Origin of the sequence: Microcoleus sp. PH2017_28_MFU_U_A (genome assembly GCF_020738035.1) — a bacterium.
Taxonomy (GTDB): domain Bacteria; phylum Cyanobacteriota; class Cyanobacteriia; order Cyanobacteriales; family Microcoleaceae; genus Microcoleus.
On sequence record NZ_JAEQCX010000118.1, the window covers coordinates 1 to 44861 of the forward strand.

General features: G+C 44.4%; 43 protein-coding genes. 19 read left to right on the forward strand and 24 right to left on the reverse strand.

Features of this window, described 5'->3' with window-relative positions; all coding sequences use genetic code 11:
- Positions 1-182: 182 nt before the first annotated feature.
- From JGK14_RS27035 to JGK14_RS27060, 6 genes are all read right to left on the reverse strand, one after another.
- Positions 183-857, reverse strand: coding sequence for a DNA-binding response regulator (locus JGK14_RS27035; protein WP_325315699.1), 675 nt, complete (start codon positions 855-857; stop codon positions 183-185).
- A gap of 346 nt (positions 858-1203) precedes the next feature.
- Positions 1204-2475 carry an FAD-dependent hydroxylase gene (locus JGK14_RS27040; protein ID WP_293229537.1) on the reverse strand — a complete coding sequence of 424 codons (1272 nt, stop codon included), beginning with the start codon at positions 2473-2475 and terminating at the stop codon, positions 1204-1206.
- Positions 2476-2831: 356 nt separating this feature from the next.
- A complete protein-coding gene (locus JGK14_RS27045; protein WP_325315700.1) occupies positions 2832-5975 on the reverse strand; it encodes a PAS domain S-box protein in 3144 nt (1047 codons plus the stop codon).
- An 833-nt stretch (positions 5976-6808) separates the two neighbouring features.
- On the reverse strand, positions 6809-7954 hold the full coding sequence (locus JGK14_RS27050; protein WP_293223683.1) for a serine/threonine-protein kinase: 1146 nt from the start codon (positions 7952-7954) through the stop codon (positions 6809-6811).
- Positions 7955-8202: 248 nt separating this feature from the next.
- Positions 8203-8367, reverse strand: coding sequence for a hypothetical protein (locus JGK14_RS27055; RefSeq protein WP_293175292.1), 165 nt, complete (start codon positions 8365-8367; stop codon positions 8203-8205).
- A gap of 362 nt (positions 8368-8729) precedes the next feature.
- Positions 8730-9392: a glycoside hydrolase family 108 protein gene (locus JGK14_RS27060; RefSeq protein ID WP_293175294.1), complete on the reverse strand. Its 663-nt coding sequence runs from the start codon at positions 9390-9392 to the stop codon at positions 8730-8732.
- Positions 9393-9491: 99 nt separating this feature from the next.
- Here JGK14_RS27060 and JGK14_RS27065 point away from each other — a divergent pair, with 99 nt between their 5' ends.
- The 4 genes from JGK14_RS27065 to JGK14_RS27080 all read left to right on the forward strand — a co-directional run bounded on the left by JGK14_RS27065 (position 9492) and on the right by JGK14_RS27080 (position 14688).
- Positions 9492-11681, forward strand: coding sequence for an O-linked N-acetylglucosamine transferase, SPINDLY family protein (locus JGK14_RS27065; protein ID WP_325315701.1), 2190 nt, complete (start codon positions 9492-9494; stop codon positions 11679-11681).
- A gap of 357 nt (positions 11682-12038) precedes the next feature.
- On the forward strand, positions 12039-12635 hold the full coding sequence (locus JGK14_RS27070; RefSeq protein ID WP_293196621.1) for a tRNA-(ms[2]io[6]A)-hydroxylase: 597 nt from the start codon (positions 12039-12041) through the stop codon (positions 12633-12635).
- A gap of 91 nt (positions 12636-12726) precedes the next feature.
- Entirely contained in the window at positions 12727-13224 is a 498-nt protein-coding gene (locus JGK14_RS27075; RefSeq protein WP_293189440.1) for a GNAT family N-acetyltransferase, read from the forward strand.
- 72 nt (positions 13225-13296) lie between these two features.
- Entirely contained in the window at positions 13297-14688 is a 1392-nt protein-coding gene (locus JGK14_RS27080) for a cytochrome P450 (RefSeq protein ID WP_293189442.1), read from the forward strand.
- Between the two features lie 322 nt (positions 14689-15010).
- On the opposite strand, the gene JGK14_RS27085 is transcribed toward JGK14_RS27080, so the two are convergent.
- The 3 genes from JGK14_RS27085 to JGK14_RS27095 form a co-directional block, all read right to left on the reverse strand.
- Positions 15011-18847 carry a PAS domain S-box protein gene (locus JGK14_RS27085; RefSeq protein ID WP_293196619.1) on the reverse strand — a complete coding sequence of 1279 codons (3837 nt, stop codon included), beginning with the start codon at positions 18845-18847 and terminating at the stop codon, positions 15011-15013.
- A 670-nt stretch (positions 18848-19517) separates the two neighbouring features.
- The gene (locus JGK14_RS27090; protein ID WP_293175307.1) at positions 19518-20909 is read right to left on the reverse strand and encodes a malic enzyme-like NAD(P)-binding protein; all 1392 of its coding nucleotides are present in this window, start codon (positions 20907-20909) and stop codon (positions 19518-19520) included.
- A gap of 1140 nt (positions 20910-22049) precedes the next feature.
- Positions 22050-22445 (reverse strand): hypothetical protein, encoded by a 396-nt coding sequence (locus JGK14_RS27095; RefSeq protein WP_293189446.1) that lies wholly within the window; start codon positions 22443-22445, stop codon positions 22050-22052.
- 427 nt (positions 22446-22872) lie between these two features.
- Between JGK14_RS27095 and argS the strand changes: the two genes are divergently transcribed.
- Positions 22873-24630 carry an arginine--tRNA ligase gene (gene argS, locus JGK14_RS27100; protein WP_293270327.1) on the forward strand — a complete coding sequence of 586 codons (1758 nt, stop codon included), beginning with the start codon at positions 22873-22875 and terminating at the stop codon, positions 24628-24630.
- 22 nt (positions 24631-24652) lie between these two features.
- Here argS and JGK14_RS27105 read toward each other — a convergent pair whose 3' ends face one another.
- The 8 genes from JGK14_RS27105 to JGK14_RS27140 form a co-directional block, all read right to left on the reverse strand.
- Positions 24653-25051: a type II toxin-antitoxin system RelE/ParE family toxin gene (locus JGK14_RS27105; RefSeq protein WP_293175313.1), complete on the reverse strand. Its 399-nt coding sequence runs from the start codon at positions 25049-25051 to the stop codon at positions 24653-24655.
- Positions 25041-25538 carry a hypothetical protein gene (locus JGK14_RS27110; RefSeq protein WP_325315702.1) on the reverse strand — a complete coding sequence of 166 codons (498 nt, stop codon included), beginning with the start codon at positions 25536-25538 and terminating at the stop codon, positions 25041-25043. Before JGK14_RS27110 ends, JGK14_RS27105 begins: the two co-directional genes overlap by 11 nt.
- A gap of 61 nt (positions 25539-25599) precedes the next feature.
- Positions 25600-26442 carry an ATP-grasp domain-containing protein gene (locus JGK14_RS27115; protein ID WP_293189452.1) on the reverse strand — a complete coding sequence of 281 codons (843 nt, stop codon included), beginning with the start codon at positions 26440-26442 and terminating at the stop codon, positions 25600-25602.
- Positions 26443-26549: 107 nt separating this feature from the next.
- Positions 26550-26729: a hypothetical protein gene (locus JGK14_RS27120; RefSeq protein ID WP_293175319.1), complete on the reverse strand. Its 180-nt coding sequence runs from the start codon at positions 26727-26729 to the stop codon at positions 26550-26552.
- Positions 26730-26801: 72 nt separating this feature from the next.
- Positions 26802-27233: a DUF4279 domain-containing protein gene (locus JGK14_RS27125; RefSeq protein WP_293326298.1), complete on the reverse strand. Its 432-nt coding sequence runs from the start codon at positions 27231-27233 to the stop codon at positions 26802-26804.
- A gap of 22 nt (positions 27234-27255) precedes the next feature.
- Positions 27256-27495: a polymorphic toxin type 33 domain-containing protein gene (locus JGK14_RS27130; protein WP_293175323.1), complete on the reverse strand. Its 240-nt coding sequence runs from the start codon at positions 27493-27495 to the stop codon at positions 27256-27258.
- A 59-nt stretch (positions 27496-27554) separates the two neighbouring features.
- Positions 27555-28244, reverse strand: a complete 690-nt coding sequence (locus JGK14_RS27135; protein WP_293175325.1) for an ImmA/IrrE family metallo-endopeptidase — start codon at positions 28242-28244, stop codon at positions 27555-27557.
- 15 nt (positions 28245-28259) lie between these two features.
- Positions 28260-28583, reverse strand: coding sequence for a helix-turn-helix domain-containing protein (locus JGK14_RS27140; RefSeq protein WP_190739559.1), 324 nt, complete (start codon positions 28581-28583; stop codon positions 28260-28262).
- Positions 28584-28621: 38 nt separating this feature from the next.
- Here JGK14_RS27140 and JGK14_RS27145 point away from each other — a divergent pair, with 38 nt between their 5' ends.
- The 9 genes from JGK14_RS27145 (at position 28622) to JGK14_RS27185 (ending at position 34442) form a co-directional block, all read left to right on the forward strand.
- Positions 28622-28885, forward strand: coding sequence for a hypothetical protein (locus JGK14_RS27145; RefSeq protein ID WP_293175327.1), 264 nt, complete (start codon positions 28622-28624; stop codon positions 28883-28885).
- The gene (locus tag JGK14_RS27150) at positions 28839-29105 is read left to right on the forward strand and encodes a hypothetical protein (protein WP_265234661.1); all 267 of its coding nucleotides are present in this window, start codon (positions 28839-28841) and stop codon (positions 29103-29105) included. Before JGK14_RS27145 ends, JGK14_RS27150 begins: the two co-directional genes overlap by 47 nt.
- Before the next feature lie 156 nt (positions 29106-29261).
- Positions 29262-29963 (forward strand): hypothetical protein, encoded by a 702-nt coding sequence (locus tag JGK14_RS27155; protein WP_293175332.1) that lies wholly within the window; start codon positions 29262-29264, stop codon positions 29961-29963.
- Positions 29964-30024: 61 nt separating this feature from the next.
- Positions 30025-30393, forward strand: a complete 369-nt coding sequence (locus JGK14_RS27160; protein ID WP_293175334.1) for a hypothetical protein — start codon at positions 30025-30027, stop codon at positions 30391-30393.
- A 57-nt stretch (positions 30394-30450) separates the two neighbouring features.
- Entirely contained in the window at positions 30451-31428 is a 978-nt protein-coding gene (locus JGK14_RS27165) for a hypothetical protein (RefSeq protein WP_293189454.1), read from the forward strand.
- Between the two features lie 133 nt (positions 31429-31561).
- The gene (locus JGK14_RS27170) at positions 31562-32653 is read left to right on the forward strand and encodes a hypothetical protein (protein WP_325315703.1); all 1092 of its coding nucleotides are present in this window, start codon (positions 31562-31564) and stop codon (positions 32651-32653) included.
- A 146-nt stretch (positions 32654-32799) separates the two neighbouring features.
- The gene (locus JGK14_RS27175) at positions 32800-33522 is read left to right on the forward strand and encodes a DUF433 domain-containing protein (protein WP_293175340.1); all 723 of its coding nucleotides are present in this window, start codon (positions 32800-32802) and stop codon (positions 33520-33522) included.
- On the forward strand, positions 33519-33926 hold the full coding sequence (locus JGK14_RS27180) for a hypothetical protein (RefSeq protein WP_293175342.1): 408 nt from the start codon (positions 33519-33521) through the stop codon (positions 33924-33926). Before JGK14_RS27175 ends, JGK14_RS27180 begins: the two co-directional genes overlap by 4 nt.
- 234 nt (positions 33927-34160) lie before the next feature.
- On the forward strand, positions 34161-34442 hold the full coding sequence (locus tag JGK14_RS27185) for a YiaA/YiaB family inner membrane protein (protein WP_293149023.1): 282 nt from the start codon (positions 34161-34163) through the stop codon (positions 34440-34442).
- Positions 34443-34618: 176 nt separating this feature from the next.
- On the opposite strand, the gene JGK14_RS27190 is transcribed toward JGK14_RS27185, so the two are convergent.
- From JGK14_RS27190 to JGK14_RS27205, 4 genes are all read right to left on the reverse strand, one after another.
- Complete coding sequence (locus tag JGK14_RS27190; RefSeq protein WP_293204444.1) at positions 34619-35086, reverse strand: ferredoxin; 468 nt, start codon at positions 35084-35086, stop codon at positions 34619-34621.
- A 494-nt stretch (positions 35087-35580) separates the two neighbouring features.
- The gene (locus JGK14_RS27195; protein ID WP_293175346.1) at positions 35581-35967 is read right to left on the reverse strand and encodes a DUF1257 domain-containing protein; all 387 of its coding nucleotides are present in this window, start codon (positions 35965-35967) and stop codon (positions 35581-35583) included.
- 40 nt (positions 35968-36007) lie between these two features.
- Positions 36008-36217 (reverse strand): DUF2997 domain-containing protein, encoded by a 210-nt coding sequence (locus tag JGK14_RS27200; protein WP_194071124.1) that lies wholly within the window; start codon positions 36215-36217, stop codon positions 36008-36010.
- Between the two features lie 300 nt (positions 36218-36517).
- Positions 36518-37390, reverse strand: coding sequence for an ABC transporter permease (locus JGK14_RS27205; RefSeq protein ID WP_293204441.1), 873 nt, complete (start codon positions 37388-37390; stop codon positions 36518-36520).
- Positions 37391-37713: 323 nt separating this feature from the next.
- Here JGK14_RS27205 and JGK14_RS27210 point away from each other — a divergent pair, with 323 nt between their 5' ends.
- Together JGK14_RS27210 and JGK14_RS27215 are read left to right on the forward strand one after the other, a co-directional pair.
- Positions 37714-39042, forward strand: a complete 1329-nt coding sequence (locus JGK14_RS27210) for a M16 family metallopeptidase (RefSeq protein ID WP_293189460.1) — start codon at positions 37714-37716, stop codon at positions 39040-39042.
- Positions 39043-39285: 243 nt separating this feature from the next.
- Positions 39286-40314: a C39 family peptidase gene (locus JGK14_RS27215; RefSeq protein ID WP_293270325.1), complete on the forward strand. Its 1029-nt coding sequence runs from the start codon at positions 39286-39288 to the stop codon at positions 40312-40314.
- Positions 40315-40679: 365 nt separating this feature from the next.
- Here JGK14_RS27215 and nadC read toward each other — a convergent pair whose 3' ends face one another.
- Together nadC and JGK14_RS27225 are read right to left on the reverse strand one after the other, a co-directional pair.
- Positions 40680-41537 (reverse strand): carboxylating nicotinate-nucleotide diphosphorylase, encoded by an 858-nt coding sequence (gene nadC / locus JGK14_RS27220; RefSeq protein ID WP_325315704.1) that lies wholly within the window; start codon positions 41535-41537, stop codon positions 40680-40682.
- Positions 41538-41561: 24 nt separating this feature from the next.
- Positions 41562-41837, reverse strand: a complete 276-nt coding sequence (locus JGK14_RS27225) for a hypothetical protein (protein ID WP_293326318.1) — start codon at positions 41835-41837, stop codon at positions 41562-41564.
- On the opposite strand from JGK14_RS27225, the gene vapB reads away from it, so the two are divergent.
- The 3 genes from vapB to JGK14_RS27240 are packed head-to-tail and all read left to right on the forward strand — an operon-like array spanning position 41821 to position 44531.
- Complete coding sequence (vapB, locus tag JGK14_RS27230) at positions 41821-42030, forward strand: type II toxin-antitoxin system VapB family antitoxin (RefSeq protein WP_293216818.1); 210 nt, start codon at positions 41821-41823, stop codon at positions 42028-42030. The two genes, JGK14_RS27225 and vapB, sit on opposite strands and share 17 nt — an antisense overlap.
- Positions 42031-42082: 52 nt before the next feature.
- On the forward strand, positions 42083-42427 hold the full coding sequence (locus tag JGK14_RS27235) for a hypothetical protein (protein ID WP_293326322.1): 345 nt from the start codon (positions 42083-42085) through the stop codon (positions 42425-42427).
- Position 42428: 1 nt separating this feature from the next.
- Positions 42429-44531, forward strand: a complete 2103-nt coding sequence (locus JGK14_RS27240; protein ID WP_293326325.1) for a hypothetical protein — start codon at positions 42429-42431, stop codon at positions 44529-44531.
- A gap of 16 nt (positions 44532-44547) precedes the next feature.
- Here JGK14_RS27240 and JGK14_RS27245 read toward each other — a convergent pair whose 3' ends face one another.
- Complete coding sequence (locus tag JGK14_RS27245; protein WP_325315705.1) at positions 44548-44772, reverse strand: hypothetical protein; 225 nt, start codon at positions 44770-44772, stop codon at positions 44548-44550.
- Between the last annotated feature and the right edge of the window lie 89 nt (positions 44773-44861).

The following is a 44861-nucleotide window of genomic DNA, read 5'->3' on the forward strand; positions in this document are numbered from 1 at the left end:
AACAATCTGGATAAACCCGCCCTGTCACCACCGACAACCTACATCAACCTGAAATTTGCATCGCATAGAAAAATTGTACATGATGATTTATCGTTGGGTTGGGGCGGGTTTTTGAGATTGTTTGTTTCAGGCGATTATTGTTGGTGAACCCGCCCCTACAAAATACTGAACCGTATCAATTTCTACCCAATCTCGTGCAAGAAATCGAAATTACCGTCTCCCACAGACTTTTTAAGCGTATTGATAATTTTCGTTGTATTATCGTAAGGCCCTTCAACATAACAAGGTTCTCCATTGCGACCGAAATTCAAGCCGATTTCGCTGGTTGATTCTCCTAAATGAGCCTTCGACTGCTCGAAATCGCGATGCGGTTCAAAGCCTAATTTTTTGGCATAGGCGATCGCGCCCCAAACCAAAGCTTGTGCTTGCTCTAAACTAATCTCCTCGTATCCCAGAAACTGCGAGTAAGCATTCTCAACGAGATTTTTATATTGGCTATCGTTGCAGTTACGTGGCGGCATGGCATCCTTAACTCCCAAACACCAGTAGTCGATCAAATAAGAGGTTACAACAAAACGATTGTAGCCCTTGGAACGGGTAACCATCACTAAACCCAAACCGCTCATTTCAGAGGTTTCATTGCCCAACAATACCTTCGCAAAATTTACATCGACGAGACATTGAGCAACGGGCAATAACTCTCCTTTTTCGGCGCTAGCGAGGGCTGTTTGTTCTGCATGAGATATCAGAAAGCTACTGACTTCGGATGCTTTCAATCCTAACTTTCGGGCAATTTGTTTGGGCGTTAATTGGCGATCGCGCAGGTTGAGAATTTCTTGTTCTTGTTCGGGTTGCATGGTTTTTATACTCCCGTTAGGGCTGGGTTTGAGCTGAGTAGATCATTCTATCGCGTTTTTGCGACAAACTTCTTAAAATTGCAAAGTTCCAGGAAAAACCCCGGTTTCTTTGATGGTATTATACGATATTTTGTAGGGGCGGGTTCACCAATAATATCTAACAATTACCAACCATCTATATAAACCCGTCCCCACACCACCGATCGCCCACGTCAACCTGAAATTTACATCGCATCACCAAAATTTATATGATGATTTATCGTTGGGTGGGGGCGGGTTTTTGAGATTGTTTGTTTTGGGCGATTATGGTTGGTGAACCCGCCCCTACGGGGATGTATGAAAGAACCTAGTTTTGTCCTAATTCTGGCGGCCGCCCCATCAAACCTGTCATCAAGCGCAATGCTAAAAACCTCACCGGCGGAATTGTCCGCAAACACCACAATCCGAAGCGACGAAATGCTACAATTGGCATCCAAGTATTGGAAAACAATCTATCGAGAAAATCGGTAAATCCCAACACGATTAAGTTTTCTTTTTTTCGCCAATTGTGATACCGTTTTAATACTCGCAAATCGCCGATGTCTTCGCCTTTCTGGTGGGCTTGCTGCAAGATTTGCCCGATCGCACCTGCGTCTCTAATACCCATGTTCAATCCCTGTCCACCCACGGGATGGCAGCAGTGGGCGGCGTCGCCAATGAGTGCTAGTCTGGGCAATACGTATCGATCGCTCTGCATTAACTGCACAGGAAACAAAAAGCGATCGCTCTCCAATTCCAAACGCCCCAAAAGCCCGCCCGTGCGCTGTTCCAACAAAGCTAAAAACTCTTTTTCGTCCATAGACTGCAAAGCTTTTGCTTCCGCGTGGGGTGCTGTCCAAACTACTTGACAGCGGTTCCCTGGTAATGGTAAGACTCCCATCGGGCCGCTCGGCCAAAAGCGCTCAAAAGCAATATCGTTGTGCGGCTTTTCAGCTTTAATAGTAATGGCAACGCAGGATTGCCAGTATTTCCAGCCGTGGGTGCCGATGTTGGCTTCGCTGCGGATGCGCGATCGCGAACCGTCAGCAGCAACTAATAATTTGGTGCGAATTGTGCGAGTTTCGCCCTGTTGTTTGATTTGGATTTCGGCGCAATTAGTTAAATATTTTACCTCGACTACTTCCGCAGGACAAACCCAACTAAAATTTGGGTTTTTTGCTAAGGATTCTTGCAAAGCTGACAGCATGACTCGATGCTCGCCAACATAACCTAATGCTGTTTTTGGTACGGGTAATTTGCCAGTATTTCCTAAATCCGGGCGGTGGAATTCGACGATACCGGGATAGTCGCCGTCGCAGAGGCTAATTTGCTCGAAGGTGGTGATTTGCGGCAAGATTTGTTCCCACACGCCGAGGCCTTCTAAGATCATTCCCGATAGCAGGGTGATTGCATAGGCTTGTTTTTTGGCTGCTGCTGCTGCGGGGAGTTGGGTTTCTATGATGGCTATTTTTAATCCTGAATCTTTGAGGGCGCACGCTAAGGTGGCGCCGACTATGCCGCCTCCGACGATCGCGATATCAAAGTCTAATTCCTGGGTTTGCGCGGAGGCTGTTGTTGCAGAAAGTTGGTTTATGGGCATTTTCAAGGGATTTTTTTAAGTGAATAATTATATTTACTCTTGTATTGTAAAGAATTATTTCGATTTTGGGCGATCGACTGAGACGGGGAGATGACTATTTTGCAAGGTGCGTCGCTTAATACTGCGGAGGGTTTTCTGTGGCGATCGCAATTACTGGGTATGTAGTTGGGCTTTAGCCCCAAGAGCGCTGAAGCGCAACTACGTACCTGGTTGGTATGTTGTTGGGCTTTAGCCCCAAGAGCGCTGAAGCGCAACTACGTGCCTCGGAGCGCTGAAGCGCAACTACGTACCTAAGAGCGCTGAAGCGCAACTACGTGCCTAAGAGCGCTGAAGCGCAACTACGTGACACTCAGAAATTAATGACTGATGACTAATGACTGATTACTGCTCACCATTTCCTTTTCCTTGATGTTTTCCGTTGCTTGGGCTGATAGATTCTGGGAAATAGGAATCTCTATGATAAACTCTGCACCTTTCCCGGGTGCAGAAACACATTTCAATTTTCCTCGGTGTTTTTCAACTATAATTTGATAGCTGATTGATAGTCCTAAGCCAGTGCCTTTGCCGACGGGTTTGGTAGTAAAAAATGGATCGAACAATTGGCTCATAACTTCAGGATTGATTCCCATCCCGTTGTCGGCAATCCGAATGGTTACTGTGTCTGAATTTGCACTGGTCTTAATCTCAATGGTGTTGGGGCTAGCATATATTTCTGTTGGAGAACGCTTGCTGTTGTATTCTTCGAGGGCATCGATCGCATTTGCTAACAGATTCATAAATACTTGATTGAGCTGACCTGCATAGCACTCGACTTTGGAGAAGCTGCCGTAGTTTTTGATAATCTCGATCGCCGGACGAACTGCATTAGCTTTGAGCTTGTGCTGCAAAATTACTAAAGTGCTTTCGATTCCTTCGTGAATGTCTACTCGCTTCATCTGCGATTCGTCGAGTCGGGAAAAGTTACGCAAGGATACAACTAAGTCGCGGATGCGATCGGCTCCTACTTTCATTGATTCCAAAATCTTCGGAAAGTCTTCTATTAAGTAATCAATTTCTATCTCTTCGGCTGATAAAGCAATTTCCGTGACGGGATTTGGGTATTTTTCCTGGTAAAGGTTGAGCAGATTTAGCAAGTCTTTGGCGTATTGGCTGGCGTGGGTGATGTTGCCGTAGATGAAGTTAATCGGGTTGTTGATTTCGTGGGCGACTCCGGCGACTAGCTGGCCGAGTGAAGAGATTTTTTCGGTTTGGATTAGTTGCGCTTGGGTTTCGTGCAAGTCGCGGAAAGCTTTTTCGAGCTGGGCTGCTTGCGATCGATACTGTGCTGCTGATTGCTTGAGTGCTTCCAATACTTGGACGCGATCGCTAATATCCGTGTGCGTGCCCACCCATTCGCGAATGCTGCCGTCTGTTGCTAAAACTGGGACTGCGCGCACCCAAAAGTGCCTGTAGCTGCCGTCAGACGCCCGCAAGCGGTGTTCGACTTCATAGAGGTTTTTGGTTTCGACTGCGCGCATCCAAGCTTGCAGCGTGAGATCGCGATCGTCTGGGTGAATTGCCGAAAACCAGTTGTTTGTGGCTTCCTCCAAGCTTTGGCCTGTATATGCCATCCAGTCTGTGGGCGCGATCGGCTTTCCTTGTGCGTCTGTGATCCATACGAGTTGCGCGGTAGCAGCGATCAGCGATCGGTATCTTTGCTCGCTTAAACGCAGGGCTGTTTCGGCTTGGAAGCGATCGCTGATGTCGCGGGCGATGGTAGAAATATATGCGAGTTGGCCGTCTGGTGCTGAGTGGGAGATGATGACTTGGCTGACGGGAATTTCAACTCCCGAGGCTGACACGAAGGCTGTTTCTCCACTCCAAACACCGCCTGAGATTGCGGTGGCGATCGCTTGCTGGAAGGTGCTGCGGGCTGAGGCTGCGGCGAATTCTCCAACTTGTTTTTTGGATATATCTTCGTTTTCGTCGATACCCACCATTTTTCTGCCTGCTTTGTTCATGTAAACAGCGTGCCCGTCGAGATCGCAGATACCTACAAAATCCGGCGTTGCTTCGAGAATTGCTGCCAGACTTTTGTTGGCGACTTCGGCTTGTTTGCGATCGGTAATATCCCGCGCGATGCTAACTATACCGCTGATTTTTCCTTGCCCGTCTCGGTAAGCGTTTTTTGTCGAAAGAAATGTCCGCAATTTTCCTTGAACTGGCAATTCTTCTTCCATTACTTGCGTTTTTCCGGCTGTCACGATCTGGCGATCGGTTTTGGTAATATTGGCCGCAATTTCCGCAGGAAATAACTCGCTGTCATCTCGGCCGATAATGTCGTCAAAAGACTTGCCAATGATGCTAGCTCCCGCAGCGTTGAGCATCATGTAGCAGCCCTGAATATCTTTGACAAATAGGGCGGTCGGCGTACTGTTGATGACTGTGAGCAACAGGTTGTAGTTTTTTTGGAGCGCCTGCTCTGTTGTGTGAGAATCGAGAATTTGCTGCTGCAATTGCTCGTTAGCAAGTTGGAGTTCAAGAGTCCGTTTCTCAACTTGACTTTCTAAGTCTGATTTAGCTTTGATCAGCCCCAGTTGGGTTCGATAGCGCCTTCGGTCTGCGGTGCAGAGAGTTTTCGCATTCTGCCAAATCAGAACAGTAAAAACGATCGCGTTCAATATGCTTAACAGCGATATTCCTAGCTCCGGGGAGTAGGCTTGCAACCGCTCTCCCGAGATGATGAAGTAACCAGCCAAAGTCGGAATAACCATCGCCTGTGGCAACAACCGCCTTGCCATGATGCCGCCCGCGCGATCGCTCACAATTACTGCTATCAATCCTCGCTCTGGACTAGCAAATAAAAGCCCCAGGCTCAGTAACATAAATGCTACGGAGGTGTGCAAAGCCATTCCTGTATAGCCAATTGTGTAAAAGAAAGGTTTGCCGTAGATGTAGCCGATCAAACCCAGATATGCAATTAAAAATGCACAACAGCTTAAGATTTGAACCCGCAGGTATTTGGGGCGGCGTAGAGACAGCAGCAGCAAGGCAGTTCCCTGCAATAAAAAAGCAGTGGCAGTATTCGGCGCCATCCGTCCCGGTGCTGAGATACTTGTGAGGTTAGAATTGTCTTTAAATAGCAGTTGGTCGATGCCTAAGTCTAAATTAGAGCTATATTGAATTAGGGTGAATAGACTGATTAATATAATTAAAATTGAACTGGAAACAATTAAAGCTTTATCTGTTTTTTGAGTTTGAATTGTTGTCAATTTGGCGCGCCTGCGCTGTTGCAGAAATAGAGACAATCCGCTCAAAATAAAGCAGAATGCTGTGTTCGCTTTCATGCTTGGGAGTTCTGGAAAAATGCTCTTTAAGAGTTGCAGGTCGAAGATCCAACCCAACATGACTGTACAGCCGATCGCGATTATTGCAATACCAGCCTTTTTGGAAAAAGACTGGAGTGCTGCAATTGGGGTTGAGGGCGGCTGCACTTTTTGCGATCGTTCAAAAAATTCCAATTTCTCGCTCCCTCAAATTATGTGGGTTTCTAGGTGTTGAAGGTAACAATAAACACTCTACTTATATTGTTGCCAGATATACCAAGCTGCTTAAGATATTGTTAAAACTGCGTAGATAGCACATAATACTAACTATGTTATCTAACTTGAGATAGAGTGTCAACTAAAGTAACAGGCTTTGATGTATAAGGCATTGGTCAGAATTCAATAATTTTTCTTGATTGTTAGTTAAAATAAAAAATTATTTTTTCTTTCGGATTTGTCCTTATTGTTTGTTACTTATTCCTTGTTCCTGCGAGGTGGTAAAAAGTGCGATCGCCCGATTCATCTTCCGGGCAGAGTGTTTTTACTCACTCATTCGAGGGGTAATGGTAAAGGATTGTGCGATCGACTCCGCAGGGCGCTAACAACAAAAATAGCAGTCGGATTGTCAACCGGCTGCTGTGGCTGTGGTTCGTGTTCTGCTATCAGTTGGCTCCGCTAACCTCACAAAAGATAAAACTGTCCGCTTGAAACCAATCCTAAACAAACTTTCGTCCGCTTTCGCAGACTCAAGAGGGGGATATTCAAGCCGGATTTGGTATCAAATCTGACATCAACGGTGTTGGGTTTCCTTCTTTCATTAATGACTGTTGACTGTTGACTGCTGACTGCTGACTGTTGACTGTTGCTAGTAATTAGTTAACGGTTGTGTGTTGTTAGTAAGTAATTAACGATATTACTGGTTATTAGTTACTGGTTATTAGCACGAAATAACCAATAACTAATAACCAATAACCAATAACTAATAACTAACAACCAATAACCAATAACCAATAACCAATAACTAATGACTAATGACTACAGACCAAATTTTGAACTGCTTCCAAAGCTTCGGTTGCTGACTGGTAACGCTGGGGGAAAGAGTACAGCACCATCTGGTCTAAAATGCTAGCAAGCTCCGGCGTCACGGTTGCATTTTTCTGCCAAATAAGATTGCCTAAATTATCGACTTTGAGTTGTTTCGGGCGCATCCCTGTCAAGGCTTGAATCCCGATGATCCCAACAGCATAAATGTCGCTGCAAAATTTCGGTGCGCCGATGGCTTGTTCGGGAGGAATGTATTCTTGATGAGTGCCGCCGCCGCGCGATTTGGTTTGACCGTTGCTATTTTGGGAGGTATTAATTTCTTTGACGGCCCCAAAGTCAATTAATACAATCTTGTTATCTGGTGAGCGCTTGATTAAGTTTTGAGGGTGCAAATCGCGGTGAATTACATTTTCTTTGTGAACGAAGACTAGCACTTCTAAGATATCTTTCAACAAAGCAATAACTTGATGTTCTTTCCAGGGTTGACCTTCGATGAGTTCTTGATACAGTGGTTGTCCTTCGATGAATTGATAGACTAAATAAAAATATCCATCTTCTTCAAATCGAGCTAACAATTCTGGTATGCGATCGTGTTGGCCTAAGCGATATAACACTCGCGTTTCTAGATCGAATAGCTTGCTGGTTTTCTCTGACTGGCTTTTCAGGCGCTTGACGAGACACAAAGGTCGATCGGGCAAATTTTCATCTTCAGCGAGATATGTATCGCTGTACTCGGTGCTGACTAAGTGTTCTCGGATTCGGTAACGCATCCGCAGCAGCCTTTGCAAGATCGGATCGACAGATTTAACAGGTTTTGTGCCTTTTTCTAGAGATCTCATGATACAGTCCCAAAGATTTGCTCCGACTACTCTTTCTTCTGGTCGAATAATTTCTGCTTGCTTCAATACCTTGGTGAGGTCTTTCCACAATTTGTAGCCGACATATCGCCCCAGGTATCCCACTGTGTACCCGCGGGCGATCGGATCGTTTTGCTGAATTTCTTGGTACGTCAAACCAGTTAAAACTCCTTTAATTATCGACTGCTGCAACCGACTCAGGTTTTTTTCTGTTTGTTGGTATACCAGGTTGTCCAAAAAAATTATTGCTTCTTCTACCGTCATAGGCTTCATATTTTAAGTGATTTGTACGGGAGTCACGCATTTTTCTATGCTTAAGTTTCTGTTATACATGATTTGACTTAACTTTGATAGCTTTGTCTACTGATTGAAATATATTTTTATAAATATGACTTTTATGACTTTAAGTTATGACTTTTATGAATTGACATGATTCATAGTTGCGATTATTGTATCAAGTACAAGTTTTAAATAGAGAATATATTCCCAAATTAGCACGTTGCAATTTTGACTGTACCCAATTAAAAAAAATCCTTAGTTAGCTTTTTACCCAGAGCGAAGCCGAAGGGCTGTCTTCCTTCTATAACTACAGCAAAGTGCGATCGACTCGGTACCGATCGTAGCGTTACTTTAATCGGCGCCAGCGGTAACGATTTTATCAGCGGCAGATAATCAAGTGTTGGCAACGGTGACTGGGTTCAATAGTTTGGTTACTGCATCGGATTTCGTGTTGCTGTAGATTCATTTTTGAGATTCCCTACTTTTTTAAGAAGTGGGGAATCTCGCAACTACGATTTTTTCTGGATGATTTTACCGCAGAGGCCGCAGAGAGCGCAGAGAAGAAGAGAGAGATAATATTAAAAAGGCAGAAGGAAGTTCGGCAACGGATTGTGTAACGGATGTAACGGATGGAATTCCGATGGAAGAATGAATAAGGAAGAGGGAAGAAGGGAAGAATTGGACAATTGAAGAGAGGGAGAAACGGCTATTAATGCCCAATGCCCAATGCCCAATTCCCAATTCCCAATTCCCAATTCCCAATTCCCAACTACTTAATCTTGTTTACGTAGCCCCACAAACTGTAATCGCGACTCAGCCAACCCCGGAAAAAAGCCATTTGACTCGGATCTTCTTGCACTCGTTTGTAGCGGTAAATAATCCGTTCGTTAATCATTTGCAGCGCCGTATTTTTGTTATTAGCAGATTTTAGTGCATCCCTCGTGCGCGCATCAAAAACACCAGTTTGCGGCAATCCTAAAGCTTGCTGCAAAAATGTAATAGAATTGTTAATACCAAAATTAACAGCAGTGTCAAACATGACGATCGCCAAAGCAGGCTGCATCGTACCCGACAGGCTCGAATCCCAGTAATATTTATAAATTTCCATGAGCTCTGCTTCCGACATCTGCGTCACGTCGAGGGGTGGCAGCCCGCGACTGTAGCGGTAGGAGTTGTATTCCGTTTGCAGGATGCCCCGATAGGTTCTGCCGCCCTTATCTGCGGGGTGATTGCTGAATCCGCCCTCAAAATATAGGGTGAAATAAAGGGCTGTTTGAAATAGTCGCTGCCGAAAGTCGGCTGTCTGCTTTTGCGCGAGAGTCTTTTGGGCAAAGGGTAAGGGGATTGCTAAGGCTAACAAGAGTATCCCCAGCAGGAGGTTTGGTTTCCACTTGATGTGATGTTGGCGCTGTGTCGCTTGCTTCTCGCTCATAAATTATCTGTGACGATCGCCCGTAGTTCCGATAAAACTGCTACTCTGCAAAATAATCTAAATTCAACCTTTAACTTGATAGCACAGATAGGGCGCCAAATGAATTCCGATTTTCGCAACCAATCCGAAACACCCCAATTAGAAGATGCTGCATCGCTGACTGTCGTTGCAGAAACTTATTACTCTGAAGGCAATTTAGCAGCCGCCGTGGCTGCTTGTCGCCGAGCTCTGGAATTGCAACCGAATTGGGCGGCGGCTTACGTGACAATGGGCAATGTGCAGCAAGCAAGCGGCCAGATTCAGGAAGCAATGCGGTTTTATTCGGAGGCGATCGCCCTGAATCCCGATTTTGCTGAGGCTTATGCTAATTTGGGGAGTATGCTCTACAAACAAGGGCATTTCGTGGAGGCGATCGTCAATTACCAAAAGGCGATCGAACTTAAACCAACTTTGGCTGCTGCTTACTGGAATTTGGCAGGCGCACTGAAGCAGCAAGGGCAGTCGGATGCAGCCGTAGCCTACGAGCAAAAAGCCCTAGAACTCAATCCCCATCTAGCTCAGGTAGATTTTCACATAAATTTAGGCGATAAATTAGCGCGGCAAGGGAAGTTAGACGAGGCTGTGGCTGCATGGCAACAGGCGATCGCATTTAAACCCGATTTACCCGAAGCCTACTGTCAAATTGGCATAATTTTGCGCCACCAGGGCAAAGCAAAAGAAGCCATACCCAACCTGCAAAAAGCCCTAGAAATCAAACCAGATTTTATTGCCGCCCACCAACATTTGTGCGGCATCCTCCGAGATACTAGCGATTTAGCAGCCGCGCGGCAAGCCGTACACAAATACAGCCAAATGTGCGCCGAAACCGATCCAATTATGACGGCGATTTACTACGTCAGCACCTATCAAGTCTCGGGATTGAATCAAATTGCGCGCGATCGATTTTTAGAGTTAGAGTCGTACTTGCAACAAAACTTAGAAACGGCTAGCTCGGTAGAAATTAAATCGCTTTATGCAAACTTCTTATTCAGCACGCCCTACGTGCGAGATGACTTAGCAGCCAACTCTAAACTTTACAGATTAATTGCCCAAAAGTATATCGAAAAATGTATCAAACCTAATTTTTCTCAACCCGCAAATTACAGTTTCAAACCACAATCCCCAGCCAGCAAATTAAAAATTGGGTTTTTGTCCAATCACTTCAGCCGTCATTCTGTAGGTTGGTGCAGCGCTGACATCATTCGCGAATTGTCCGAGTTCACACCCAATTTATATCTGTACGCTTCCGAAAGAATTACTCCTGACGATCGCACTCAGCAATTTGATAGTTTGGGCAAACTCACTTTCCCCAAAACTTACCCAAACGGACTTGCCAATTCCGCAGAAATTATCAACCAAATTCAGCAAGATGAATTGGATATTTTAGTCGATTTAGATTCTCTCAGCGTCCCAATTCACGCTGAAATTCTTCACCAAAAACCCGCACCAGTTTGTGTCTCTTGGCTCGGATTTGACGCCCCTTACATATCCTCAGAAAATTACTTTCTTACCGACTGGCATTCGCACCCAGCAGGTAGGGAAAAATATTATGACGAGCAGCTAATTAGAATGCCGGATTCCTTTGTCGCAGTGTCAGGTTTTCAGAGGTATGGAGTCGATCCGGTGGCGTTGAGAAAGTCGAATCGCATCGGTTTAGATCAAATAGTTTACTTGTGCGTCACTCCCGGCAGAAAATTCAATTCCGACTTAGTAAAAGCACAAATTGCGATTCTCAAACAAGTGCCGAACAGTATTTTAATTCACAAAGCTTTGGGCGATGCTGCCGTATTTGAAGGTGCGTACCATCAAGCTTGTGAAGCTGAGGGAGTTAGCCGGCACAGAATTAAGTTTTTGCCCAGGTTTGCTACGGAGGAAGAACACAGAATTGTCTATTTGCTGGCCGATGTTTTGTTAGATTCTTATCCTTACAATGGAGGTACTCACACTTTAGAGGCTTTGTGGTTTAATTTGCCGGTGGTGACTCGCACGGGAGAACAGTTTTTGTCGAGAATGGGTTATTCGTTTTTGCAGGCTTTGGGAATTGAAACTGGTGTGGCTTGGTCTTGGGCTGAATATGTGGATATGGGTGTAAAATTGGGTAAAGATGGTGAATTAAGAAAGGCAGTTCAATCACAGTTGATGAAATCTAAAGACTCAGCCAATTTGTCGCCGTTGTGGAATCCGAAAAAGTTTGCTGGTGATATGTATGCGGTGTTTGAAAAGTTAGGCAAAGTCAATTCCCAAAAGTAGGAAAACGGCACAGTAGAGTGTCCTCGGTTGCCTATCCTTACCGAGGCAAAAATAAACTAGATCGTATCAAATCTGGTCAATAGATCGTGATTGTTGTAGGGGCGGGTTCACCCTGATATTCAACACAAATCCTAAATCCAATAAACCCGCCCCGACCGGATATTACGATCGACCGGACATGATATCATATCAAATCAAATCCGGTTACATCGTCGGGCGTAGGGGCGGGGCGGGTTTATATAATTTGTCGATACTTATCTAATATTTCGGCGAACCCGCCCCTACAGAACTCGATCGAATACCAGGACGAATTAAACGGAAATGATCTAAAATCTCACATCTAAAATGTCAAATAATATGAGTTCAACACTGCCAACAATTAAGTTTTTGAAACAGCCGACTTCGCCAGCTTGGATCGAACAGGCGATCGCCCATTTGGATACAATCTCATTAGATCATTCCCACTGCGAGCGGAAAGCGGCCGGAGTAGCGTTAAATTTAATGTTTCGCTACCCAGCGCGGGAAAAATTGGTGCGGATGTTAACCGCCATCGCCCGCGAAGAATTGGAGCATTTCGAGCAAGTCAACCAGCGCTTAGAAGAGCGCGGGATCGCTTTGGGCCCTTTGGCTGCGCCTCCCTACGGTGGGGGTTTGTCCGCCCAAATTCGCAAGCAGGAACCGGAAAGACTTTTGGATTCTTTGTTGGTTTCTGGTTTGATTGAAGCGCGGAGTCACGAGCGGTTGGGGCTGCTAGGCGAACACTGTCCCGACGCAGAATTAGCTAAGTTTTACCGCAGTTTGATGGCTTCGGAAGCGCGCCATTACGGGGTATATTGGATTTTGGCAACAACTTATTTCGATCGCGCTCTTGTTATTGAGCGGCTGGAGCAATTATCATTGATAGAGAGCGAGTTGCTGGCAACTCTTTATCCTGAACCGAGAATTCATAGTTAAAAGTTGGGTGCATTTCCAGACTGTAAAACACTAATTATCAGTAAAATTACAGTTGCCAAAGTCCAAAAATAAGTATAATTAGTAACAACTAATGAGAACCCAACATCGGGATTTTTTAATTCGTTCGTGGGAAACGCGCGATCGGGCTGAGGCATTCCATTTAATTCAGAATGTTTTGGTAGAGTACGGTTTACAATGCGAAGTTCATGGCGCAGATCGAGATGTCTATGATGTAGAACTACACTATCAGAAGAAGGGCGGGGAATTTTGGGTAGTTGAAAAGCACGATCAAATAGTCGGTACGGCGGCTTACTATCCCATCGAGCGCGGGAAGAATGCTGTGGAAATTCGCAAAATGTATATTTTGCCAGCAGCAAGGGGACAAGGTTTGGGGAAATTTTTACTGCAAGAATTGGAAAGTAAAATAATGGCTCGCGGCTTTGATGAAATCTGGATCGAAACAGCTAGCGTTCTCAAAGAAGCTGTGAAAATGTACGAAACTAGCGGATATCTACCGACAACGGGTGTGGAAACAGCAAGGTGCGATCGGGTTTACGTAAAATCTCTCGGCGTCAACAAGCTAGAATAGAGATTCGCGATCGCTTGGAAATAGTAATAATGCTTTCAGTCATCTGAAACAACAAAAGCAGGATAAAAACCAATGACTATCCTCACAGAAAATTCTCAATCTCAAAATAACACTAGCAACAAATTGCTAGACGGCCCTAAACAGGGGAGATTTGTTCAGACAGTCCGGGGGATTTTAAATCCCCTCTATTATTTAGAGAAAAATTATAAGACATACGGCGACATTTTCACCACCCAATTCAGCAACTTTCCGCCCCAGGTAGTTATTAGCAATCCTCAAGCAATTCAAGAAATTTTCACAGCGGATAGTAAATTCTTTGAATCTGGTACGGGAAACCAAGTAACGTTACCTTTGGTAGGCCCCAATTCCTTATTGTTGTTAGATGGCGATCAACATTTGCAGCAGCGCAAGCTTTTAATGCCACCTTTGCACGGTGAACGTATGAAAGCTTACGGAGAAATCATCCGCGACATCACCGAAAAAGCAATTAATACTTGGACTCCTGGTAATACTTTCGTCGCCCAAGCAACCATGCAAAACATTTCTTTGGATGTGATTTTGCACGCAGTTTTTGGGCTGAGCGAAGGAGAACGCTACCAACAAATTCACCAATTAATGGTTGATATGTTCAGCGTGTTTAGTAATCCATTAAATGCTACCTTTTTGCTGGTAAAGTCACTGCAAAAAGATTTGGGCGCTTGGAGTCCTTGGGGACGGTTTTTGCGGCAGAGACAGCGTTTGGATGAACTGCTTTATCAAGAAATTCGCGATCGCAAAACTCAATCTCAACCCTTGGGCGAAGACATCCTCAGCTTGTTGGTTTCAGCCCGCGACGAAGCCGGAGAGCCGATGAGCGATGTTGAATTGCGCGATGAATTAATGACAATGTTATTCGCGGGACACGAAACTACCGCCACAGCTTTAGCCTGGGCTTTGTATTGGATTCACTATCTCCCGGAAGTTCGCGAAAAACTGCTGCAAGAACTCTCTTCTATTGATGTTGACAATTGCGATGGGATGGAAATTGCTAAACTGCCGTATTTGAATGCTGTCTGTTCGGAAACGCTGCGAATTTATCCGATCGTATTTTTTGCATTTCCGCGCGTTCCGCAAGCTCCGATGCAGTTAATGGGTTATGATATTCCTCAAGGAGTGATGCTTTCTACCTGCATTTATTTGGTTCATCACCGAGAGGATCTTTACCCCGAACCAAATCGTTTTAAACCAGAACGTTTTCTAGAAAGGCAATTTTCACCTTACGAATATTTGCCGTTTGGGGGAGGGAACCGTCGCTGTATTGGCGCGGCATTTGCGATGTTTGAAATGAAGTTAGTTTTGGCGAAAGTGCTGTCGCGATATTCTTTGGAACTTGCAGAAAATCGTCCGATTTTGCCAGTACGCCGCGGTTTGACAATGGCGCCCGCTGGCGGTGTGCGTCTGGTGGTAAAGGGTAGTTTGTCGTAGTGTCGTAGGGTGCGTCAGTATGCGCGATATTTGGTGATGTTGAGAAGCTAGTGGCTGACGCACCATAGTTTGTTGAAAGGTGCGTCAGCTTACAGGATTTTCTGGGGAGCATCTCAGTTTTGTATTTACAGTGCTGTCCCCGCTCGCGTGCTTACAAGCACGCGAGCGGGGACGCTCGCACTACAAGAAAAAATGCTTCTTGCAAAACTGAGATGCTCCCATTTTCTGTGCTATTTGAATCCCTAACTGACGCACCCTACGAATAACCAATAACCAATAACCAATAACCAATAACCAATAACCAATAACCAATAACCAATAACTAATTTCTTTTTTGCCGCAGCGGAATCTCGATCGCAAATTCGGAACCTTCTCCCAATACAGAATTGCAGGTCAGCTCGCCTCCGTGTTTTTCTACGACAATAGAGTGCGAAATCGCCAATCCTAAGCCTGTGCCTTTGCCGATGGGTTTTGTGGTGAAAAATGGGTCAAACAACCGCCTTTTCACGTTTTCGCTCATTCCGGGGCCTGTGTCAGCTATCCGCATCATTACGCAGTTATTGTCGGTTACTTCGGTGCGAATTCTAATTGCTAAATCCTTCCCTTCCTTGCATTCTGGTTTATTTGTCTCCATTTCCAATGCGTCGATCGCATTGCTCAACAAATTCATAAATACTTGATTTAACTGGCCGGGATAACATTCAACTAAAGGCAAGTTACCGTATTCTTTAATAATATTAATTTGCGGGCGATCGGCTTTATTCTTTAGGCGATTTTGCAAAATCATCAGCGTGCTTTCTATGCCTTCGTGAATGTCAACTTGCTTCATTTCGGCTTCGTCCAATCTTGAGAAAGTCCGCAGGCTCAAAACTATGTCGCGGATGCGATCGGCTCCGACTTTCATAGATGTGACAATTTTTGGTAAATCTTCAAAAATATAATCAATTTCCAAGGATTCTCTGGCATTTAAAATTGCTGCACTAGGCTCGGGGTATTCACGCTGGTAAAATTGCAGCATTTTTAGCAAGTTTTGAGTGTATTCGCTGACGTAGCTGAGATTACCGTAGATAAAGTTAACTGGGTTGTTGATTTCGTGGGCGACACCTGCTACTAATTGTCCCAAACTAGACATTTTTTCACTTTGAATTAATTGAGTTTGGGTGCGTTGAAGTTGGTGTAAAGTTTGTTCTAGCTGTTGAGTTTGAGCTTGAGCTAATCGAGCGGTTGTGCGGGTTTGGGTGTACAATTTTGCGTGGTCGATCGCGATCGCAATTTGAGCAATCACCGCTTGCATCAGTTCGACTTCTGAGTCGCTCCAATGTCGCACATACAAAGCCTGATAGCACGTAATCGCCCCAATATCGCCGGAAGCAGTGTGAATTGGTAGCGACAGCACTGAGTTAACTTCTATTGCCTGGAAAGCTTGGCGCAATTCTACATTGTCAAAAGTGCTAACATCATCAACTTGCAGAATTTCTCGGCGCAAAATTTGTTCTACTCCTGCACTAGATGTGTCCTCTACAACATAAGTACCTAGGAAACTTGGCAAAGCTACATTTTTGGCTTCGCAGACTATATTCCAAACCGGAGGATTGCTGTTGGGACGGTACCAAGTGAAGATGCACCAATCTGGCTGCATGAGATTGTGAATTTCTTGAACGGCGGTTGCTAAAATTGTGTCTAAATCTAAAGAAATGCGAATTTGGTTGGCTATTTGATTGAGTAGTTGTTCTCTCTGAGCTTGCTGTCTGAGGGCTTGTTCCGATCGCACTAATGTTTCTTCTGCAAGGAAGCGATCGGTTAAATCTTGGACGACTGCTTGAATAACGCTTTCATTTCCAACTTCGATGACTGTCAGCACGACTTCTGCGGGAAAATTCGTACCGTCTAAACGCTGGTGAACCCAATCAAAACGGTGATTACCACATTCAAAGGCGATCGCCATCATCTCATTCGCCATGCTCAAAGAGTCTCTGCCGTTGGGTTGGAAAGGAGGCGACAATTCGCCTGGATTCTTGCCGACAAACTGCCCTTGGCTAGTGGCTCCAAATAGTTCTATGGTGGCGTTGTTGACATTGCGGATACCGTTTTCATCTAACATTAAAACAGCCAAGCTGGTTGATTCGTAAAGTAATCGAAATTTGGCTTCTGACTGCTGTAATGCGGCTTCTGTTTGCTTGCGATCGGTAATGTCGGCAACCATTGCCAAAGCGCCGATATAGCGCCCTTCTTTGTCTGGCAATGGATTAGTAGAAAGCATCGCCCACAACTCGCTCCCGTCTCGGCGCAGGAACTTAAAATCGTGCTGTTCGCGAATTCCTTGACTGCGGCGGTTGAGATTGGCTTGGGCGATCGCGATGCCTTCTGCATCCATGAAAGCAAATAGTGACTGCCCGATCGCATCCTCTGCGGTGCAGCCTAGCATATCAGCCATTTTTTGGTTAACAAAAGTAGTTTTACCCTCCGCATCGATCATCCAAATGCCTTCATCGGCTGTTTCGACAATGCAGCGATATTTTTCTTCGCTTTCTCTGAGGGCTTCTTCTGCTAATTGGCGAGCCGTAATGTTTTGAGTCATTAGCAATCCGCCGGTGATTTCTTGCCGTTCGTTTCTGACTGGCAAAGTATAAGCGAGGTAAATGCGATCGCCATAGGTAAATTCTGTAACAACTGTTTCTCCAGCCAGGGCCGCCAGATAATTTGGCTCGACAGCAGCGCAAAAATCCGGCTGGAATACTTCCCAGATTGTCTTGCCTTCCATTAACTCTTTAGAAAGCCCCACTCCTGCTAATTCTGTGCCTTCTACCAGGGTAAAGCGCATTTCGCGATCGAACAGCATCACCGCACTGTTGGGAATGTTGCTTGCCATAGTGCGGTAGAGCTGTTCGCTTTTTTGGAGGGCTGCTTCTGCTTGTTTGCGATCGCTAATGTCAATAACCAGTGCACCCATGCCGATCGCCTCACCGTCTTTGTCGAGTAGAGGAAAATAAGAAGCTGTCATGTGTCGCATAATCCCCGGATTTCTGGGATTCTCAGCGCTCATTTCCATGTTAATTAGAGGTTGCTTGGTTCTCAATATTTGTTCGTATAAAGGCTCTACCATTGGAGCGATTTCCGGCAATATTTCGCGTAAAGTCTTGCCAATGTGTTCAGCAGGACTCAGGCTATTTATTTCGGCTAGAAATTGATTAATTTGCACGTACCGAAGTTGGGAATCAAAAATGCAAAATCCTGCGGGTGCCTCCTGCAAAAAGGAATCAAATAGTGCTTGTCTCTGTGCTAATTCTTGTTCTATTTTTTTGCGATCGCTAATGTCTCTGATGCAGCCGACACTTCCAATAATTTCGCCACGAACGTCTTTTAACAGAGAAAGTGACAAGTGCGAGTAAAAATTTTCTCCAGACTTGCGCTGCATGGTAATCTCTAGATCCGACTCGCCTGTTTCTTCTAGCTGTTGAGCCACTAATATAGATAGTAATTCTCGCTGTTCTTGCAGATAAAGTAGAGCAATATTTTGACCGATTACTTCACTATTCTCATATCCGTAGAGTCTTTGAGCCTGTTTATTCCAACTGGTGATTGAGCCGCCAGCATCCGTGCAAATTACGGCTTCGCGAATTTGCTCTAAAATCTGATTTTGGAGTTGCAGTTGCGATTTTGCAAGTTCGAGTTCGGCGATTTTTTCTTGGAGTAGTTCGTGAGTTTTTGCCAACTCAGTATTCTGGTTTTCCAGCAATTTTTCTAGATGACAATTGCAGTGCGGCGGCGCTGATTCCAGCAGCTCGCTATTTTCAGGCTCCCAATTAACAACTTGTTCAGCACTCAACCAAATCGCCCACTCTCCGTCTGTTTCAATTGCCCGCTCCGACACTCGCACGGGTACGAGATGGTTGTTTTTATGTTTGTATGCTGCTGCACACGTGCCCGCGCACCTATTTTTGGTTGGAATTTCTAGATACTTGTCTCTGGCAGTACACTGTGTTTGCACAATTTCCCAGTAGTTGAGGTTGAGAGTTTCTACAACTGTCCGACCAATAATATTCGCAAAAGCTGGATTTACGTCAAGAAAAGTCCCGTCCGTCCGGCACAATGCCAGCCCGAGCGGGGACGGTTCTAATAATTTGCTGTTGCTGCGCTCTTCTCCTAACTGGCTTTGCATCTGACCTAGCTGGGCTTGGGATAATTAATTATATCTTTATTATGTCGATTATCTGGTTTATTGGTGTGATTTTTATCACTCAGCAAAAAAGCAGGAAGAAGGAAGTTCGGCAACGGATTGTATAACGGATTTCATTCAGTTGACAGTTGACAGTTGACAGTTGACAGTTGACCGCTTGAGGGCAACTTCTACCTGGAAGTCCGAGGATTGGAGTAATGAATCGTCTGATTTTAATTTATCCCTAAAACGGAGAGGCTTTCAACCAATGATTTCTGGTAAGGGATAGATGTTGAGGTTCGGGGGCAGAAGGAAGAGGTTAAAGGTTCGAGGTTCGAGGGAAGTTCGGCAACTAGCAGTGTACGGAATTTAATGCCGATCCGCTGAGGGAGGAGAGAGGGACAAAGAGAGGATGGGGAAGAAAAAAGGAGTAAGAATGAACGGGAAGGAGGAAACGGAGAATGAGAATAAACCAGAAAAATCCCAAAACAAGAATTACAACACTGCTACAAAGACCATGAATTTATACATGGCATCTTCCCCCTTCCTTCTTCCCTCTTCCCTCTTTTCTCCCTCAACTGTCAACTATTCTCGACTGTCAACTGCTTTCCTGCTTTCGGAGTCAACTGTCAACTGTCAACTGTCAACTGTCAACTGTCAACTGTTCCTTCTGTTAATCGCGGGCGATACCTTCGGATCGGGCGGCCAACTGCACTGCACCGGCGACAGCAATGGCAACTCGCTCGTCAAAAACTGAGGGTATAATGTGTTCTTTGTCAAGCTGTGAAGGACTGACTAAAGAGGCGATCGCGTAAGCTGCACCTAGATACATACTGGTCGTAATCGTGCGAGCTTTGCAGTCCAAAGCACCTCGAAATATCCCCGGAAACGCCAAAACATTGTTAATTTGATTCGGGTAATCGCTGCGTCCGGTAGCAATAATCGCCGCATCCTCCATAATTAATTCTGGCTGAATTTCGGGAATGGGATTTGCCATGGCAAAAACGATCGGATTCTCGGCCATCGATCGCACCATCGATCGCGTGAGCACGCCAGGGGCGCTGACACCTAAAAATACATCCGCACCGGCGATCGCATCTTCCAAAGTACCGCTCGAAGCTACAGCAAATTCCAGTTTTTCTGGGTTCATATCCGTGCGATCTTTGGAAAGGACGCCTTTGGAGTCGCACATGATGATGTTTTCGGCACCTGCTTTCCGCAGCAAACGGGCGATCGCGACTCCGGCCGCACCGGCGCCGTTAATTACGATACACACTTCTGCCATTGTTTTTTTGACGAGTTTCAAGGCATTAATTAATGCTGCCAAACTAACAATCGCAGTTCCGTGTTGATCGTCGTGAAAAATCGGAATATTTAAGGTTTCCCGCAATCTTGCTTCAATTTCAAAGCAGCGAGGTGAAGAAATATCTTCGAGGTTAACACCACCAAAAACCGGGGCGATATTCTGCACTGTGCGAATAATTTCGTCAGTATCTTGGGTATTCAAACAGATAGGAAAGGCGTCAATTCCGGCAAATTCTTTAAATAGCATGGCTTTGCCTTCCATGACTGGCAGGGCGGCTTCGGGCCCCAAGTTTCCCAGTCCCAAAACTGCGCTACCGTCGGTAACAATGGCAACAGTATTTTGTTTGATAGTCAGGTTGTAAACTTGTTGGGGGTCATTGGCGATCGCAGTACAGATGCGAGCGACTCCTGGAGTGTAGGCCATTGCCAAATCTGACTGGCGTTTGAGGGAAATTTTGCTTTCTACGCTGATTTTACCGCCGCGGTGCAGGTTGAAAGTGCGATCGTACACGTCGATCACTTTGATATCCGCTAGCGCTTTCACTGCTTGGACTATTTCTTCGCTGTGCTCGGTGCTGTAAGCATCGACGGTGATATCGCGCACTGTAGTGGCGCGGGTTTGCTCGATCAAGTCGATTTGCCCGAAGTTGCCGCCCACAGATCCGATCGCACTGGTGACGCTTGCTAGCATTCCCGGCTGGTTCGGCAGAGCAACGCGAATCGTTAAACTAAAGCTAGGGTTCGGTGTCAGTTTTACCATGATGGCTTGATTGGAGATTTGAGAATTGCAATCTTAGATTTTATCGCCAATGCTAGGCATAAAATTTAATAATTCAATTTTTCAACTTAAATTTTTAACAAATTCTATGAGCCTGGGATGCGATCGCACTATATATCCCCTTCAACAGTTGACAGTTGACAGTTGACAGTTGACAGTTTGAGATCGACCTCTACCTAGAAGTCCGAGTATTGAAGCAGTAAATAATTTTGTTTTATTTCCCCCTGCTTAAGGAGGAGGCTTTAAACCCATTCTTCTTGGTAAACTGCGTCAGTTTCTCTGTGTTTAAATTGTGTCAAAACTTGGGACTGATGGGGTGCATCTCACTTTTGAAGAGGGCGAAGCATGACCGCATATAAATTATTAGTTATCATCCCATATTTTCTGCGGTCATGCTTCGCCCCTACGGATCCCTACTAACTACTAACTATCTATTTTTTCCAATATTTCTGCTCGCTGCAAACTTAATGAATGTCAAGCAAAACTCTCTTTTGCAACGAGCAGTAAATGCACCTAATTCAACCTAAAAGATCTCTTGTTAAAAAGCTTGCTGTGTATATCTTCTGCCCTCGAACCTCTTCCTTCTTTTGACGCGATCGCGTAGCCGAAGCAAGCCTTCTTCTCTCTTCCTTGACTTTTAAATCCGTTACATTCCGTACATTGCAAGTTCGGATGAACTTCCTTCTTCCTGATGACTGATGACTAAGACGGCGGGCCTGCACCATCCACCGCCCCTACCAACTAACTAACAGCTAACAACTGTCAACTGTCAACTGTCAACTGTCAACTGTCAACTGTTTGCTATCTTTTGAAGCGAGACACCGAGGAAAGTTAGTGCGGCTTTTTGGCGGCTTTGATTGGGGAGCTAAAAAGTAGATGCACGGCTGCTTGAGCCGGCAGGTAAAAATCAGATCGACTGATAAGCGGGCATGAAGGTATGTTAATTGTGCCTGCTTGTTGAACAATCTTTGATAGCGAGTGCAACCTTGCTTTCGATCGAATTACCTGCACGCTTTGCCCTGATGATTCCAGGGATTGTTACTAAGTAGGCAATGTCTCCCGCGCCGGTACTGGCACAGGTTCGGCGCAACACAGCAAGTTGCTGGTTGCTAAGTGTCAATTTTACCGATCGCTCGCAGCATCAGCACACATAATTGTAAAGAATTTGCAAGCGAGACAATCGGGGGGAACTTTTTCTAAGTTTTGCAGATCTACTTGTTCCTCGGCCTCGCTGCCGGGGGGAACGATGCACAGGGCAACTTGTCCGACTCCAGCCATGAGTTCGGCAACTCGCTCTAAAATGTTGTCCATTTTGCCAATTAGTTGCTCGGCTGCATCCAGACTCGGCGCGATAATGAAAAAGGTTTTGACTCCTTCGGGACAAGGGGCGAAACCGAGGGTACACTCTCGTAATAGTGCTTGAGTCGAAAGACTCAGAGGGTCATCGAAGCGATCGATTACAGCTTGATAAAAGGCTTGGGTCAGAGAACGATCGCCAAAAACAGGTTGAGATAACATAACTACTTCCTTGGGTAGAATTTTCGGGAGCATTAAAAAAATATTAACATACGTTAATGTAACTCATTTAAATAAATTATCTAGCGATCGCGATCGTTGACTAGATGTGATCTTTTTTGCTTTGTGTAGCGATCGCAACTGTGATAAAATGTACTATGTGTTAATGCGGTCAGTGATTTCGACTGCACCAGCAGCTCAAACCTAAGCACACAAAATTTTATTGGGAATCGGGAAAGAGGGGGAGAGGGAAAGAGGGGGAGAGGGAAATTGCCTGAGTTGTAAGATTATTATTGACACAAAGTGCTTAATAGACCTCTTGCAAAATAATTTTGTGCTATTATAGAAAGTTTAGACAATTTTATAATCTAGCAGGCTGAACAAGTTTAAGGAGATGCCAATCAACCCGTATCCAATCAAAATATAAAAGATGAACTCGATCGCCCAACAGTTAAAAACAAGATTTGAAAAAGCCTTCACCTCCGCATTCGGCGAGAGTTATGCCGATACGGATCTGATGCTAGCGCCTGCGAATAATCCCAAGTTTGGGGATTTTCAGTGCAACGCGGCGATGAGTTTGGGCAAAAAGTTAGGCAAGCCACCGCGGGCGATCGCCTCTACGATCGTCGAAAATCTAGATATTGCCGACATCTGCGAAACCCCAGAAATCGCCGGCCCGGGTTTTATCAATTTGAAGCTGAAACCGGCTTATTTGGAAGCGCAGATAAGCGCGATCGCCGCCGACACCCGTTTGGGGATTTCACCGACTCAAACGCCTCAGAGAATCGCGATCGACTTTTCGAGCCCGAATATCGCCAAAGAAATGCACGTCGGACATTTGCGATCGACAATCATCGGAGATGCGATCGCCCGCACCCTCGAATTTCAAGGCCACGACGTAATCAGAATCAACCACATCGGCGACTGGGGCACCCAATTCGGGATGCTAATCGCCTACCTGCGCGAAGTACACCCCGAAGCATTAACAACTGCTGACGCCCTAGATTTAGGCGATTTAGTTGCATTTTACCGCCAAGCAAAACAGCGCTTCGACGCAGACGAAATCTTCAAAGAAACCGCGAGACAAGAAGTCGTAAAACTGCAAGCCGGCGCCGAAGACACCAGACGCGCCTGGAAATTGCTATGCGATCAATCCCGCCGCGAATTCCAAGTAATCTACGATTTGCTCGACATCAAATTAACCGAACGCGGCGAATCATTTTACAATCCATTATTGCCCGGAGTAGTCGAAGATTTAACCAATCTCGGTTTGCTAGTAGAAAGTGACGGCGCCAAATGCGTATTTGTAGACGGATTCACCAACAAAGAAGGCGAACCATTACCGCTAATCGTCCAAAAAACCGACGGCGGCTACAACTACGCCACAACAGACTTAGCTGCCATCCGCTACCGCATCGAAAACGACAAAGCAAAGCGCATAATTTACGTCACAGATTCCGGACAATCCAACCATTTCGCCCAAGTATTTGCAGTCGCCAGAAAAGCCAATTGGATTCCCGAAGATGTTGAGATTGTGCACATTCCCTTCGGTTTGGTATTAGGAGAAGACGGCAAAAGATTGAAAACTCGTTCTGGGGAGGCAGTGCGGTTGCAAGATTTGCTCGATGAGGCGATCGTCCGCACGCGCCAAGATTTAGAAGAGAGATTAGTCACAGAAGAAAGACAGGAGACAGAAGAGTTTATAGCCAACGTATCTCACGTAGTTGGTTTGAGCGCCGTTAAGTACGCCGATTTAAGTCAAAACCGGGCGAGCAACTATGTATTTAGTTACGACAAAATGCTCGCATTGCAAGGAAACACCGCACCTTATATGCTGTATGCTTACGTGCGCGTGCAGGGAATTCGTCGCAAAGGTGAGATTAATTTTGACAACTTAGATGCTAGTGCAAAAGTAATTTTGGAGTCGGATGCGGAGTTAGTTTTAGCCAAGCATTTATTGCAGTTGAATGAAGTTGTAAATGCTGTTGGCGGCGATTTGTTGCCGAATCGAATCTGTCAGTATTTGTTTGAATTAAGTCAAAAGTTTAATCAATTCTTTGAGCAATGTCCGGTGTTGAAAGCGGAGGAACCGTTACGGACTTCGCGGTTAATTTTGTGCGATTTGACGGCACGGACTTTGAAGTTAGGATTAGGATTGTTAGGGATTCAAGTGTTGGAGAGGATGTAATCTAAGGTTTGTAGTGAGGACTTTAGTCCTTATCTTGTATTTCTTCTGTCGTTTCTCCTGCGTCTTCAATCAACTCGTTAAATTCGCTGATAATTGCTAAAACTCGATCGGCGGCAATATCTGATTGTTCTGATTTTGAATAAATGGCAATCAAGATAACGATCGTCATTGTTTGAAGGTAGTAAATGAATCTATATCCACCGCTTTTTCCTTTTTGAACATCGCTGTTTTTAACACGCACCTTAAATATTTCGTAACCAATCCCAGGTATCGGAACTCCCAGCAACTCTCCAGCTTGCAGTTTTTCAATAATTGGCTGAACATCCGATCGGATATGGCGGTACTTTTTAGAAAGAGCGCGTAAGTCGCGTTGGAATTCTCGCGTGGGTATAATCTGCCTTAAAGGAGGATTATTCTGCATCAATTCCATCCCACAGTTCAGAAAGCGATACAGTCTGCCCTGTCATTGCTTCGTGCCATCCTTGACGAAAACACTCTTCTGCTGACTTCAACGTTTCGTCGCCAAGAACAATTTCTTGTTTGGCTTGTTGAGCAGCAGCCACAAGTTGCGGTTGCGTTTTCTCGAAAGATTCGTCCCATTGAAGCTCATCTTTTAATTGTGCGATATACTCTTTCAAGTATTCTGCTACTTGCTGCTGTAAATTTTCTGGCAGAGACTCCATCATCTCGATCGCTGCATCAATACCTTCCCATAGTTCCGATACAGGTCTAGTTTTTCCTGTCTTTATTTCCAGCCATGCTTGCCGAAAGCTTTCTTGTGGAGATGCGAGTGCTGCTTCGTCTTCGTCAGCAAGAAGGATGATGCGAACTCTGCGTCCAGCAAATTTTTCGGATAGGGCTACAATCTCTTCCCACGTACCCTCTACTTCTAATACTTGTCCTGTCATTATGTTTTCTTGTGTAATTGTTGGATTTAGTTAATTGTAGCGCATCTCTAAAATCGAACATTTACGGCTTTTGATTAATAGTCAAGCTCTCCAACATATCTTTAAACATCTTTACAGCAATCCGGCGATGATTATCTCTCACAAAAATCTCAAAATTAGGACTTGAATTAATTTCAATTAACCAATATTTCCCATTTGTATCTAGCGCAATATCAAACCCACCATAATTAATCCGAATCTCTTCAAAAACAGGGCGAACAAAATTTTCAATTTCCGAAATAATCTCTGAGTCGGTAATATGCTTAGCTTTTGCACCCTCCCAGTGCAGCGGGCTTAAATTCCCCGCAAATTTAGCGTCTGATTTATCTTTTTCATACAGCAAAACCAGCTTGTGATTGAAAAAAACCGCCCGATATTCGTGTCGGATATCAATGTACTCTTGAGCTAGACAAACATAGTCATAATCTTTGCTATTGACATTAAATACAAGTTCAATCGCTGCTTGAACTTGCTCTTTCGTTTCACAAAGCAATACATTGTTTCCCGCCGAACCGCGATTTCTTTTCACAATCACGGGTAGCGAAAATGTTTTGCCAACTTCGGCTGCAATTTCTGCACAATCTTTAAACTCTAAATATTTGTGATACTTCTCCTCGCAAAAAGGCGAGAGAAATCCTAGGGTGTGAGGAGTTTGAATCTTGCCTTTTAGCAAGTGATAGGTATATTCTTTGTCTTTAAATATGTGTACGATTTGCTCGTTGTTAAACGGCATACTGAAATTGACAAAATAATAGTCTTGACCGTTCAGTTTGATTCTAACTAAGTTTTGGTTTGGTGCGAGGATTTCATAACTGATATTTAACTCTTGACAAGCTTCGAGAATCAGACTGATATTTGTCTGCATAATTTGCACAGTATATTTGTTTATGAGTTGCGCGCGCTGACTTTACTAAACCGGGTTTCTTCGTCTATTTCTCGTCACTCAACGTAAAAATCGTAGAAACCCGGTTTCTAGCCACCATGCTTCAACAGTTGACAGTTGACAGTTGACAGTTGACAGTTGACAGTTTGAGAGCGACCTCTACCTAGAAGGAAGAGGATTGGAGTAATGAATAGTCTAATTTTAATTTCTCCCCGCTCCGGCTTGGGGCTTTCAACCAATTCTTTCTGGTAAGCCCTGATTTTTTTCATTCATACTGTACCACAGTAGGAAGCAAGGAACCCAGAAGGGCGATCGCTCTTAACACAACAACACTATGCCCCTCATGCTGCTACTGCTTCATCCGAGGCAGTCTGTTCTGCCAAAATATAAAAATCTACATCAATTTCCGCATTCAATTGATGTACCTTTTCAACGATACTTTTATCAAAATGAATCGCTGGCACACTGCCACTTCTGTAATAAATGACGCAAGCAATCTCCGCAGCATAAAACTTGCATAACTCTCGCAAAGGACTCCACCCAGGCTGAAGCTGTTCTAAAACCGAATTAATGTGTTCTTCTAAGTCGGCAGATTTTTCAATTTTAGAATACACACTCCAACCATTTTCTTTATGCCGTCTAGTACCCCTGGCACTAATTAAGTCCCCTTTCCTCCAACTTTCAGTTGGATTGATGCTTACCTTTGCAGTCACTTCGTCGGGATCGAATTCCATTCCAGTCAACATAAAGTAAGCGTAAATTTCTGACTCCATTTGCCCGCTCCTCTTTGATTAATTAAAAATCATTAATATTCAAATCAGTGAATTCACCTGTTCCAATACCACCTTTAGGTTTAACATAAATATTTCCTTCTGTGTCTTTGTAGAGGTCTCTTTTTGAAGCATTGCGTTTACCTTTGAGTAGATGAATATTTTCACCCCCTTTTTGAAGCCTCTCAATCTCATCAATAGTTAGCAGCTTGTCTTGTCTCCAGTTTCGCTCTTCTTCAGTATTCTCTAAATCTGTTTCCGTCATTCCTCACACCCTCAAAAGATGATAGAGATTTGAAATAAACTCTCAAATCCCATCGTACTTTATCCGAACAACCGCTGCTGACCGTTTGCTGCCTCTTTCCCGGCATAAATTTCGCGGGTTCCCTTGGGAATGTAAATCCAGCCAAACTCTTGCAAGCGGTTTGTCAAATTGGAAATGCTCACTCCCAATTCATCTCTCATTTTGTATAAATGCGACCACTTTGTTAAATCCCGTCCCTGTCTTTTATCTTCCAAAATACATCGGGGCATTAACAAGCAGCTTGCGAAATATTGCGCTTGCCATTCGATCGACAAAACCTTATTATCCGCACCCGCGCCCCGACACACAAACGGTTCCTCGACATCCTGGGCGGTTTTTTCTGTATCGCCCAGGTTGAGTTCCAACTGTTTCACAGTTCCGTCTGCTTCGTCTTGATTGACGTGCAGCACCCAGTGGCCGATTTCGTGGGCGATCGTCGATTCGATGAACCCCGGCGGTTTTTCGAGAATCAATTCGTTGATTTCGATTAACCGCTGCTGGGGTAAAATCCTGGCGGCGATCGCACCTTCCTCATCGGGCTCAATGCAGTCCCAGACTACGCCCAAATCCAGGAAATCAGCCACCGTTGTCGCTTCAAAAGGCCATTTCGGAGCAAAATTTTGCGTTTTCTGCATCTGCATCAGGATGTCCGAAGCCAAACGCTCGATCGATTCTTTGGGATAGAAGCAATACGGTTTAAAAATACTCACTGTGATAGGCCTCTGTTACGCTTCAAAAGATTGTTTGAGCCAATCTGGATTTTCTTGCATCCGCCGGAAAAGAGCCTGCATTTCCTTCGGATTCTGCTTCAGCAGCGCTTCGTACTGCTGAGGCAGTCTCCCCGCCAGAAAAATCAATTCCTCTTCGTTGATATCGAGATTCCGCGCTAATGCTCGGATTACCTCCTCTTTTGGCGCATAATCGGCGCGATCGTTCTCCAGCTTCGACAAATAAGTAAAATCCACACTTAACATACCCGCTAGCTCACGTTGTGAGTAAGCTTTGTCCTTGCGAGCTTGACGGATCAGTCTTCCAAATGTTTGTTCCACGGTTTTTCGCCTCCTGACAGGCATTCTAGCCTGTTTTGATGAAAAGTTCAACAAAATACTTGACGGGAAAATCAACACAGGCTACCATAGGTTTAGTTGACGGTTTAATCAACCAACTTAACCGCACAGGTATGGTTGAGGGTGCAAAATATCCCAGACAAAACACTAGATATAGCACCATTAACTTTAGAGGAGCGATCGGCGCTGGGCGTCAAAACGCTTGTACGCAGCAAATTAAGGAGGAACAGATAGCAAATGCTGAGAACCTGGACAGACACGCATTACAAGCTCGAAGACGATGACTGGCTATACATCGCCACCCACGAAGAACAAAGCTCGGCCTCACTGGTTTGTCCGGGCTACGCACGGGATGGCGAAGGCTTCAGCATCCACTTCACCCCAGCGCACTTAGAAACGTTAGAGCATTTGCTCACCGCGCTGCGAATTATTCAAGCTCAACAAGAGGCGATGCTTGAATACACATATCCAGAACCAAAAGCGACAACACATCTTATTCGGTAATCAATCGAAGGAAGAAGGAAGAGGGAAGAAGGAAGAAGGAAGAGGAAAGAGGGAAGAGAAATAATTAGATTTTTGTGACTTACCCATTACCAATTCCCCATTACCAATTACCCATTACCAATTACCAGCAAATAAATAACCAAGGAAAAACGAACAATGACTACTACAAAAGAAAGACCTACATTTTCAGTATTTGGAGCCAAACCGAGCAATGCTTTGCTAGTACCAGAAATCCCGATCGCAGTTCGCAACAACTGCCAAAGCGGCCAATGGGCGATCGGCGACACAGACTACGGTTCCAAGTGTTCGATCACCATCCTCAAATTTGCCAAATTCTTCGGTTCCCTCGGTCAAACTTCCCACACACTTTGGGGTCAACTTTGGTTCGTCGCAGAAACAGGCGAACTGCCCCAAGGAGTTGTGATGGTGACCTACATCAAAAACCGCAGCTTGAACGATTTTAACCGTTTAGTCGCATCAGTTCAATCGCGCGGCGTAGAGCCAGCAACCGGAATTTTTATCCCCGAATTTGTCAAACATTCCGGTCAAAAACCCGACGACAGCGGAGTAGTAAAACCGATTAATTACTACAGTTTAAAATGGTCGTGGATGGAGCGAAAAGACTGGGGAGTTATCGATCAAGCAGCAGCAGTTTTATCCGATCTGAGCAATCAATCGCGGATGATTGACTTGGAAGGAACCAGGGCTATGATTTGTTTAGATAACCTACCAGCAGCACAAGTTGCATCCTTGATGGCCGCTCACGCCAACGGTGAAAGCGATGCTATTGCTTTGAATTCCAACGGTAATATGTCGCTGCCATCAGCGGAAGACAGAGCAACTGCTGACTTGTTCTAATTTTGTGGAAAAGGCGCGATTTAATCGCGCCTTTTCCGTAACTGTGACAGCGAAAAGTAAAATGAAGAAATTAACGAAAATTAAAACCAAACCAAACCTGCAAGAAAGCCGTTTGCGAGAAAATTGCGAGCTACTCGACCAAATTCGGGCAGATACAATTAACGACATCGAAAGTCTCACCGAAGACTTCCAGCACATGAGTGTAGTTGCCGAATCTATCCGGCGAAATTACCAAGCTTTGCTCTCAGAAAATCAACTGCTTAAAGACACACTTGTAAGTATAGTTGACGATTGCGAGTGCTGGCAAGCCAATCGGTGCGCTCGCTGTAAAAAAATTCTCAAATCTCTTGAGAGCAATCATCCAAACTTCCCACCAAATGCAGCCAAAAAATATCGATCTATTCTCAGCCAACTCCGGAACTTAGGATAGTTCAACACGTCTTAGTAACAAGGTCTCGAAAAGTTTGAATCAGGAGCAACAAGCATTATGACACTAGCAAATGTTAAAGATAGCAAAGCCAAAATTTTGCAAAATTTTCAGCAGATTTTAGCTGAAAAGAAAAAAATTGAATCTAAAGTCGAAACGAAAGAACAATCAGCCGAAAAAGCTAAAAACAAACAACTCCTCGAAGTCGCCTCTACCTACACAATTGACAGCATTGTCAAAGGCTTGGCCGACTTACAATTAGATTTCGGTAGCATCACCAGCGGACTTTCCGAAAAACTGAAGGCGGAATCTTCAAAATTAGATGAGTTAAAAAAGGCGATCGACATTGAAGCTCAACAATTACAGGAGTTGCAGCAAATTCGAGTTGTAGCAGATGCCCTCCACATTTTAACTCAAGAGCATCAAGAAAAATTGACTGTACTCGAACAAAATGCTGCGAACCAACGTGAAATTATCGAAAAAGACACGACCCAAAAACGCAAGACTTGGGGGAAAGAACAGCAAGAATTTGACACCGCAGTTTCCGAAAAAACTGCATTCACAACTAAACAGCGCCAGCAGGAAGCGGCAGATTATCAATACGAATTGCAGCGCGATCGCAAAATTGAAACCGACGAATACGAAGAAACGAAGCGCAAACTAGAACGGGAATTGCAAGAGTCTACCCGCGAAAAAGATAAAAACTGGGCAGAAAGAGAAAAAGTCCTCAGCGACAATCAAGCGGAGTTTGAAAAGAATCAGACCAAAGCTGCGGGATTTGAAGAAGAACTCAAACAGGCTTACATCAAAGCTAAAGAAGAAGCAATTCAAGAAGTTTCCCGCGAAGCTAAAGTCAAGGCAGATTTAGCGGATAAAGAATGGGAAGGAAGCAAGCAGGGATATGAGTTGAAAGTACAATCTTTACAGCAGACAATGCAGCGCCAAACTGAACAAATCGCCGAAATTTCTGCACAACTGCAAGCTACGATGAAGCAAGCACAAGATTTGGCAATGAAAGCTTTTGCGAGCAAAGCTTAAAATCCGGTTGGTAGTGAGGCTTTTAGTCCTTTCCCCGGTTCGCAGTGAGGACTTTATTCATTATTTTCTCAACACTTGAGGACTGAAGTCCTTACTACGAAACAAATTCCCAAATATTAACAAATGAAAAGCCATGAACAAAAAACTTACGGACAAAAGCACTAAGGCTGAAATCTTAGAAGCGTACAAGGAAGCCGCGCAAGAAAAAGCTGCGTTAGAATTGCAAATTAAACAGCTAAATGCTTCTCCAAAACAACCATCAGCAGCAGCAGCAGCACCAGAAAAACCTATTGTGGAGGCACAAAAACCAATGGCTTTAACTCAATCTCAACAAAAAATGCAGTCCACAATTGATAATTTAATCTTGCTACAATTTGGCTTTGGTGGCGCTGTCAGCGAGTTGTCGGAAAAATTAACTTCGGAAGCTGCTAAACTGGAAGAATTGCGGCGCACTGTGGGGGAGGAAGTTCAACAACTGCAAGAGTTGCACAGTTTAGAAGATGTTGCGGAAGATACGCTGGATAATTTAATTCAACAGTACGAACAAAGTGCGAAAACTTTTACTAACGAACTCACCGAACAGCGCGATACTGTTGAACAGGAATTGCTGGAACAGCGTCTAGCTTGGGAAAAAGAGCAGGAGTTGCAAAAGTTGGCTGTTACAGAACGCAATGAGAATCAGCAAAAAAATTGCGATCGGGATGAAGAGTTGTATGATTACGATCTGAATCTTCAGCGAGATTTGGATATCGAAGGATACGAACAGCGTCAGAAAAGACTGTATCAAGAAATTGAAGAGTTTCGTCAGGAACAGGAGAAACAGTGGGCGGAACGGGAAAAATCTATTTCGGAACGGGAAAAATTGTCTGCTGAAGTTAAGGCTAAGGTGGAAGCTTTCCCGAAGGAACTGGAAGCTAATATCAAGAATGGGAAAGATAATGGTCGCAATATTGGCAATTATCAAGCTAAGGTTAAGGCTGATTTGTCTGCTAAGGATATCGAGGGACAAAAGCAAAATTATGAATTGCAAATTCAAGGAATGTTGCAGACAATTCAAAATCAGGAATCGCGGATTGCGAGTTTGTCGAAACAGCTTGATTCTGCTTTGAAACAGGTTCAAGATTTGGCGGTGAAGGCGATTGAGGGTTCGTCGAATTTGAGTTCTTTCCAAGCTGTGAGGGAAATTGCGATCGAACAAGCCAAGACTCAGCAGAAAAATAAGTAATCCGCAGCGCTGTCAGCAGCTAAATAGGTTGCTTTAGATACCCGGTTTCTTGAAGAAGTCGGGTATCTGGGTATGGTCGGGAGAGATTTTTGCGATCGCCCGCGAACTGTGCAAAAATATAAGTATTTAGAATTAGGACAACTGCTATGGCTGATACTAACAACTTTGAACTGCGGGATATTCCGATATATTCTATCCCTCAAGCAGCACAATATCTCAGGCTGCGGAGAGATATGTTGCGACATTGGGTTGTTGGCTGGTACTCGCAAACAAAAACGGACAAGCACTTCTTTGAGCCGTTGATTGAGTTACCTCAACACAATAATCTTGAACTGCTGCCCCAGTCCAAAACTAGACTACTTTCTTTCACCAATTTGGTAGAGGCTCATGTGTTGATTGCTATTGTTAAGGCTACAGGCTTCTCCCGCCAGGAACTTAGTACGGCTCTCAAATGCGTCAACCGTAATTTTTCTAATCCTCACTTATACGCTCGAATTGAGTTTCAAGTCGAGGGAATTGCTCTTTTGTTTGAGAAATGCGGACAGAAGCTTGCAACATCGGACAGGAAGCAGGAAGCGAGGCAGATTCTAGACACTTATTTCGATCGCATTGTACGAGATGAAGCTGGATTACCTATCAAACTCTTCCCTTTCACGAAGCTACCAGGTTCCGACGAACCTAAAACAGTGATGATTGACCCCACAATCTCCTTTGGCCGCCCTGTTTTAGCTGGAACTGGCATTCCTACAGCTATGCTGGCAGAACGTTACAAGGCGGGTGATTCCATAGACGAACTTGCCGAGGACTACAATTGCTCGCGCCTCCAAATAGAGGAAGGTATTCGCTGCGAACTTCCGCTAGTAGCATGAATGAGATATTTTTTATTGACAGATGTTTAGGAAAAAAACTGGCAGATTCATTACGAAATGCGGGGGCGACAGTAGAAATTCATGACGATCATTTTAAGCAAGATGTCAAGGATGAGGATTGGCTGAGGATAGTTGGAGAAAGCAATTGGGTTGTACTTACAAAGGACAAGAAAATTGCTAGTCGTCCTTTGGAGTTATTGGCTGTGGCTCAAGGTAATGTACGGCTGTTTGCATTTGTGGGTGGCGATGTTTCTGGAGTTGTAGTGGCACAAGCTTTTGTAAATGCCTTGGAAAATATGCAACGATTTATTCGTGGGAATCAATCACCTTTCATCGCTAAGGTGTACCAGTCGGGTTTGGTAAAGCCCTGCAAGAACCGAAAAGAACTTTTGAGAATGCTCTAAAACCAGTGAGTAAATCATCCCAAATCAATCTCCCTTAGTGCAGTTTCCTAACTGTCTACTCCCACCAAGTCTTTAGAGAGCCTTAAACCCTATCTACAGCGATCGCATTTTTACTAAAAATATCGATCGCCCTGTGCACTTATCCAAACTGTCCCTATCTCTCCCGATCGCTTCATTTATACTCTCTATTCTTAAAGTTAATGAACCAAAAGATATATTTTAGATAGAGGCATTATGCAGCAACAAATTGTACGTCAAAGAGATACTAATGCTTGGATTTTACAGTGCTGGGTTTCCTTTATTCTAGCTATTTCCACTACGGCTATAGGTGTCATTTATCTGCCCGTAGATATCTGGGTAAAAAGTTTCGTGGGTATGGGTTTAACTTTTTCGGTTGGTTCGTCTTTTACTTTAGCAAAAACGATTCGGGATAACAATGAGGCAACTAGATTGACTGCGAGAATTGATGAGGCTAGAGTTGAGAAAATTCTCGCGGATCACCATCCTTTGAAATAATCTGTTGTTCATAACTTGGGGGTTGACTCGGCGGTTGAAACCGCTGCTATACAAACGAAGTCCGCCTCCGCGGACTAAGAGTCGGAGAAAGTTATATTTTGTATAAAAAATGCCCGCGCAGGCGGGCTTTGTTTTTGTCGCTACAGGTTTCAAGCTGTGGATTTTGATTGTGGGTTTCAATGGTTGTGTTTGGAGTTACGATCGCCCTTAGCCTTCTGGCGCTGGCGAACACCCGCCTGAACTGTAGCCATATCCACGGGAAAACCAACTACGGGAATCACCTGATCCTTACGCTCTTCTTCGAGGTTCTTGAGTTCGGTGTAGTCAACCCAGTGAATGCAATTTACCGGACAAGTGTCGATCGCCTCAGCAATCAACTCTTCGGAATCTCCGTCTTGTCGGACTACGCGCGATCGCCCGTAATCCGGCTCAATGTAGAAAGTATTGCGAGCAACATGGGCGCAATGCTTGCAGCCGATGCAGGTAATCTCGTCAACATAGACGCCTTTTTGGCGCAAAAATCCGCCCAACTCCGGTTCTAAACCAGTGCGATCGGGCGCATCCCGCAAAAATCCGCCCAACTCCGGTTCTAAACCAGTGCGATCGCCTGCTGTATCTATTCCGAGTCCAGAAAGCTCAGACATTTAGATCCCTCACAATATTGACACTCCCCGACCTAAAGGTACGGGGATTCTTAAGACATTTCTGTCAAAATATCCCGCGCAAGCGTGGGTTCCCAGGCTGACTACGTTTGCACTCTCAAGTGCGTAGTCATATCTCCTCAAAAATGTTTTGGGCGTAGACTTTCCCCCAGTCCGGGGGTAGGTTTTTAAATCTTGTCTGATTTGTTTATCCTACCATATTCATTTTTAAACAGTTGACAGTTGACAGTTGACAGTTGACAGTTGACAGCGAAGTGATAAGAACGGAGATTTAAACTCCGTTCTTATCACAATCTGCCTAAAGGCAGGGGCTTCAAACCCCCGCTATTCGGTGAAGATGGATTTTTTATTTTACTTAAAAATGGCAAAAAGCCGTGCTACAAGGACAGGGTTTTCAACCCAATTTTCTGATAATAAATAAGTCCGCACGGGCGGACTTGAGATGAGACTTGAATTGTAAAAATCTCAAACAACCCTTAAGCGCACCAGCGCTGAACCACCAAGCGGATCGAACCGTCTTGATTTTGCTTTTGCTCAGAAACTTGGAAACCCTGCTTAGCGCTTTCATTCACCACAGTATGGTAAGCGTAGCGCTGAGTCACCTTATTCAGAAAACGATCGACAGACCAAGCTTGCTGCCAAAATTGCAAATCCGCCACCAATTCATACTCAGTCCCGTTCCAGCTAAAACCTAAGTCATAGCCGTTTTTTTGCTCAATCACCACCTCAGCAGTGCTGGTGAGGCCGCGATAGCCGCGCACCTCAGTGGGGCCAGACTTCCAGTCGATACCCAAGTCAGTTAAAGCAGCTTCCAAAGAATTCAAATTGCGGATCTGGGTTTTAATTTGGCTAAAGTGTGACATGGTGGTTCCAAAAAAATTTAAGTGAACTGAACAAAAAAGATTACCAATCGCTAAAAGCCACTTGGGCCGTCGCTTCGGCTGACTGATGCAGCACTTGCGCGAAATATTCAGATGTTGACTCTTGATGAAGCACCACACCGAGCTGGGCTTCAATTGCTGCCGTTACCTCAGCGCAGGAAGCACCGACAATGCCGGTGACTGTTTCCTGTACGCGGCCATCTGGATAAATGACAAATTCTAGTGTTTCCATAATCCGGGCTGACTGAATAGGAACAATAATGACACCGACACCAGCAAGCCGGGGACGATGCCTCCTGAGGTCGCTTCTTAAGAGTTGGCGGACTGACAAACCGCTATATCAATTTTGACTAATTGATAGGTTTTGAGTCACAACTTAACAGAAGTTATTAATAGGTAGAAGCAATACATCAGTTGTATGTAAAGTTTCGCGTACATTGTGACACCAGTCAAGTTGATTTTAGATTTTAGATTTTAGATTTTAGATTTTGAAGCCAAAAGTATAAATTCTCCCACTGTCCGACTCTCCCCTTTAATTCCCCCTGGGGTCTAAAACGTCTCGCAGCCCGTCGCCTAAAAGGTTGAAACCCAGAACTGTCAAGGTAATCAACAAACCGGGAAACAAAATCGTCCAAGGAGACGAAAGAGCGTATCCGCCTTTGAAAGCATCGGAAAGCATCGTCCCCAACTCTGGGGCTGGCGGCTGCGCGCCCAAACCGAGAAAACCCAAACCAGCAGCTTCTAGCGTCGCTGTACCTGTGGAAAGAGTTGCTTGTACAACAAGCGGGGCGAGACTTCCCGGCAAAATGTGGCGAAAAATAATCCGCAAGTCGCTGGCGCCTAAGGCCTTGACAGCTAACACAAATTCTTGTTCTCGCAGGGATAGCACCATGCTGCGTGTGAGGCGGATGTAAATCGGAATTTGGACGACGCTGACGGCGATAATTACGCTTTGCAAGCTGGGCCCGGTGACGGTAACAATGGCGATCGCCAGTAAGATCGAAGGGAAAGCTAGCAAAATATCCGCCAAAATCCCGATCGCACCTTCCACCCATCCGCGAAAATATCCAGCCAAGAGCCCCAACAGAGAGCCCACAAATAATCCCGCACCCACAGAAACCAGGCTGACGAGCAAAGATATCCCCAATCCGTGCCATACCCGCACTAACAAATCCCGCCCCAAACCGTCGGTTCCGAACCAATGTTTGACGCTAGGAGCCACTAATCGGGATAAATAATCGCGATCGACCGCAGGATTGTAAGGGTAAATTAGGGGGGCTAACACTGCCACAACAATCAGCGCTACAGTCAAAATTAAGCCGATTTTCCCGGAGGTCGATCGCCCAAATCGCTGCCAAGCAGGCTGTGAAAATATTAAATTTTTATGCAATTTTCGATTGTCCATTGAGTGCTGTCACCAAAAAACTGAGGACTTTGCACAAATTATTAAAATAAATTAACGATCGCGATCGGCAACGACGGAGCAGCCATCGCAGAAATCTTAACAGGACTTCCGCCTAGGAGTGAGGAAAAAACCCGGTTTCTCGCAGAATATTCGGTTTGGTAACGAGGTATCTAGGAAGAAACCGGGTTTTTAGCCATTTGGTGCGTCCAAGAGTGAAAAACCAGAACGATCGCAGTTTTTATAGCCAATGGCAGATGCCAAATGCCCGATCCCTTCGTAAAAGGCCCTTTAAGATATAGAGAACAAGATCAATTTAAAAGCGCATGACATCAACCCTACTCAAAGCCTCCTCCAAATCGCCCCTCAACGCCCCAACAGTGCGCCATTTCCCCAACGGCCTCACAGTTATAGCCGAACACTTGCCGGTCGATGCCGTTAACCTCAGCGTGTGGATGAATTTAGGCTCAGCCGTTGAATCCGACGAAATCAACGGTATGGCGCACTTTTTAGAACACATGATTTTTAAGGGAACTCCCAGCATTCCGAGCGGAGAATTTGAGCGGGCGATCGAACAACGCGGCGCTGTCACTAATGCAGCTACCAGCCAAGATTACACGAACTATTACATCACTACAGCTCCTAAAGATTTTGCCGAACTAGCCCCGCTGCAAGTCGATGTCTTGCTCAACGCCAGCATTCCCGATGACGCCTTCGATCGCGAACGGCTGGTAGTATTAGAAGAAATTAGACGATCCGAAGACAATCCGCGCCGCCGCACCTATCAGCGATCGATGCAATTAGCCTTTGAAGTCCTGCCCTACAAACGACCCGTACTCGGCCCGACTTCCGTCATCGAAAATCTTACCGCCCAACAAATGCGGGATTTTCACAGCAGCAGATACCAGCCAGGGGCGATGACAGCAGTCGCTGTAGGTAACTTGCCGGTCGATCGACTAATTGAAATTGTCGCAGAAAGTTTTGCCGCCAAAAGCACAGCACAAAACAGCACCATAAATCTGCCCGCCGTCAGCAGCTTTCACCCAGAATCCGAAATTCTCAACTACGGCCAAGAATCGCCATTTACCGAAACAGTCCGCCGCGAATTTGTAGACTCAGCACTTCAGCAAGCCCGACTGATTGTCATGTGGCGGGTGCCAGGTTTCGTGGAAATGTCCGAAACCTATGCCCTCGACGTTTTGGCGACAGTCTTGGGCCACGGGCGCACAACTCGCTTGGTTAAGGATTTGCGCGAAGACAGAGGGCTAGTCTCGTCAATTTCAGTCAGCAACATGACTCAGCGGCTGGGCGGTGTATTCTCGATTTCTGCTCAACTAGCGACAGAAAATATAGAAGAAGTGGAAGCAGCCATCGTCGGACACATCCGCACCCTGCAAACCGAACTGGTGACAGATGCCGAAATTTCCCGCATCCGCACCCAAGTAGCAAATCGGTTTATCTTCGGTAACGAAACTCCGAGCGATCGAGCAAGTTTGTACGGTTACTATCAGTCGATGGTAGGAGATATCGCTCCCGCCCTCAACTATGCCGCCTGCATCCAAGCTCAAACTGCCGAGGATCTTCGGGAAGCCGCCGTCAAATACCTATCTCCCGACGCGATGGGTGTGGTGGTAATTCGCCCCAGCGAAGCATAAAATCGACTTTTTGCTAAACAGCGCGATCGTTTCATGGCTAAGCTAGGGAGACTTGCAACGGCACCAAAAAGTTAAATCACCGTCATGTTTAATTAGAGAATACTCCGTCAAGTCCGATCGGCTGTCGCCTTAAAGGTTTGTATCGAATCATGAATACAAAGCCCTTAAGGTGCGGACGATCGGTAAAATTGCCGTAAATTTCTGAGAGGATAAACTTGGAATCATTGAAGCGCGCAGGGAATCATGAAATTACAAAACTTTCTCAAGTCAAAAATTAGGTATGATTCTAGGGCGATCGCTGCGGACGACGAACTGAGCCGCCAAATTCAAAGTCGCCTCATTGACCTAGGTTTACTGAAACCTCCAGTAGACGGCATCTTTGGCCCTCTTTCTACCGCAGCCCTCCACCGATTTCAAACCCTGATGAAGTGCGGCGAGCCGGGTTTTTTGGGAGCAATCACAGCCCAAAAGCTGATCGAAACCAAACCGGCGGACATTCCCAAACCTCGCCCCATCCTGAAAATCCTCAAAGACACAATTTTTAAATCAAAACCGCTGGCGTCTTCTCAACTTCAGGAAGCGGAAAAACAAGTAATCCCAGCGGGAAAAGAGTTTGAACTGCTGGCTTTTGCTCCGATTCGCGGCCATATTAGAGTTGCTCTCCGCAACGAGTCTTTCAAAGGTTCAGGGATTTGGTATGTTTACGGAGGACACGCTCAAGTTACTCTAGACGGCGTTTTGCTGTATCCCAAACCGAATCCGCCGACTGTCAGACTGGGCATTCCTTATCGATCGCAAATGGATAACTTGTACAATCCTACAGGTTCTTGCAATGTTACTTCCATCGCGATGTGTTTGGACTTTTTGAGAGTTCCCCGGCGCCAAAAAACCGGACAATATGAAGATGAACTCTACCAATATGCGATCGACAAAGGTTACAGTCGCTGGGAACCGAGAGATTTAGCCAAAATTGTTAGAGATTACGGCGCTCAAGATTACTTTACCGAGAATGCAACGATTGATGATGTTCAAGATTGGCTCGCCAGCGGAAATCCCGCTGTCATCCACGGATACTTCACATCTTTCGGTCACATTATAGTTGCCGCAGGCTACGACAGCGAAGGATTCTTCGTTCACGATCCCTATGGCGAATGGTTCCCCACGGGTTATGACACAACTGTCAGCGGTTCTTACTTGCACTATTCCTATCGCTTAATCCGCAGCGTTTGTATGGCTGATGGGAATTTTTGGGTGCATTTTATCTCGAAGTAGTTATTGGTTATTGGTTATTTGTTATTTGTTATTGGTAATAACTAACCAATAGAACCCTCCCAAAATGCCAATTTTGAACAGGCAGGATGCCTGTTCCACAACAATTATGGGAGATGTCTAATAATTGACTGTTAACAGTAGTCAGTTGATAGTTGTAAACCGGAGTATCTCATTTTTATAAAAAGCATTTGTCTTATTATAGTGCTGTCCCCGCTCGCGTATTGTACAATACGCGAGCGGGGACGCTCGCACTATAGATAAAAAACGCGAGCGGGGACGCTCGCACTATAGATAAAAAACTGAGATGCTCCCACTGACAACTGTCAACTGTCAACTGTCAACTGTCAACTGTCAACTGTCAACTGTCAACTGATTTTCATACTTAAATCCAGCCAAGTCGATCGCGTAATTGGAGCACTCGTAGAAATATAGTCAACTCCGGTTTCCGCCACACTCCGAATAGTTTCCAAAGTCACATTCCCGGAAGCTTCAATTTTTACCCGATCGCTCTTTTCCCGAATTATTGCCACAGCCTGCCGCATCAAATCGAAGGACATATTATCTAACATGATAATATCCGCCTTGTGCTGAAGAGCTGTCTCCACCTCAGCCAGAGTTTCGGTTTCAACTTCGATCGTCAGCGGATAGGGGATAGAATTGCGAATTAGGGCGATCGCCTCGGCAATTCCCCCAGCCGCCGCAATGTGATTGTCTTTAATCATCACCGCGTCATCTAATCCCATCCGGTGATTGCAAGCGCCACCGATTTGAGTCGCGTATTTTTCGAGCAATCTCAATCCTGGTGTTGTCTTGCGGGTATCCACCAATTGCACGGGTAAATCGGCAATTTTGTCAACATATTTCCGAGTTAAAGTAGCGATGCCGCTCAAACGCATTGCCAAGTTTAATGCTACTCTTTCTCCCGTTAGCAGCGCATCGAAATTGCCGGAAATCTCGGCGATTACTTCTCCTTTTTCGCACAGTTTCCCTTCGGGTACTTGGGGGATGAAACTGAGGCTGCTGTCTAAAAGTTTAAATGTGCGATGTGCGATCGGCAATCCGGCTATGACTCCAGCTTCTTTGACTATCCATTTAGCAGTACCCTGGATGCTGGCTGCGGGAAATAAGGCCGATGTTGTGCGATCGCCCCTACCGATATCTTCTAGCAGCCAGTTGTGCAGTAGGGAGTCTAAAACTATCCAAGGTGGCAATATTGCTTTCATGTTTTCTTTCTATTAATTGACGCATCAAAACCAAAGAAACCGGGTTTTTGCCAGAGAATCTGGCTGTAACAAAGCATCTCGGAAAAAACCCGGTTTCTGACTACCCGTGCGTCTAGGACTGCTACTAGGAAGAATAGTCGATCGGGTAATTTTCGGCAAGTTGCAGAATGATGATGGTGTTAGTGCGATTTTGGGCGATCGGGCTAGATAATGGGCTATTCTGTTGCTGACATTGGGTTTGGGTGCTTTAATGGAGTAGATGGTGCGATCGCGAGTAAAAACAATGATACAGCCAGTCATTTTAGAAAAACTAGAAGAACTCCCTGAGTCTCTTCAGACAGAAGTGCTTCATTATATTGAGTTTTTGCTCGAAAAACAGGCTAAAAACTCAACTCAAGAAAAGCCAACAAAGCGAGGTGGGCTTGGAATTTGGAAAGGTAAAATCTGGATGTCTGATGATTTTGATGAACCTCTCGAAGATTTAAAGGATTAATTGTTGTAATTGGTAATATGGTAAATGCGAACGTCTACTAAAAATAAAAACTATGTATTTCTCTGAAAAAGAAGTTACCTTAAATCTTACCTCTCGTCCCTTACGACTTGTTTATTTAGTTGGCAATCGAGAGGAGTTTCAAAATGCAGTAAAGCTTTATACTCATATCTGGGGAGGATTAACTAACACAATTATACCAATTCATGAAGAAGATCTAGATATTAATTTATTAAAAGATAAAATTATTTTGATTAATCCTGATTTTATTTTTAGATCAACCACAAATATTTCTGAAGCTATATCTACAAATCTTAAGGAAATTCTACCAGTCAAAATTATTAATATTGACACAGAAAAAATTCAGAAACATATTGAGGGAACAGAATTAATTAATTAATTTGCCACATTATTCTGCTAGAGCTAGGCATTTTACAGCAAAATTATCTCATATTGTTTCTGTACTTCAAGAGATTTACGCTAACCCTCTACCTGACAGTCATATTTGGGGTATAGAACAAGGCAATAGTTTTGACTTTGAGCTATCAATTCAGTATGGAAAGATATCGACTATGTATAGAAAATATTTAACAGAACATTTAGCAGCTAATTTTTTAAGATTACCCCAAAATTTTGAAGAATTAGTTAAAAGTAGCTTGTTGCTTGCAAGCAGCTATAATCCTATTTGTTTAACAGAAATTAAAATTAGTAAAAAACAACCATTGGATAACCCAATTCAACAACTAATGGATTGTTCAAGCCTACTAACTATTTTTTTGGGTGATGACCAAGATATTGATATTGCTGCTGCTTATTGGAATACTCGTTCTTTCGGTCTAGAAAACACGAATAAGCTTTATTTGCCGAAATCAGAAGTGCTAGATAATATCGAGCGATTAACTGCACTAATTTTGGAATGTATGCCTTCGATAGCAGAAATATTAATTGTTATTAATACAGACCTAAAAGAGGCAGAAAATTTAGCACAGCAGGTATACCAAGCTTTTGTTAGAGTTGTTCCTCATTTCAGACTAGAAGTTATCTATCAAAATTTTCATTTAAATTTTTTCAGAGGTCAAGCTTACAGCGGGAATCCTATTAATACAACTTATATTAAATTTGAAGATGGTTCGATTCGCTTTAGTCCTCCAGTACCAATAGGGCATCAAAATAGAGAATTTTTGTTTGGCTGGGAAGCCGAAGTTCGTTTAGCATCAAGCAGGCGGTTATTGCTACCTATTAACAAATCGTCTGCCGTTTTTCTATCGAATAGTCAGCATCAAATCGAATGGGCAGATAAAAATCCTGATAGAAGCGAGCTTAAAGGACTATCAACCAGAGCGAGTAGTAAGGGAATTACTGGAACTATAAGCTATAAAAACGACTGCTGCCTTTATATTCCTACTGACGAAATGGTAATTAGCCAAAGATTTAAGGATGCTGGTTTAAAAATTGAAATTAATGAACATACCCGCTATGCGAAGGGGTTTATTAAACGTTTTGGAGGTTTCAGAAAAACAATTGCTTTTGTCAAAAATAATGGTTTAGGAATCAGCAAAGCATTAGAACGTCGAACACAGGAAAACAATCGACAAGTTAAGCAAGGAGGGGTGAAGTTAGGAGAAATTTATCGATGGTTGGCTGAAAATAGAAAGATAACCAACAAAGAAGTAAGACAAATTGTTAAACAACAACTTCCTTTATTACTATCAGCCGGATTAGTTCGTCGTGGTTATGATTTACCTTGTCCTCATTGTAATTTTAATGATTGGTATGCAATAGAACGAGTACAAGAATTTATTGACTGTGTGGGCTGTGCCGAATCTTTTCAGATTCCAGAACTGGAGAAGATAGACTTTACCTATAAGCTGAATGAATTAGCTTCACACTTTTTGAGGAGTGGAGGTGATGCTGTACTTATGACTGCTGCTGTTCTGTATCAACTAATGCCTTATAGCTGGATGCAGTTTGGAGGGAATATTCATCGCCAACGTGAAAAAAATGGTTTTGCCGAAATAGATGTAATTGGGTTAGAAGCAGATACTTTGGTATTAGCCGAGTCGAAATCTTATAGCCACATTGAACAACAGCATCTCGAACAAATTAAAGAGTCTTTGAAAAAGACAATAGAAGTAGCTGCTTTAGTCAAAGCACAGGTTGTTTTACTGAGTATTACTACAGCTTCATCCAACTCAGAGTTACATACTTTACATACTTTAGTAAGTGAAATTTCCGATGAAGCTAAAGATTCTGGAATTGGTGTACATTTAGCTATAAATGGAAAATTGCATCCTTGGGGGAAAGCAGTAGGAACTGAACCCTACAATTTTCGTGACTGTTTAGAGGAACTAAAAGTTGATATAGAAACTCCAGAAGAACAGGTATTAAGTGTTGTTGTAGGAGAATTACCAGCTCAGCGATCTTTTTTTAGCGAGCCATTATTTGATGATGAAGCTATGCAGCGTTGGTGTTTGGAATTAGGAGGTAATCAAGCCAATCCATAAATATTACCGATCGCACTTAAAGCAAAAAACTCATATCAACTTGGAAAAAATCAGCTAACTTTCTGGCTTCATCTATTTCGATCGCCCTTTCACTAACAAAAACTTTCTCAACCTCAGTTTCCGTTCCCAAAACAGGAATCAAATCAGATTTGTCCAAATCTCTCGCATCCATTAAATGTTGCAACATTGAAGCAGCATTTCCTGCGGGAATTGGATAATTTTCAGCTTCAAACGGGAGCATCCCACTTTTTGACTAAGTAGAAACACCTAGCTTGATGTCATTATTTAAATACGCACATCTCAGTCTTAAAATTTGAGGCACATTTTTTT

What these genes read in the sequence shown, in the direction of transcription:
- JGK14_RS27035 (WP_325315699.1), bottom strand. Translation starts at nt 857, where the DNA reads ATGCAACCCGAACAAGAACAAGAAATTCTCAACCTGCGCGATCGCCAA.
- JGK14_RS27040 (WP_293229537.1), bottom strand. Translation starts at nt 2,475, where the DNA reads ATGCCCATAAACCAACTTTCTGCAACAACAGCCTCCGCGCAAACCCAG.
- JGK14_RS27050 (WP_293223683.1), bottom strand. Translation starts at nt 7,954, where the DNA reads ATGAAGCCTATGACGGTAGAAGAAGCAATAATTTTTTTGGACAACCTG.
- JGK14_RS27060 (WP_293175294.1), bottom strand. Translation starts at nt 9,392, where the DNA reads ATGAGCGAGAAGCAAGCGACACAGCGCCAACATCACATCAAGTGGAAA.
- JGK14_RS27065 (WP_325315701.1), top strand. Translation starts at nt 9,492, where the DNA reads ATGAATTCCGATTTTCGCAACCAATCCGAAACACCCCAATTAGAAGAT.
- JGK14_RS27070 (WP_293196621.1), top strand. Translation starts at nt 12,039, where the DNA reads ATGAGTTCAACACTGCCAACAATTAAGTTTTTGAAACAGCCGACTTCG.
- JGK14_RS27075 (WP_293189440.1), top strand. Translation starts at nt 12,727, where the DNA reads ATGAGAACCCAACATCGGGATTTTTTAATTCGTTCGTGGGAAACGCGC.
- JGK14_RS27080 (WP_293189442.1), top strand. Translation starts at nt 13,297, where the DNA reads ATGACTATCCTCACAGAAAATTCTCAATCTCAAAATAACACTAGCAAC.
- JGK14_RS27085 (WP_293196619.1), bottom strand. Translation starts at nt 18,847, where the DNA reads ATGCAAAGCCAGTTAGGAGAAGAGCGCAGCAACAGCAAATTATTAGAA.
- JGK14_RS27090 (WP_293175307.1), bottom strand. Translation starts at nt 20,909, where the DNA reads ATGGTAAAACTGACACCGAACCCTAGCTTTAGTTTAACGATTCGCGTT.
- JGK14_RS27095 (WP_293189446.1), bottom strand. Translation starts at nt 22,445, where the DNA reads ATGTTATCTCAACCTGTTTTTGGCGATCGTTCTCTGACCCAAGCCTTT.
- argS (WP_293270327.1), top strand. Translation starts at nt 22,873, where the DNA reads ATGAACTCGATCGCCCAACAGTTAAAAACAAGATTTGAAAAAGCCTTC.
- JGK14_RS27105 (WP_293175313.1), bottom strand. Translation starts at nt 25,051, where the DNA reads ATGCAGAATAATCCTCCTTTAAGGCAGATTATACCCACGCGAGAATTC.
- JGK14_RS27110 (WP_325315702.1), bottom strand. Translation starts at nt 25,538, where the DNA reads ATGACAGGACAAGTATTAGAAGTAGAGGGTACGTGGGAAGAGATTGTA.
- JGK14_RS27115 (WP_293189452.1), bottom strand. Translation starts at nt 26,442, where the DNA reads ATGCAGACAAATATCAGTCTGATTCTCGAAGCTTGTCAAGAGTTAAAT.
- JGK14_RS27120 (WP_293175319.1), bottom strand. Translation starts at nt 26,729, where the DNA reads ATGAAAAAAATCAGGGCTTACCAGAAAGAATTGGTTGAAAGCCCCAAG.
- JGK14_RS27125 (WP_293326298.1), bottom strand. Translation starts at nt 27,233, where the DNA reads ATGGAGTCAGAAATTTACGCTTACTTTATGTTGACTGGAATGGAATTC.
- JGK14_RS27130 (WP_293175323.1), bottom strand. Translation starts at nt 27,495, where the DNA reads ATGACGGAAACAGATTTAGAGAATACTGAAGAAGAGCGAAACTGGAGA.
- JGK14_RS27145 (WP_293175327.1), top strand. Translation starts at nt 28,622, where the DNA reads ATGAAAAGTTCAACAAAATACTTGACGGGAAAATCAACACAGGCTACC.
- JGK14_RS27150 (WP_265234661.1), top strand. Translation starts at nt 28,839, where the DNA reads ATGCTGAGAACCTGGACAGACACGCATTACAAGCTCGAAGACGATGAC.
- JGK14_RS27155 (WP_293175332.1), top strand. Translation starts at nt 29,262, where the DNA reads ATGACTACTACAAAAGAAAGACCTACATTTTCAGTATTTGGAGCCAAA.
- JGK14_RS27160 (WP_293175334.1), top strand. Translation starts at nt 30,025, where the DNA reads ATGAAGAAATTAACGAAAATTAAAACCAAACCAAACCTGCAAGAAAGC.
- JGK14_RS27165 (WP_293189454.1), top strand. Translation starts at nt 30,451, where the DNA reads ATGACACTAGCAAATGTTAAAGATAGCAAAGCCAAAATTTTGCAAAAT.
- JGK14_RS27170 (WP_325315703.1), top strand. Translation starts at nt 31,562, where the DNA reads ATGAACAAAAAACTTACGGACAAAAGCACTAAGGCTGAAATCTTAGAA.
- JGK14_RS27175 (WP_293175340.1), top strand. Translation starts at nt 32,800, where the DNA reads ATGGCTGATACTAACAACTTTGAACTGCGGGATATTCCGATATATTCT.
- JGK14_RS27180 (WP_293175342.1), top strand. Translation starts at nt 33,519, where the DNA reads ATGAATGAGATATTTTTTATTGACAGATGTTTAGGAAAAAAACTGGCA.
- JGK14_RS27185 (WP_293149023.1), top strand. Translation starts at nt 34,161, where the DNA reads ATGCAGCAACAAATTGTACGTCAAAGAGATACTAATGCTTGGATTTTA.
- JGK14_RS27190 (WP_293204444.1), bottom strand. Translation starts at nt 35,086, where the DNA reads ATGTCTGAGCTTTCTGGACTCGGAATAGATACAGCAGGCGATCGCACT.
- JGK14_RS27195 (WP_293175346.1), bottom strand. Translation starts at nt 35,967, where the DNA reads ATGTCACACTTTAGCCAAATTAAAACCCAGATCCGCAATTTGAATTCT.
- JGK14_RS27200 (WP_194071124.1), bottom strand. Translation starts at nt 36,217, where the DNA reads ATGGAAACACTAGAATTTGTCATTTATCCAGATGGCCGCGTACAGGAA.
- JGK14_RS27205 (WP_293204441.1), bottom strand. Translation starts at nt 37,390, where the DNA reads ATGGACAATCGAAAATTGCATAAAAATTTAATATTTTCACAGCCTGCT.
- JGK14_RS27210 (WP_293189460.1), top strand. Translation starts at nt 37,714, where the DNA reads ATGACATCAACCCTACTCAAAGCCTCCTCCAAATCGCCCCTCAACGCC.
- JGK14_RS27215 (WP_293270325.1), top strand. Translation starts at nt 39,286, where the DNA reads ATGAAATTACAAAACTTTCTCAAGTCAAAAATTAGGTATGATTCTAGG.
- nadC (WP_325315704.1), bottom strand. Translation starts at nt 41,537, where the DNA reads ATGAAAGCAATATTGCCACCTTGGATAGTTTTAGACTCCCTACTGCAC.
- vapB (WP_293216818.1), top strand. Translation starts at nt 41,821, where the DNA reads ATGATACAGCCAGTCATTTTAGAAAAACTAGAAGAACTCCCTGAGTCT.
- JGK14_RS27225 (WP_293326318.1), bottom strand. Translation starts at nt 41,837, where the DNA reads ATGACTGGCTGTATCATTGTTTTTACTCGCGATCGCACCATCTACTCC.
- JGK14_RS27235 (WP_293326322.1), top strand. Translation starts at nt 42,083, where the DNA reads ATGTATTTCTCTGAAAAAGAAGTTACCTTAAATCTTACCTCTCGTCCC.
- JGK14_RS27245 (WP_325315705.1), bottom strand. Translation starts at nt 44,772, where the DNA reads ATGCTCCCGTTTGAAGCTGAAAATTATCCAATTCCCGCAGGAAATGCT.